This window comes from Streptomyces resistomycificus (assembly GCF_001514265.1).
Classification (GTDB): domain Bacteria; phylum Actinomycetota; class Actinomycetes; order Streptomycetales; family Streptomycetaceae; genus Streptomyces; species Streptomyces resistomycificus.
In genome coordinates this window covers 658,952-716,108 of sequence record NZ_KQ948988.1, presented here as the reverse complement: position 1 = coordinate 716,108, position 57,157 = coordinate 658,952, and the positions used below count along the sequence as shown (strand labels likewise).

The window sequence follows — 57,157 nt, the reverse complement described above, 5'->3', positions numbered from 1 at the left end:
AGGGGAAGTCACATGCGCGAACGCGCCCGTACCGCCGTGCCCGCTGCCGTGGCGCAGCTGTCCGTCAAGGACCTGACCAAGTCCTACGGCACCCGATCCGTCCTCGACCAGGTCTGCTTCACCGTCCGTCCCGGCGAGAAGGCCGCCGTCATCGGCGAGAACGTCTCCGGCAAGTCCACCTTGCTGCGGCTGCTGGCCGCGGCCGAGGTCCCGGACGCCGGGGAGATCACCGTCAGACCGGCCGGGTATGGTCCGGGTGGCGAGAGGGCGGGGTACGCCAGTCGGCCGGAGGCGCGGCGGGCGGGATGAGGTCCGGCAGCGCGAGGTCGGCGCCGGCAGCCTGGGCAAGTTCGGCCTCGGCCTGCGTGGTGGTCAGCGCGCGGAGCCGCCTAGGCACCTCCGGCTGGTTCACGGCGGCGTAGCGCTAGCGCTGGGAAGCCTCCAGGTCCTTCTTCAGACGGCGGGAGCGAGCGGCCCGCGCCCGCCGTACGGCGCTGATCCGCTCCTGATCCCGTTCGTGCCGGCGGGCCCTGGTCGACGCGGTTGACGCCGCCGATGACAGGCTCCCCTCCGCCGGACCTCCCGTCGGAGTTGTAACGCCTTTCACGCTCCGGCCCAAGTACAGGTGAAGCGTCATGGAGGAGAGGGGACAGCGCGTGGAACGGATACGGGGTGGGCCTGCGGAGGCGGCCCGTGACCCTCAGCTCTTCGAAGAGTTCTACCGGCGGCATGTGGACGCGGTGACATCTTTTGTGGCCCGGCGTGTCGCCGACGCCCACACCGTCGCGGACCTGACGGCCGAGGTCTTCCTCGCGGTCCTGGACTCCGCCCACGCCTACCGGCCCTCGCGGGGCAGCGAACGGGCCTGGCTGTACGGCATCGCCCGCAACGTCGTCTCCTCGGAACGCCGCCGCCTGGCCCGCGAGACCGAGCGTCACCAGCGCATCTCGGGGCGGCGGTTGCTGGAGGCCGACGACATCGCCCGCCTTGAGGACAAGCTCGATGCGGAGAGCCCCGGCCGCCGAGCGCTCGCCGCCCTGGAGCAACTCCCGGAGGGCGAACGGGCCGTCATGGAACTCATCGCGGTTGATCAACTCACCGTCACCGAGGCGGCCTCCGCTCTCGGCATCCGCCAGGTCACCGCCCGCGTACGGCTGCACCGGGCGCGTAAGACCCTGCGCCCGGAGGCCGATGCGTCGGGCGCGGACCCGCACGGCGCATCCCTGTCATACGTCACGGAAGGAACCGGGGGAAAGGCATGACCACGAGGACGACGTTCGAGGACCGACTGCTGGTCGAACTGCGGGGGGAGATCGCGCGACGTGAGACGGAGTTGAGGGAGATGGAGCGGGAGGAGATCGAATGTAAGGAGGAGGACCGCCTCGCCCGCGCCGGCGCGGCACGGCGCCGACTGTTCACGGGCGGCCGGCTCGCCCTCGCCGCCGGGGCCTGCGCGGCGGCCGGACTCGCGGCCGTGCTCGTGCCGGGCACCCCGGCCGACTCACCGGCGTACGCGGTGGAGCAACACGACGACGGCAGCGTCACGCTCAGCCTCGTCAAGATCGGGATCGGTTCTCAGGCCCAGCACCGACTGGCCGAACGCCTGCGCGCCGAGGGCATCCACGTCACCATCGACGACCTGCCGTACGGCGAGCGCTGCGCACAACCTCGCGGCGAGCTGCTGTCAGCTCCGATGGAGCGGGGGTACATCGGCGACGAGCCGCCGGACGGTGACGACGTCGTCGCCCCGGCGGGACTCTCCCGCCAGTGGACGGTCACGCTGCGTCCGGGCGATTCCCTGGGCATCGAGAACATGACCCGCAAGGACGGCACAGGGGTGCCGACCGAGCTCTTCTACGCCGTCAAGGGCGAGATCAAGCCCTGCGAACCGGAGTCCGCGCCTTAGGAAGGCGGACAGCGACGAGACCCGTGCGAGTTCCGAACTCGTCGGCGGGAGCCGGTGGCAAAGCGAGAGTTCAGCTCATGCCGACTCCCAGCGCCTGGCCTCCGGCCAGAACAAATCCAAACGTCCGGGGGTGCCCCTAGCCCATGTCGGCGTCGACCGGCTGCCGGGTGGTGGGCGCGGGTCGCTGCTGGTGGTCGCGTGGAAGGCGTCACCGCATGACGTGGTCCTTGCCCGAGCCGATGCTCACAGTGGCCGTGGACAGCCCTGTCCTGCCCGCTGGGTGGGCCGCGGCACCGAAGTTATGGACAGGGTTTGCCATTGCCCGTTGTCCATGGCCCAAGTCAGGACGATGAAGGGCGGCTGGCCCACTCGCACGGATCGCCGCACTCGTCGGTGTCGGGGTCGGTGGACTGATCGCCTCCGTCTTTGCCCTGTCCGTCGGCTCACCCTCTTCAGACGTCTACAAGTCACCGACGCCCCCGCCGCACTCGAGCAGCGGGGGTGTCGCATGTTGGACCGACCTGGCCGCCACCCCGTACTTGTCGCACGGCGCCGGGGTCCGCGCTGCGGCCGAAGACCCGTGTTTCACAGGTCTTGGAGCTTGTCGACGCGGACGGGACCGCCGGTGGTGACGGACTGGACGGCGGCGAGGGCGATGGCCAGGGCAGCGCGTGCGTCCTCGCCGGTGGCGGAGGGGGTGCGCTCGGTGCGGACGCTGTCGGTGAAGTCGGCGAGTTCGGCCACATAGGCGTCGTGGAAGAGGTGCTGGTCGTAGGTGACGCACTCGGCGGCGACGCCGTCCGGGCCGTATGCGGTCAGGTGGGTGCGGCGGACGTCGCCCATGGTGAGCATCCCGGCCGAGCCGAGGACCTCGGCGCGTACGTCGTAGCCGTAGACGGCCTGGAAGCTGGCCTCGGCGGTGGCGAGGGCGCCGTTGTCGAAGCGGACAGTGACGACGGCGGTGTCGAGCAGGCCGCGGTCCTTGAAGTCGGGGCGGATCAGGGCGTCCGCCATGGCGAAGACCTCGACGGGTTCGGCACCGGGATTGAGGTGGCGCAGGACGTCGAAGTCATGGATGAGGGTCTCCAGGAAGATCGTCCACGGCGGTATGCGGGCCGGGTCGGCCAGAGCGGGGTCGCGGGTGAGCGAGCGCAACAGCTGCGGTGTGCCGATGGCGCCGGCGGCGATCTTCTCGTGGGCGGCCCTGAAGCCCGCGTCGTAGCGGCGGTTGAAGCCCACCTGGAGGGGCACGCCCGCATCCGCGGCGGCCGCGATGGCGCGGTCGGCCTCGGCGAGGGTGACCGCCATCGGCTTCTCGCAGTAGACCGCCTTGCCCGCCTTGGCGGCCGCCTCGACCAGGTCGGCGTGGGTACGGGCCGGGGTGGCGATCACCACCGCGTCGATGTGCGGGTCGGCGAGCAGTTCACCGATGTCGGTGTAGGCGGTGGCGCAGCCGAGCCGGTCGCCCAGGCTCCGCGCGGCGCCCGGGGTGGGGTCGGCGATGGCGACGAGCCGGACGCCCGGGAGGCGGTGGGCGAGGGTCTCGGCGTGGAACGAACCCATCCGTCCGGCGCCGAGGAGGCCGACGGCGAGAGGCTGCTGGGTGGTCATGCGGGAGCTCCGTACGTCGTCGTCGGGGTGGGTACAGGCTGTGGAGACAGTCAGACGGTGAAGGCGGAGCGGAAGCGCTCCAGAGCGAGCTCGCTGTCGCTGGAGGCCCACGCCTCCAGCGCGACCGTGCCCTCGTAGCCGAGGCCCGCCAGGGCGCGGGCGACGGCTGGGTAGTTGATCTCCCCGGTTCCGGGTTCGCGGCGGCCGGGGACGTCGGCCACCTGGATCTCGCCGATCAGGCCCAGGGCATGGGCCCTGCGGACCAGCTCGATCAGATTCCCCTCGCCGATCTGGGCGTGGTAGAGGTCCAGATTCATCCGCAGCCCGGGCCGGTCCACGGCCGCGACCAGGGCCAGGGTGTCGGCGGCTGTCGCGAACGGCACCCCGGGGTGGTCGACGGCGGTGTTGAGGTTCTCCAGGGTGAAGACGACCCCGGCGCTCTCGCCCAGCTCGGCGAGGCGGGTGAGCGTGCGGTGGGCGGCGATCCACATCTCTCCGGTGACCTCACCGGTCACCGGCACCACCGGCAGGCCCTGGCCGTCCAGTCCGGTGCCGTGCAGGTTCAGGCGAGGGCAGCCCAGTTGCTCGGCCGCCTTGAGCGACTCCTCGGCGGTGCTCAGGAGTTCGGCCGCGCCCTCCTCGTCGGTCAGACTGCCGCGGATGTAGCCGGTCATGGAGGAGAAGTCGGCCGGGGTCCGGGCCAGAGCGGCAAGGTCGTGCCGGGTCCAGTCCCAGATCTCGACCTGGAAACCGGCGTCATGGATGCGCCGTGCCCGCTCGTCGATCGGCAGATCCAGGAAGACCATCTCGGCGCAGGCCGCCAGTGTGTACATCGCCACGTACCTCTCTCCGCGACTTCGGACCAGAACGTTCAAGGAACTAGAACGTTCTAGAACTCCGTGGAGCAGCAGTACGCCAGCTGTCGCCCTCCCCTGTCAAGGCTCCGGTGGCCCGTGAAAGCTAGAACGTTCTATAGTCGACTCCGTAGGAGACGACCCCGACCAGGGAGGACAGGTTGCCGGCGACCCCAGCGGTCCCCAACGGAAAGCGACCGACGCTCGCCGACGTGGCGTCACGGGCAGGGGTGTCCACGGCGCTGGTCTCCATCGTGATGCGTGGCGCGAAGGGGGCCGGCGAGGCCACCCGCGAGCGCGTCCTTCAGGCCGCGCGGGAGATCGGTTACCGACCCGACGCCCGGGCCCGGCTGCTCCGCAGCCACCGCTCCCATCTGCTCGGGGTGCAGTTCGGCCTCCAGCATCCGTTCCACTCCGACCTGGTGGAGGGCATCTACGCGGCGGCCGAACCGGCCGGGTACCAGATCGCGCTGAGTGCAGTGGCCGCCGGGCGCGGCGAGCAGCGCGCCGTCGAGACGCTGCTCGACGACCGCTGCGAGGCGCTGATCCTGCTCGGCCCGCAGGCCCCCGCCGCGCGGCTGGCGGAACTCGCCGGGCAACTGCCGGTCGTCTCCGTGGCCCGCCGGCTGCGGCCGTCCGTCCCGGGCCTGGAGGTCGTACGGACCGCCGACGACGAGGGAGCCCGCCAGGCGGTGGCCCACCTCGTCGCTCTGGGCCACCGCGACATCGCCCACATCGACGGCGGCCGGGCACCGGGCGCAGCCGACCGGCGCCGCGGCTACCGCACCGCCATGAACCGCCACGGCCTGGGCGAATACATCCGCATTCTCCCCGGCGGTCTCACTGAGGAGGAAGGCGCCGAGGCCGCCCGAACCCTGTCGGCCACCCGCCCGCGCCCCACCGCCGTACTGGCCTTCAACGACCGCTGCGCGACCGGCGTACTCGACCTCTTCCTCCGCTCCGGCGTCGCGGTCCCCGGCGACATCTCCGTCGTCGGGTTCGACGACAGCCATCTGGCCCGCCTGGCCCACATCGACCTCACCACCGTCGGACAGGACATCGCACGCCTCGCCGGGCTCGCCGTCGGCCGGGCCGTCGCACGCCTGGAGGGCGCGGAGATCCCCGCCGGGGAACAAGTCATCACCCCCCGTCTTGTCGTCCGGGGAACGTCCGCCCCGCCCCGCTGAAGGCAGATCCCGGGGTGCGCGGCCTGTGTGTTCCGCGGCGACGACGCCGGCCACACCGAGAAGTACCGGTTCGACTCGACGTCGTACATGCCGACTGGCCTGATCAGGAACGGCTGCACCTCGGGCACACGCATCCCGCGGCCACATCAGCTCGGCGGGTGAAGTGCGCCCGCCATGTCGATCACTGGATGGCGGGTGCACTTCACCCGCCATCCAGTGATCGACATGGCGCCGGACGATATCCCGCGGACAGCTCGACAGCGCATAACCGAAGTGGGACGGCTACCGCGCCCAACTCGCCGTATACGCGGGCGGGCGGGTGCTGCTGCGCTCACGGCGCGGCACGGACATGACGGCCTCGTTCCCTCGGAGACCACGGGTAACGGCCCCCCGTGCCCGCACTGTCGGTGGCCGGCGCGGGTCTCCTTTTGTTGGCCTCAGGCACAAGGACAGCCGAGATGCATCATCACGTCCGCGCTGTTGTTGCGGATCTCTGCGACATACACCGGGTTCTTCGTCCGGTGCCCTCATCGTCCAGGCCGCGGGGCGTGTCCCACTGCAGGTGTACTTTCCCGCAGCCGGGCCGGGCCGGGCCGCCGACGATGCAGCGGCCACTGCCGGGCCGTCAGGATCCCACGCTCCCTGCGGAGCATTTGTCGAGCATCTCAGCGGACCGCCGTGTGCCTGCGGCAGGGTGCCTCTCGAACCAGGCTCTCGCCGCCATAGCCACTGCCGCGACGGCTTCAGGCAACCACGGTGTCCTCGTGACCGTCATGCTTGCCGTGAGATATGGATTCTTATGCCACAGCCCGTTGCGAATACCGCTTACCGTGGCCCTTGCGATGGTCGCGCTGACCACGTCGATAGTCGCAGTCGTGTTCACGCCGCAGTCCGCGCGTGCCGACGGCCTGGACCGCAGGACGGTCATCACCTGGAACATGCAGGGCGAGAGCCTGGCCGGTCAGCCCGGAGCCAAGTGGGAACAGGCTCGGCAGTACATGCGACAGACGTCTGTGCTGCTGCTGCAGGAAGCAGGTGCTGGCCCGCCGTCCAGCATGCTCGACGACAACAACGAGCGGGTCAGGTCGATCACTCATACGACGGCCGACGGGGACACCTACGAGAACAGCACCTGGAACCCGGAAACCGAGACGCACGAGGGGGGCCCTACGAGGTCTACTTCCTCCAGACGGACACCAACGGCGGGACGAACACGGGTGGCCGGGTGAACATCGCGATCATGACCCGAGGGGTTCCGGACCAGGTCCGGGTGGTCGACAACCCGATCAGTGCCGGCCGCCGGGCCCTGGGCGTGCGCTTCGGACAGCACTGGTACTTCACGTTCCATGGTCTGTCCGGCGGCGGTGGCGACTCCGCGCGCATGCTGGACGCGATCGACGATGCCGTCGGACTCTGGGCGAGCCAGGACGGGACATCCTACGAGTGGGCGGTGGGAGGTGACTTCAACGCCTCCCCGGAGGACCTGCAGGGACGCCCCCACTTCCCGGTGGCGCAGGTCTACCGCACCCGTCAGGCGACGCAGGCCGGCAGCGGGGAGCTGGACTATGTCGTCGCCGACCAGTGGGTGGACCGTCTGCCGTCCCGCCTGGCACGCGGCGGCTCGGATCACTGGGCCGTGCAGGTGGGCCCCGACCAGCCTGTGTCCGATCCTTCGGCGCCCGTGCCCACGAGGGTCGAGGTGCTGGGCGACTCCATCAGCCACGGGATCAACAGCTCCCACGGCAACGGATACCGCGCCGGGCTCTACGACGACCTCAAATACAATTTCATCGTCGACGACACCGGCATGGTTATGAAGCGGGACGTGGACATGGTCGGCTCCCGGCGCTCGGGAGGCATGGCCGACGCCGACCACGAGGGCCACCCGGGCTTCCGGATCGACGAGATCGCCGACGTGGCGGACTGCTCGATCAAGGAACACCGGCCCAACCTGGTCACCCTGATGGCCGGGACCAACGACATGAACCAGAACTACCAGCTGGACCGTGCCCCGGAGCGGCTCGGGGCCCTCATCGACCAGATCCTGCGCGACGCCCCGGAGGCCACCGTCCTGGTGGCCACGCTGATCCCCTCCACCAAAGCGGGGATGCAGGCCAAGATCGACCGGTACAACGCCGAGCTGCCCCGGATCGTCGATGAGCGCCGCGAGCAGGGCAAACACGTCAGACTGGTCAGCATGGGAGAGCTGACCACCGAGGACGTCGACGGCTCGCACCCCGACGACGAGGGTTACCTCAAGGTGGCCAGGGCGTTCCACGCCGCCGCGCTGCTCGTCGAGAGCCAGGGTTGGCTCAAGGAACCCGTTCCGGTGACCGAGGGCGCATGTGACCCGACCGGCCCGGACACGGGCGAGGGTGAGGGTGGGAGTGCGGCGGGTGAGGGGTGGCACTCGCTGGGCGTGATCGCCCCCGGCATGCAGTCTCCCCGGGGCCGTACCGACCTCGCGGACTTCGACGGCGACGGCCGCGAGGACTACGTGCGCGTTCCTGACACGGGCCGTCTACGCATCGGGCTGAACACCCGGGCCGAGCCCGGCAAGCCGCACTGGGCGGATGTGGACACCGACTTCTCCGTCCAGGACTCCGACCAGGCCGAGAGCCTCCGCTTCGCCGATCTCACCGGCGACGGACGCAGCGACATCGTCGAGGTCCGCCCGACCGGGAGCTCCACCGAAATTCTGATCCACTACGTGAACGAGGGGGTGCGCGACGGCCGGATCACATGGAGCGGAGCGGTCGTGGCGACCAATCCGAAAGCCGCCGGCGTGCGACGCGAATCCGTCCGGTTCGCCGATGTCAACGGCGATCGCCGCGACGACTACCTCCGGGTCGGTGACGACGGGGCCGTCCACGCCTACCTCAACCTCCCGGCGCAGAACAGCGGGTACCGCTTCGAGGAAATCCTGAACTGGGCCCCCGGCGTCTCCTACGGCTCCCGGGACAAGCTCCGCCTCGCGGATGTCAACGGCGACGGCAAGGACGACTACCTCATGGTCGGCTCCACCGGTGCCGTCCACGCGTACATCAACGACGGCGGCCGGGGCGCCGGAGGGTTCACCGAGCACCGGAACTTCGTCAAGGAGACCGGATACCCCGGTGAGAAGTCGGCGTTCCGCGACATCAGCGGCGACGGAAAGGCTGACTACGTCGTCGTCTACAACGGCGGAGCCGTTCGGTGCTGGCTCAACAGAGGCGGCAACATCTAGGCGGCCGCGTTGGGTGCTGGGTCGGCTACACCGTCAACTGACACACAGTGAGCGCGGACCGGACCATAGCTCCTGCCACCGGACACCACAACGGGTGACCGGTGGCAGGACCACCAGGAAGTGATCGACGTCCTGTGCCGGAGCCGGCCGCGGGGCGGCACCCGCTCGTCGCGGGCTCGCCGCCAGCTCTCCCTTGTGCCGACAGCCGCCAGGCCCGGTCCTCCAGCGGGAGGGCCGGGCCCGGGCTATGGGCTGCCGGGTCAGCGTCCGATCGGCTCCGGGTAGCGCTCCCGGCGGCGGGACGGGTCGTCGACGCCTAAGACGCCGTTTCTGATGGCGTGTTCGCTCGTTGAGCCGTGCATGACGGATCTGGTGGAGCGGTTGGTGCCGGACGAGTTGTGGACGCTGTTTCGGCGGGTGGTCCCGCCGACGGAGGTCATACGCCCGCAGGGCGGTGGCCGCCGACGGGCCGGCGACCGCGAATGCCTGGCGGCGATCGTCTTCGTGGCCACCTCGGGCTGCACCTGGCGGCAGCTGCCGCCGGTGTTCGGTCCGGCCTGGCCCACGGTCTACCGGCGCTTCGCCCAGTGGAGCCGGGACCGGGTGTGGGCCAGGCTCCACCGGGTCATCCTCGACGAGCTCGGTGCTCGGGGCGAGCTGGACCGGTCGCGGTGTGCGATCGACTCCGTCAGCGTACGGGCGGCAAAAGGGGGCCACTGACCGGACCGAATCCGACCGACCGCGGCAAGCCGGGGTCAAAAATCCACCTCATCACCGACCGAAACGGGCTGCCGCTGTCGCTGGGCATCTCCGGCGCCAACATGCACGACAGCCAGGCTCTGCAGCCGCTCGTGCGCGGGATCCCGCCCATCCGCTCCCGCCGCGGACCCCGCCGCCGACGTCCGGCCAAGCTCCACGCCGACAAGGGCTACGACTACGACCACCTGCGGAAATGGCTTCGCGAGCGTCGTATCCGCCACCGCATCGCCCGCAAGGGCATCGAGTCATCCACGCGGCTCGGCCGACACCGCTGGGTCGTCGAGAGAACGGTCTCCTGGCTGGCCGGATGCCGAAGACTGCACCGCCATTACGAGCGGAAGGCCGAGCACTTCCTGGCCTTCGTCGGCATCGCCGCAGCACTCATCAGCTACCGCAGACTCACCAACTGAAACGACGTCTAAGCACCGGCGCAGCCCAGCGGTTCCTGTCCGCGTTCACCGGCATCTCACCCCACTTCCGACCCCGACGGCACCTGATGACCGCCACCGAACACCACACCGAGATGATCAACCGCTTCGCCATCTGGGATCAGATCACCGGCGCCACCGGCCAGCTCACCGCAGCTTGAGTCGAGGTGACACCCGGGCCAACCACACCCTGGCGCACCGTCAGACACCCACATGTCCAACAACGTGACAGCGCCCGTGTCCCCGACACTGGTCTGCCAGCTGTGCGTTCGACCAGATTTAAGGGCCTTGACGAACTCGCAGACGGAATTGCCGGGGTGCTGCGCCTACTGGCCCGCAGAGTGCGACGGCCTCCCCCGCAGGGCCACGTGCCGCGCTCCGCGCCGATGCGTTTCCTGAGCCCAACACCGGCTCAGTCGCTACCGTAGGGCAGAGGTTGGGTGAAGTCCTCGTCCCCGGCTATGAAGCGGTCTACGGTGTCGTTGTCGTCCATGGCGAATGTGATGACCTTGCCTCGGAACTGTGCCCCGCCCGGGGTGAAGACGAGGTCGTCGGTGTTCGGCTCCTCCATTTCGCTGGCGTATGTCTCCAGTACGTCGTCTCGTGTGCTCCCCCGGTGGATCCCCGATGCGCCGCGTTTCATGTCCGGCGGCTCCGTGCGTACGGTCGGCCCATTCCGAGCTGGGCCTTCGGACGCTTCCAGGACACCATGGCGCTCGGCGCCGTGCATCTCACGAGCCTGTACTTACGGAGTCTGGCACCCGGCGCGGGCGGAGCAGCTGATGCACCCCTACGTGAGCGAGGCGTCCACCAGAGCGCCCCACCCGCCATTCCAAGAGGACTCCCGTTGCTACGAGTGCTGCGGCTGCCCCGGTTACTGGCGGTTGGGATCCGGTCCAATGTCCTGGTGGGAAGTCCGAGCAGCGCTCTGGAGCTGTCCGCGCCGACCAGCACCATGACACGCACCCTGCTGAACATCGACGCGACGGCGTGCTCCCATCACGACGGCGACACCGAGCAGGCGTGCCGCCGTATGGTCACCGCCCTGACAGCATTGCCCGTCGACTACCGCACCGGCCTGGTCCGCCGCTGTGCCCTGGACCTGTACGAAGCAATCCCCGCCCGGCACCACCGCGAGCGCGCCGTACGGGAACTACGCGACGTCGTGGCCGGCTGACGACTACGGCTCCCACCGTGGGAGGGCAAGCCCGGTCCCCTCGCAGTGGAAGCACCGGCCGCCACCTGGTGTGTTGCAGACGCTGATGGTGCCAGCAGCATTCTGGAAGAGCCGGGTGAGGCCGATGGTGTGCTCCGCGTGGATCGGGAGTTCCTGTCGTCTGCCGAGCGGGACGTCCAACACGACGTCGGGACAGGCGAAGTGGGTGTAGGTAAGTCCAGCGGTCAGGGTGCGGCGTGTCTCGTGCAATCACCCATCGTCTCCGCGCCGGATAGATGGACGCGGGCCGCGAGGATGGTGTCCGCGGCTGCGGTGAAGGACAGCATCCCGGCCGGCCGGGCGAGCGGCCCGGTCCGGCCCACAGGGTCGGGGTGCGTGTGCTGGAGCCGGATCAGGGCGTGCCACAGGCTGCCCGGCAGGTCCGAGGCGGGTTCTTCCGACCCATCGACGTGCGAGAGCCCTGAGCCGGGCCTGACCATGAGTACCGTTTCCACGGGACAGGACGTTGGTGGTCGCCTCACGCCGGTTGCCAGATGCGGGCGAGCGTTGATTCGGTGAGGAGTTGTTCGGGGTGCCCCTGTCCTGCCAGGTGGCCGTTATGGAGGAGGAGGCAGGCGTCCGCGGAGCGTGCGGCTTCGAGGTCGTGGGTGGCGTGGACGACGGTCACTCCGTCAGCGACCAGCTCGGTCAGCAGCGCGCCGATCCAGCCCCTCGCCTCGGGGTCGAGGCCCGTGGTCGGTTCGTCAAGGAGGAGCAGGTCCGACCCCTGGGCGAGTCCCTGGGCGATCAGGGCGCGTTGCCTCTGACCGCCGGACAGCTCTCCGAGTTGGCGGGTGGCGAGGTCGCTGATACCGAGCCTCTCCATGGCCTGGTCCACGGTAATGCGGTCCTGTCGGGTCAGTCTGCGCCACGGTCCGCGTTCGCCCCAGCGCCCCATTTCCACCGTCTGCCTGACCGTCAGCGGCAGTGCGTCCCCGACGGCGCCGCGCTGCGGGACGAACGCCGGTGGCCGGTCGCCGTGGTGGTGGAGCTCGCCTGATGTGGGTTGAATCACTCCGGCCATGACTCCGAGCAGGGTGGACTTCCCGCTTCCGTTCGGGCCGACGAGCGCGGTGGTCGCCAACGCCGGTATGTCCGCGTCAAGTTGATGGAGGACGGGACGGCCCGGGTAACCGGCGGAGAGCTCGATGAAGCGGAGGCGGGACGTCCTGTCCTCGGCTTGGGCGAAAGAGGGGGATTTTTTGAACATGATTTTCATTGTAATGTCCACTCCATGGAGTGGTTGACGGTTCCCTTCGAGGTGACCTTTGTGCAACGGGCCTTGTGGGGCGGGGTGTTGGTGTCGGTGATCTGCGCACTGGCCGGTACCTGGGTAGTGCTCAGGGGGATGGCCTTCCTGGGTGACGCCATGTCCCACGGGCTGCTGCCCGGGGTCGCGCTCGCCGCGCTGCTCGGTGGCAACCTGTTGGTCGGGGCGGTGCTGAGCGCGGTCGTCATGACCGCCGGTGTCACCGCCCTCGGCCGCACTCCGAAGCTGTCCCAGGACACCGGTATCGGCCTGCTCTTCGTGGGGATGCTCTCCCTCGGCGTCATCATCGTGTCGCGCTCGCAGTCCTTCGCGGTCGACCTGACCGGATTCCTATTCGGTGACGTCCTCGCCGTCCGTGAGCAGGACCTGGTGCTGCTGGGTGCGGCGCTGCTGCTGGCACTGGTCGTCTCGGTCTTCGGCCACCGGGCTTTCCTCGCCCTGACCTTCGACCCGCGCAAGGCCAGGACGCTCGGCCTGCGTCCCCGCCTCACTCACGCCGTGCTGCTCGGTCTGCTGGCGCTGGCCATCGTCGCCTCCTTCCACATCGTGGGGACGCTGCTGGTGCTGGGCCTGCTCATCGCTCCGCCGGCGGCCGCGTTGCCCTGGGCGCGCAGTGTGCGGGGCGTCATGGCCCTCGCGGCGCTGCTCGGCATCACCGCCACCTTCTGCGGTCTGCTGTTGTCCTGGCATCTGAGTACCGCGGCCGGCGCGACCGTCTCGGCCCTCGCGGTGGCCCTGTTCTTCCTCTCTCACCTGGCATCCGGTCTCCGCGACCACCGCCGTGCGCGCTTCGTCGGCGTGCGCGCCGCGGCAATCGACTGAAAAGAACCTGAGGCGATCCCTTTGCTCGTCCGAAGTAACGTCATTCCTTGGGTGCCTGCCGCGATCGTGGCCGTCTCCGTGTTCGCCACGAGCTGCGCCGGTCAGACCGACGACGCGTCCGCCCCGAAGTCCAAAGCCTCGGCCTCCGCTCCGCACGGGTACGTCGAGGGGGCGCAGGAGAAGGCGGAGCAGCAGTCGCGGCTGCTGCTCAACGACCCGGGGACCGGAGACACCCGGGTACTCGATCTGATCACCGGAGAGGCGCAGGAGGTGTCCCGGAGGACGGGCACCACCGGACTCACCACGGACGGCCGGTTCGGCTACTTCCACACCTCAGGCGGTATGCACGTCCTCGACGGCGGCGCCTGGACGGTGGATCACGGCGACCACGTCCACTACTACCGCGCGGCCGTACGCGACGTGGGCCGGCTGCCCGGAGGGCCCGGCCCCCGCGTCCGCAGTGACGCCGCCGTGACCACGGTGACCGACGAGGACGGCCGCGCCCGGATCTACCGCCGGGCCGACCTGGAGAAGGGCAAGGTCGGCTCGCCCCGCACGCTTCCCGGCACACAGGCGGGCGTTGTCGTGCCGTACGCGGAGCACCTCCTCAGCCTCACCGACGACGGGCAGGACGCCGCGCGGCTCACGGTGTACGACCGCGAGGGCAAGCGCGTCGCGTCGCCGGACGCGGCGTGCCAGGACCCGCGGGGCGATTCCGTCACCCGGCGCGGAGTCGTCCTCGGATGCGGCGACGGTGCCCTGCTCGTCCGTGAGGCCGACGGCACGTTCACGGCCCAGAGGATCCCGTACGGCGAGGACGTACCCGAGAAGGAACGGGCCACGGCTTTCCGGCACCGGCCCGGCAGCGACACGCTCACGGCGCCGGCCGGTGACCGGGCCGTGTGGGTCCTGGACGTCACCGAGCGCACGTGGACACGGGTGAAGACCGGTCCCGTCGTCTCCGCCAACACTGCGGGAGAGGGCTCCGTCCTGATCGTCCTGGAAACCGACGGATCGCTCCACGGCTACGACATCACCACCGGCAAGCAGGTCTCCAAGACCAAGCCGCTTCTGACGGGCGCCCCCGAGGCCGGCACCGAAGGGAACACGGGACCGGTCATCGAGGTCGACCGCAGCCGCGCCTACCTCAACGATCCCAAGGGCAAACGCGTGTACGAGATCGACTACAACGACAACCTGCGCGTCGCGCGCACCTTCGACCTGGACATCGAGCCGGCCCTGATGGTGGAGACCGGACGATGACGAGACAGACGCGAGGGCCGGGGCCGCTGCGCACCTTCCTGCCGGTCCTGCTCATCCTCGCCCTGGTCGGTGCCGGCGCCGGCTGTACGAGCACCGGCGACCAGCCCCGGGTGGTCGTGACGACCAACATCCTGGGCGACATCACCCAGGAGATCGTCGGCGACGGTGCCAAAGTGACCGTGCTGATGAAGCCGAACGCCGACCCGCACTCCTTCGGTCTGTCGGCCGTGCAGGCCGCCGAGTTGGAGCGGGCCGACCTGGTGATCTTCAACGGGCTGGGGCTGGAGGAGAACGTACTGCGGCACGTCGAGGCTGCCCGCGAGGCAGGCGTAGCCACCTTCGAGGCCGGCAAGGCCGTGAACCCGCTCACCTTCCAGGCCCACGACGACGGCGGCCCCGAGGAGGAGGCCGGACAGCCCGACCCGCACTTCTGGACCGACCCCGACCGCGTACGCAAGGCAGCCGGCCTGATCGCCGACCAGGTGGTAGAGCACGTGAACGGCGTCGACGAGACGGTCATCCGCGACAACGCCGACCGCTACGACGACCAACTCGCCGACCTCGCCACCTGGATGGAGAAGTCCTTCGACCGCATACCCCAACAGCGGCGCGCGTTGGTGACCAACCACCACGTCTTCGGCTACCTCGCCGAACGCTTCGACTTTCAGGTGGTAGGCGCGGTGATCCCGAGCGGTACGACGCTGGCCTCGCCCAGCTCCTCCGACCTGCGCTCACTCACCCAGGCGATGCGGAAGGCAGGCATACCAACCGTGTTCGCGGACTCCTCCCAGCCCAAGCGACTGGCCGAGGTGCTGCGTACGGAGATGGGCGGACAAGTGCGCGTCGTCGAGCTCTACTCCGAATCGCTGACCGAGAAGGGCAAGGGCGCCGGCACCTACCTGCAGATGATGCGCGCCAACACCACCGCCATGACGGACGGCCTGACCGGCGCCTGAACCAACACCCCTGACGTGGACGCCGGTCGACCGGCCGCTCAAGCACACCCGCACCCACTGCCGCGCCCGCGCGGCACAGAAAGGAACAACCCGGTGAACAAGTCGATACGCACCAGAGCCATCACGGGCACGGCCCTTGCTCTGGCGGTCTCCACGGTCCTGACCGCCTGCGGAGGAGAGGCGACTTCCTCGTCCGACACGAAGGCCAAGAGCGCGCCGAGCACCAAGGCCGTAGCGGTCAAGGACCCGCTCGTCGCCACGTTCGACGGTGGCCTGTACGTTCTGGACGGCGGGAGTTTGAAGCTGGCCAACACGATCGAATTGCCCGGCTTCAACCGCCTCAACCCCGCCGGCGACGGCTCCCACGTCATCGTCTCCACCGATGCCGGTTTCCGCGTCCTGAACGCCACCGAACAGACCTTCACCGGCATCGAGTACAAGGGCGCCAAGCCCGGACACGTCGTACGGCACGCCGACAAGACGGTCCTGTTCACCGACGGCACCGGCGAGGTCAACGTCTTCGACCCCGACGTTCTCGCGGGCGGCAAGAAGCCGCAAGGCCGCACCTACACCGCCGCCGAGCCGCACCACGGCGTCGCCATCGAACTGAGCAACGGCGAACTCCTCAGCACCCTCGGCACCGAGGAGAAGCGCACCGGGGTCCTCGTCCTGGACAAGAACAACAAGGAGATCAAGCGCAACGAGAAGTGCCCCGGCGTCCACGGCGAGGCCGCGGCCAAGGGCGAGGCCATCGGCATCGGTTGCGAGGACGGCATCCTGATCTACAAGGACGGCAAGTTCACCAAGGTCGACGCCCCCGACGACTACGGCCGCATCGGTAACCAGAGTGGCAGCGACGCATCGTCCATCCTCCTGGGCGACTACAAGACCGACCCGGAGGCCGAACTGGAGAGGCCGACCCGCATCTCCCTCATCAACACCGAGACCGGGAAACTGCGCCTCGTCGACCTGGGCACCAGCTACTCCTTCCGCTCACTCGGCCGCGGACCCAACGGCGAGGCACTCCTCCTGGGCACCAACGGCACCCTCCACGTCATCGACCCGGAAACGGGCAAGGTGGACAAGAAGATCCCCGTCGTGGACAGGTGGCAGGAGCCGCTGGACTGGCAGCAGCCCCGGCCCACCCTCTTCGTCCGCGACCACACCGCGTACGTCTCCGAGCCGGGCAAGCGCAAGCTTCACGCGATCGACATCGAATCGGGCAAGAAGGTCACGTCCGTGACCCTGCCGAAGAGCACGAACGAACTGTCCGGCGTCGTCGCCGGCCACTGATCGTCCGACTCGGCGACGCCGCTCCGCACCCCGGCCGACGGCCTACGACGGCCCGGGGTGTCGGCGCGTCCCGGCCTCGGCGATGTTCGTTCGACGCGGGGCCGGCTTCGAGAACCTGCTGGCCGGCGAAGCGGTCGTGTGGTGAGCGCCGGGACGGTGCCTGCCAGGGCACGGCAGGAGACACGGTGCGAAATGCCGTGCTCAGTCCTGAAGTCGCTGATCACCCCGACCCCGGTGGGGCTTTGCCCCCTGGCCCCGGCCAGGCGCTTTTCAGCTCATAAACTTGAATCTTCACGGAAATTCCCCCGCTACGCCTCAGTAGAGACCTGGTAGGGCTTTACCTCCGCTATACGGTGCTGACGACCAGGCACGGTCCGCCCGTCCGGGAACCCGTCGACGACTGCGGCCACCTGCAACCTCACCTCCTGGAGTTTCGCTTTGTCCAAGCACAGGTTCATCGTCAAGCATCGAGGCTCTCTGGCCGCCGTGGCCGCTGTCAGTGCGGTCGCCGTCGGCGTCGGCGTAATGGCGTCCGCGGGCGCCGCCGAGCCGCAAAACTCCGCCAAGGCCCCCGTGCGCAAGGTCGTCGTCAGGACGACGTTCTCCCCGGTGAGCGAGGTGGCCGGGGCGAAGGCGGTGACCTACAACTCCGCGCTTGTGCCGGAGGGCGCCAGGGTCCAGGTGAAGGAGGAACTGCGCCGCGATGGCGGGACGCGTATCGAGCTGAGCGTGCGGGACCTGGTTCCCAACCGGGTGTACGGCGTCCACGTCCACACCAAGCCATGCGGCGCGCTGCCCACGGATGCCGGGCCGCATTACCAGAACCAGGTAGACCCGACGCAGCCCTCCGTCGACCCGGCGTATGCCAACCGGCTCAACGAGATCTGGCTGGACCTGGCCACGAACAAGGACGGGTCGGACCGCTCCATGGCCATAGTCGCCTGGCAGTTCCGCGCGGGTGGAGCGCGCTCCGTGGTCCTGCACGAGATGGGTACGGCCATGCACCCGGGCCACGCCGGAACGGCCGGTGCACGCCTCGCCTGCGTCAACGTGCCGTTCGAGTAGGGACGAGAACGGCGAGCGGTCCCCGGCGCCGAGGGCGTCGAGGTACCGATTCACCCCTGATGTGAGCCGGACCGCTGGAAACCGGCTCACATCGGGGCGGGGCCGTTCGGCACCGCCCCGCCCGGATGGTGGCTGTCCGCCGGCCTGTGGACACCTCCCGACACCTTGGGGTTCCACCGAGGTAGTGACGTACCAACGGGTATGCGCTGAGAATCGCGGCCAGATCGACGACGCCGTGCGGCGGCGCTGGCAACCCCAGGTCCGCAGGCGCCGGAGGAAGCAGGCCGCTGCCACCGGGATCACAGTGGAGACGCGAGCCCGGTTCGGCTACACCGCGCCGGTCGGCACGACCGACGACGGCCGCTTCCGCCGCCTAACCCTCCGCCTTCCCCCGGAATACGGGCAACGCCTGTTCGACGCCCGCGACACGGGGCCAGCGACCAGAAGATGCGTGAATCATCGCCGAAGGATTCAAGGACGTGTATTTCCAGGACGGTGGTGTCCGCGCCACAGGACTCTCCGACGTCACCCTCAACGACATCGACTACCTCGACCTCGACCTCGACCTCGAGAACCTTCACCTGCGAGGTTGGGCGCCGGACTCGGGGGTGTCGGCCGACTCCATGGTGGTGGGTCGGCGTCCGCCGCAGCAGGCCACCACTACTGTTGCCGTGGAGTTCAGGAAGATCGTGAACCACGATGACCTGTCCACCGCGTCGATGGATCCTATGAGAAGTGGCTCTTCCCCGGCTCGCAGAAGGATGTCGACACTCTCGGCCGCGCCATTGACCGTGCGGCCACGCTTCAAGGAGTGGTGCATTCGACGCCGGAAGACGCCTGCGTGCCGGTTGGCAGGGACCAGGCCGTCCCAGACGACGAAGTCAGCCCCGGCGATCAAGGCGTTACGTGCAGGTCCGCATGCCGGAGTCTGGTCGCGGAGCATCTCGATGAGGTCGTCGCGAGTCACACTGCGCCCCGGTGACGGGAAGACCAATGATCGACTATGTGTGACAACTCCCTCGCCTCTCTGGTGACAGTCCGGCTGCTTCGACCTGGTTTCTGTGCAGCATAAGCGGGGCCGCCGGTGACAACTGTCGAGCCTCGGCTCAAGATGTGACAGAGCGCCGTAGTTGGCCAGTGGGCCTCCTCCTTGGCCGGGTGAGCGCTAGTGGTGCCCCACAGGTAGCGGGCGGCCGCAGCATGCGGCGCCTGGGATCGTAACCAGGCTTCTGACCAGCAACGTCGGCACCCGGAGCTCCATCACGACGGGATTTCCCTCAGCGTCATGCCATGACGACTGAGAACTGCCGCCGTGATCTCACTGCCATCTGCAAGGCCGCGGACGGCGGCTATCTACTCCAAGTGGTCCGCGACGGCAGGTGCGAGCCCCTCGCCGAGAAGGACCTCGCACACTGGCCCGACTGGCCGACCTTCCCGGTCGACGCCGCCTATGCGGCAGGGTGCGAGCTCGTCATGCTCGGCTACATGATCTGGCCCGACGCCATGACTCCCGACTCGCTGCTCGGACGGTGTCCTGTACCAGCGCAGCGGGCATGGTCGGCGAAGGTCGGCACCTTCGCCCAACTACAGGCCGCCGGAATCCGACGCGAGACGGCTTCGAGGGCTCAGGCGGCGAACGGGACGTGGCACCTGCCTGAGCGCGGTGAGGACAAGTACAGCGCTCAGTCACAGGAGAGTTGAGCCGAAGCGGGATGGTTGTCACAGAGGCGCGCCTGGTGTCACAACGGCGGACACCTGTCACACGCGAGGGGTGTACTGGTCCAGGATCGCCCGTAGCCGCTCGATGTCCCCAGCCTCGTGGACGCCCCGCTTGGGCAGGACGTCGAGGCACATGATGTTGGGATCCCGGCTGAGCAGGACGAAGTGTTTTGCCGTTTCCCGGTACCCCTGGAAAACGGACCACTTCTGGATCAGTGTGCTGTGGTCGGTACGGCATGTGATCCCGGCCGGAGACACGGTGGCGCGGTACTCGCCCTGCCATCCGACGAGGCGCTGCACGTGGGCGGCTTGCAGCCGCGGGTAACCCCACACCAGCAAGACGACCAATAAGAGCACAGCCGTCGAGAACACGTCGACACTGGCGCGGACGGCGGCGGAGACCAGCCAGTTTCCTACCGATAGGAAGAGGAGTGCGCCCCGCAGTAGTAGCCCAGCCCGCTTGATCCGCTCGCGGACCCGCAGGCCGACCAGGGTGTCGGCAGACTGGGGCCGATACGCCAGTTCAACTATGGTCCGCCTGTTCACGACATTGTCAGAGGATTCCGCATTGTTGATGCCTTGGTCGCTGTGGCCTTCGGCCATGGTCCCTCCCCGGTATAAGGCATGCGGATCATAACGAACTGAAGTTCGCACACAACCCGGGTCGGGGGACCATCACTCATCCGTAAGAGACTGCCAGCGCTGATCCTGGTGATCATCACCGTGCTTCGCGCAGTTCTGGTGACAGAAAGCCCGCCGATCCAGTGGTATCCAGCGTGCTTTGTCCGATCGAAACCGCAGATCAGCGGACACCAGCGGTGACAACTATCGTGCTTCGGCTCAAGAATCCGACCAGGCCCTGTGCAACCTGCTCACCTGGCCCGGCCGCCCGCCTGACCTGGAAGGCGTACTTCGACGAGATAGCGGTCGCAGAGCGTGGGTAAAGTGCAGGCAGATCCTTTTACTCAGGCACAGGGGTCCCGCCGATCCGTCGGCGGGGCCCCTGTGTTTGTGCTGTCGGGCCACCTGCAGGTTGGGGCGTCCCTCCGCGGGAGGCACCGAGGCGTAGGAGTTGCCCTTGCCGCCGTCCTCGTTCTTCGGGCGCAGCACGATGTTGAGGTCGCACAGCGGCGCCATGAGGTGACTGAGCCCATTCCAACTTCAGGCGACAGCCGATCGGCGCTGTGTCACAAACGTCTGGTAGACCCTGGCTATGACGTTCTTGACGGTGGTTGAGGGTGATGCGGTCGGATGGCGCATCGATCGAGATGAGCTGACTGACGCGATCCGTGCCCGGTGGTCTGAGGTCGAGATCGACGCGATGCATCGCAGCGAAGTGCGCAGCCTCATATGGCAGTTCGAGACGGAGAACGGCCCCGGTGAGGCGTATCTGCACGAGGACGGTACCTGTCTGTACATGGACGTCTGGGAGGAAGACGCGATCTGGTTGGCGATCGTCTTCCGGAGGCTGACACCCATGGACCTTGACCTGGTGTTCTGCGATGAGGGTTACACCTTCGACGTTCGTCTGCGGGCGGGGAGGACAGAGGCCGAATTGACGGACCTCCTGAATGCTGCGGGTTGATCTCAGCCCCTGGCGGCAAGCTGGAGTACCAGGACGGCTTGGACGAGGCTCGTGATCCGGGTCGTCGAGCAGCGACGCCGGGGAAGGCAAGGGTCGTGCCCGCAAGGCCGGGGCGAGGGTGAGGCAGCCGGAGCGGTTCGCCTGCGGCGTCGATGACCAGTTGCTCGACGAACGATGATGGTGGCGTACGGCACTGACGTCATCCCCGCGTCCATAGGTGTCGGTTGGACGCGTTTTTACGACAGCGTGGCCGAAGCGACGCCCAACGAATGACGGGGACGCCTGTGGCGGAGGCCAAAGCCCTTTACGAAGCCGGGCGTTACACCGAGGCGGAGGCCGAAGCCCGTGCCGTGGCCCGATCGCGGCCGCGCGACGACGAGTACGCAGCTGTGGCGCTGAACATCGCCGCGCTCGCGACGGGCGCCCAAGGCCGCCACGCCGAGGCACTCGCCACCTACGACGAAGCGCTGCCTGCCTTCAGCAGATATTTGGAGCTGGGGCGAGGTCGACCAGAAGGGATGACTTCGCATGCCGTCCGCCCAGCCCCGAAGGATCTATCCGGTTGACGGGGTCGCCTGCGTGAGGACAGGGGACGGGCCGCCGGTGCGGTCGGGGATGTGCGGAACGGGTGCGCTTGCCGGCATCGTCGACCAGGTCGAGGACATTGCCCGGTGGCGTCGGTGAGGCGGCAGTCCCGCAGGATTTTCCAGCACTCGACGCGAGCTCTGACCTGCTTGTGGGAGGTGTTGTGTGCGACTTTCCAGTCGGGCAGTTCCTCACCCGTGCGGCGGCGGTGGGGCATGACCAGGCCGGTGCCCGGATAGCCGCCGTCCGCGATCGTCATCGTGTTGCCGACTGCGTCCTTGGCGCCGGAGTCCGCCCATGCCTTGCAGTCATTGCGGTTGCCGGGCAGGGGCCGGCCGACCACGACGACCAGACGGCTGTCGGCGTCGATGACGACCTGGTGGTTGGTGGAGTACCGGTAGTTCTTGGACTGCTCGGCAATCGTGTGGTCGCGGGTAGGGACCAGGGTGCCGTCCACGGTGAGCACGGTGTCCTTGCGGAACCGCTGACGCGGTTGGAGCGCGAGCAGCGGCCCGAGCTGGGCGATAACGCGGTCCGCAGCGGACTTCGAGACGCCGAACAGCAGGGCGAGCTGGCGCAGCGTCAAGTTCGTGCGCCAGTAGGCCACGACCAGCAACACCCGGTCCTCCAGCGGCAGGCCCCACGGCCGTCCGCGCCGCACCCCGTCAGCGCCCTCGCTGCGCAGTGCGGTCACCAACTTGCCGAAGCAGCGCGGGCTCAGCCCGGTGAACGGGGCTATCCAGGACGGCTCGGACGCCGTGATCACACCAGCCACAGCAAGACCATCTGGCCGTGACCCAGTAGTTACGGAAAGACCCTTAGTTGATGATTTCGGCGCGGTCATCCAGACGGATTGCGGCCAGCCGGTCTCGCCACATCTGGAGAGCTTCGGGTGTCTGTCGCGTCCAGTCGGTGACCTCGCCAACGATCCGGAGCGGTTTCCTGCTGCGATAGGAGCGGGTGGGATTGCCAGGGAACTTCTTGTCGGTGACGTTTGGATCGTTCTCGAACTCCCCGGTCGGTTCGACGACATACACTCGCGGGGCCCCGTCACCGACGGCGAGTTCGGCGGCGAGTCCCGCGCCGTCGCGCAACGCGGTGAAGTAGATGTGGTTCATCACGATTTCGGGCCGGTAGTTGGAACGGAAACCGGCGGTGAGGTGATCTCCGACCCGCAGCTCGGCCTTTGTGCCGTGAAAGAACGGCCCCTCGTCCAACGCCTCGTCCATCGCCACAGATTATCAAACCAAGCTGTCGTGACCGCGAGCCATCCAGGACGGCTCGGACACCGCGATCACACCAGCCACAGCAAGATCATCTGAACCTGACCAGTAGTTGCGGGACAACCCTTAGGCTCGGTGGCCATGGGTCAGAGCGGTTCGCAAGCGGCAGCATTCTTCCGAGACGTCCGCCAAAGCAGAGTGGTCTGGCTTGTCCGGGATGACGACGGAAGCCCTGCTCCCCTCTCTGCGGACGGCACGCGAAGTCTTCCCTTCTGGTCGACCTCGGCCCGCGCCCAGAGGACAGCGAAGATCTGGGGGCATGGGCTACGCGTTGAATCCATGCCCTTGGACACCTGGCGCGATCGCGATCTGCCCGATGCCGCCCGAGAGGGATACAAGATCGGCATCAACTGGAGCGGGCCGCGCCTGGTCGGCTGGGACTTCACCCCCATGGAAGTCCTCAACCGACTGGCGGCGGCTGACTAGCCCAGGGCATCGCTCGTCAGAGCGCGCAGTCGCGGCCAGCAGATGAGTGCGCTCACTCCGAGGGGCACTGGGCGGCGGTGCATTCGGCTTCCTGGGCTGCCATGACCTCATCGCCATGCTCGAAGGCCCACGCTCCTACTGCGTCGATGGGCGCCAACAAAGTCCGGCCCAGGGCGGTGAGTTGGTAGTCAACGCGCGGTGGCGCTCCGGGGTGTGCCCGCCGCTCCACCAGTCCGTTGGACTGCAAGCGCCGCAGAGTCTCGGTGAGGACCTTGGAGCTGATCCCCCCGATCTGCTCGCGTAGTTCGACCGGACGTCTGGGACCGTCGCGCAAGGCCCAGAGCACCACGGGGTTCCAGGTGTTGGACAGGAGATCGAAGGCCAGGCGAGCACGGCAGTCGGCGAGGAAAGCGTCGGTCGTCACGTACCAAATGGTGCCCGACAGGCCCTCTAGCGTCGTTGCGAATGGTCCAAGCAGGTCGTGGGAGGAAATGCGTGATGAGAATTGGCGTCCTGGGCACGGGCAACATGGCGGACGCGCTCGCCACCCACTGGGTCCGGGCCGGGCACGACGTGGCCGTCGGAGGACGGGACATGCACAAGGCGGAGCGACTCGCGACGCGCCTCGGGGGCAGCGCGAAGCCTGTCAGCCTGCATGCGGCGGCCGAGTTCGGTCAGGTGGTGCTGGCCGCGCTGCCCTTCGGCGCAGGTACGAGCGTGGTGCGGGAACTACGAGCGGCCATGGACGGCAAGGTGCTGATCGACTGTTGCAATCCGGTCGGCCCGGGCTTCCGGCTGCTGACACAGAGCGGCCTCTCGGCCGCACAGCAACTGGCCGCGTCGGCACCAGGAACCCATGTGGTCAAGGCGTTCAATCTCTGCCACGAGGACGTGTGGCGTATGTCGCCGCCCATCTTCGACGGGCGCCGACTGGCCGTTCCCGTCTGCGGAGACGACGAAACGGCTCTCGCCCTCGTACACCAGTTGGTGCAGCAGGTCGGCTGCGAACCCGTGGCTGGCGGCTCTCTCGAACGAGCCGGACTCCTGGAAGCGACCGCGGCACTCTTCATCGGGCTATGGATCGGCGAGGGAGCCGATGCCCAAGCCATCGCACCCCCGCTGGCCTATGCCGCCGGACCGAGAGGCGAGGAACCGCAAACCACAGAAAAGGCTTTTCGTTAGGAGTTCTTAGTGCTTCCGGGGTGAGCTGCCCCTTTTCGATCCGCTGCTCCCCGATCCAGTGCTCCCCGCAATAAGGACATTCGATCCACTCCACCTGTAGATCCCCGTGTATGACCAGTTCACCAACCTGGTCGACGACGCAAAAGCCGGCAGCTGGACGGCATCGCACTGCCCTGGCCTCATTGCCGACTGCCGTGCAGGGTCGGGGGCCAGCGCGGTGGCGGAGTAGGGTCGCTCCGTTTCCAGCCCTGCCGCGTCAAACCGGGCGGGCTACGGCCGAGTCGCGCGGCATCAGCATCACGTCACGATCACGTAGACCTTGCGCACGGTTTCAATGGTCTTCCAGACACCGACGAAGCCCGGCTTCATGACAAAGCTGTCGCCTGCCTTGTAGACCGCCGGTTTGCCGCCTTCCGGCGTGAGTTCGACGATGCCGGAGAGGATGTGGCAGAACTCGAAGGTCTCGCCCTTGATCGAGCGTGTCTCGCCGGGCGTCGCTTCCCAGACGCCCGTACGGATCATCTCCCCGCGGGCGACGTCCTGGGCCCAGGTCTTGAAGGCTGGGTTGCCGGAGATCAGGCGTTCCGGGAGCGGGACGGACTCGTGCGGAGGGGAGGAGGGATTGGTGTCGATGGTCTTCAGAAGGGACATGCCATTTCCTTTCTTGAGCTTGAGAGGTTGGTAGCCGCGGCACCGGTCACGGCTCCCCACCCCGACGAAACCGCCTGTTGCCCGCCGGGCCGGTACGCCGGGCACGTCAGGTCAGGGCCCGGCTCCGGCCGGCCACGACCTCGGGGCGCAGCAGGTCGGCGAGGGTCTCGGCCGGCAACAGGCCCTTCTCCAGGACGAGTTCGGCCACGCCCCGGCCACTGACGAGTGCCTCCTTGGCGATGTCGGTGGCCGCCGTGTACCCGATGTGCGGGTTGAGGGCGGTGACCAGGCCGATGGAGTTCTCCACGCTCGCGCGCAGGGCCTCGGTGTTGGCGGTGATGCCGTCCACGCAGCGCTCGGCGAGGGTCAGGCAGGCGGCCCGCAGGTGGGTGATCGACTCCGACAGGGAGTGCAGGATGATCGGCTCGAAGGCGTTGAGCTGGAGCTGTCCGGCCTCGGCGGCCATGGTGATGGCGACGTCGTTGCCGATCACCTCGAAAGCGACCTGGTTGACGACCTCGGGGATCACCGGGTTCACCTTGCCGGGCATGATGGACGAACCGGCCTGCACAGGCGGAAGGTTGATCTCGCCGAGGCCCGCGCGCGGCCCGGAGGACAGCAGGCGCAGGTCGTTGCAGCTCTTCGAGAGCTTGACGGCGATCCGCTTGAGCACGCCGGACATTTGGACGAACGCGCCGCAGTCCTGGGTGGCCTCGACCAGGTTGGCGGCGGTGACGAGCTGGAGTCCGGTGATCTCGGACAGGTGCCGGCGGGCCGACTCGGCGTATCCGACGGGAGCGTTGAGTCCGGTGCCGATCGCCGTGGCGCCCAGGTTGATCTCATGGATCAACTCGACCGCCTCGGCAAGACGGGACCGGTCCTCGTCAATCATGACGGCGTATGCGGAGAACTCCTGCCCGAGCGTCATCGGCACCGCGTCCTGCAACTGTGTACGGCCCATCTTCAGCACGTCACGGAACTCGATGGCCTTGCGGGCAAAGGCGTCCTGCAGTACGGACATCGCCTTGAGTAGCCCGCGCACCGCGAAGACCGTCGCGATCTTCACGGCGGTCGGGTAGACGTCGTTCGTCGACTGGCCGAGGTTGACGTCCTCGTTCGGGTGCAGGTACTCGTACTGCCCCTTGGCGTGACCCAGCAGTTCCAAAGCCCGGTTGGCGATCACCTCGTTGGCGTTCATGTTGGTCGAGGTGCCGGCGCCTCCCTGGATGACGTCGACGACGAACTGTTCGTGCAGCTTGCCGTCGCGGATCTCACGGCAGGTTTCGACGATGGCAGCGGCCTTCTTCGGCTCCAGCAGACCGAGCTCCTGGTTCACCAGGGCGGCGGCCTCCTTGACGGCGGCGAGGGCTTCGATCAGGTGCGGGTAGGAGGAGATGGGCGTCCCGGTGATGGGGAAGTTCTCCGTGGCGCGCAGGGTGTGGACACCCCAGTAGGCGTCGGCGGGGATGTCCCGGTCGCCGAGCAGGTCGTGTTCGCTGCGGGTGACTGCGGCGGTCATAGCGGTGCGGATCTTCTCTCGGACGCGGACGATCTCGGACGAGGGGTACATGAGGTCAGTTGCGGGTGAAGCCGCGAGAGCAGATCGAGCGCGCGGCCGGCCCACCGTCAACGAGTTCATCGGCGGCGGTAGCAATGGATATGGGGACGCCCGTGAAGCCGTCCTTGGTCAGCCGACGCCGCACACCCCGCCGCGCCCTCGATGTAGCCGACGCGGCGCGGCCGACAGGAGACGGGGAACAGCGGCGCACCGCGGTCACGGGGTCACCACAGCGAATGGCTCTCAGGGGCACCCCAAGCCCGGAACTGCGGGGTTACCGCGACCACTCCCCGGTAAACCCTGCAGTCCACCAGCCGTCGACTCAGCGCAGCTTGTCCTTCGCCCTGTAGTAGGCGCCGCGCCCTCGCCCCGGACCGCCACCACGGGCGTGGCCTGGCGAAGGTGCGGCGACAGTGCGGTCATGTTCGTCTCCCGGCCTCGGTGCTCGGTCCGCTGCGGTATCCCGAGCATCTCCGCGGACCAGGGGCGCGCCAACGTGCGACCTGTCCGGTCCGGCCGCGACATCCGGACGTTGTGTCAGCCCCACCGGGGGAGCTGTGCGGAGTGCTCGCACGGAAGCTCCAGACCGACCACCGAACAGCTCTAGCGCAGGTCAGCGCCGCTCGTCACAGTGTCCGGGCACTCAGGGAGGCACCATGAGCAAGAACGCCGGAACGTCCCCGCCGCCGGTCACCGAGGGCCTGGACACCCATATGAAAGGCCGCCCGGTCATTGTGGCCGACGTCCTGACCCTCCCCGTGCTGGCAACGGGGCAGTGATGTCGACCCAGCGGACCAGCCGGTCGAGATGGGCCGCGCCTGTGACGAGGCCGCGGGTTCGACAGGCTTGGACGAGCGGCTCGGGAGGGCGGTCATGGTGCCCTTGTCGAGCTCGAAGAGGCGCACCTCGCTGTTCCTGGTCGGCACGGCAAGCACGGCGTCGGTGGTGAAGCTCAGACCGGTCTCCTTGATGGCGTGGTTCACCTCACCTGCCAGTCGGTCAGATACTCACGGCCGTCGGCGAGGACCGTGGCCGTGTAGGCGAGGATCGTGTCGGTCACCGCGACACCGTGCGCCCCGGCGACCGCCGCCACCTGGACGGCGGCGAGCGCAAGGTCCTCGAGGTCATGGCCGAATGGAGCCGCCCTCTGGACTTCGTCTGTCCGGTGGTGGAGATAGCCGTGCCCGGCGACCGGGACGGCTCCTTCGAGCCGAAGATCGCCAAGGAGCGCCTGACCGGCGTCGCATGTGCGCTGTATCGGCAACGGATGGACTTCTTGCTCCTGGCCCCGGACCACTCCCGCATCGTCATCGAGGGTGGCGGCGTGCAGCACTACGGCCGCCCCAACCCGCCCGACGCACAGGGACGGGTCGGATACGCCGCCGTGGCGCGGCTCCACTCGGAGATGGTCGCCGAAGACCGCCGGATCCGGCTGGCCGGATACGAGATCTACCGCTGCGGCGGATGGGAACTGACCGGCGCCGCGGCCCCGGCACCGGGCCCTCCGAGGAGCGTCGCCCCATGGTTCTCTCGCCACCGTGGTTCTACCGGTGATCGCCGGACCGCCGCTGCGGCTCCAGCGTCGGGGACGGCGTCTCAGGGGCGGGGCTCCAGCACCTCCAGATCGCCGGTCTGGGTGTCGTAGCTGCGCAGTGTGGTGAGCCGGGCCGACACCGGCGGCGTCGGCAGCAGTTCGGGGACCCGCCGGTCAGCGAAGGCACCGGCCCGCCGGGTCCGGCCGAGGGTGATGTGCGGGCTCCAGCGCCCGGGTTCGTGGAAGGGGTTGAGGGTATCGGGCTGGCTGTCCGAGGCCACCGCCTCCCACACCCGGCGGTGCAAACCGGCCAGCGCGGAGTCGAGGTCCAGCGCCCAGGCCAACACCGAGGTGGGCCGCTCGAAACGGACCACGCCGGTGAACCGCACCGGCAGCGGCAGAACAGCGGCCACCTCGGCGAGCTCCCAGCGAATCGGGGCGGTCAACTCCGGGCAGGCGGCCAGGGTGAGGTGCGGGCTGTTGGTCGGTGAGCGGTGGCGCGCCTGACTGGGCAGCCCCGCGTCCGCGAGCCGCCGCCAGGCCTCCCAAACCGCTAGCTCTGCCGCCTCATCCAGCAGAAGCTCGACCGTGCGCACCGCCGCAGCCTACCGGCGATCGCCCGCGGCTCCGCCGTCGGCCGGGCTGACCGCAGGCGACGATCCCCGTGACCAGGTCGCCGACGCTGCGCGGTTCCCGCGAGGCAGGCGGCATCCGCCCGCACAGACCGGGCATGGCGGCAGTCGTTCACCTGTCCGGGTTCAACCCGCGCTGGTGGGAACGAATCGCGGGCCGGCGCGAGGACATCTACGGTCCTCTGCTCCGGCAAGCGCACCGGACAACCGCCGAGCAGGAGGCCGACGCCTCCCAGGCGGTCTGCCCAGCGCGATCCCTCTGCGCTCCGGTCGCCTCTGCTTCCCCGTATCCGCGCGACCGCCGGCCCCGAACCGGTCAACAGCACCGACACCTGGAGCAGCGAACAGGGTGCTTCCGCCTGGAGAAAAACGGACAACCCGCCTCGCCCCGACACAGCCGGCGTCGGCAAGGATCTCCTCCACGGCCGGTCCGTTGGCCAGGAGCTTGACCAGGCCCAACTGCCGGGCATGGGCGATGTCCGCGCAGCTCGCGGGTTCGGCTGGGCTGCAGACCAGCAGCCGCCCGTCAGCGTCCGTGACGACCATGGACTTCACGGCGTGACGTCCAGAAGGACGCTCTTGCCGTTCTTGCCGTGGCCGTGGAGGAAGGGCAGGACCTGGGCGAACTGCGCGGCGGCCGCAGGTACTGACCGCGAACGTCGGGCGGGCTCGAAGCCGTCCGTCGAACGGCCGGCATCTGCTGGAGGGGACTGATCCACGCGCCCGCGCCGCGGAAGTCACGCCGCTGTGGCGCCTGGTCGACGGGGCACGTGGTGACCGCCTCGTCGGCGCCCCTCACCCTCAGGTACTGCGCGAACCCTTGCTGCCCCAACTCCCATACTGTAGACAATATTCAGTCGACAGAGTTCGGCAGTTCCTCGGTACCCTCGACCGAACGGAGCTCCCTCGCATGAAAGTCGCAGTACTCGGTGCCGGAGCCATCGGCGCCTATGTCGGAGCCGCGCTGCACCGCGCGGGCGCCGACGTGTATCTCGTCGCCCGTGGACCGCATCTGGCGGCCATGAGGCAGCACGGCGTCCGGGTGCTCAGCCCGCGCGGTGACTTCACCGCCCGTGCCCATGCCACCGACGACCCGGCCGAGATCGGTCCGGTCGACTACGTCTTCCTGGGCCTGAAGGCCAACTCGTACGCGGCGTGCGGGCCGCTGATCGAGCCTCTCCTGCACGACTCCACGGCGGTGATCGCCGCCCAGAACGGCATTCCCTGGTGGTACTTCCACCGGCACGGAGGCCCGCACGACGGCCACCGTCTCGAGAGCGTGGACCCGGGCGGCGCGGTCAGTGCGGTGCTCGCGCCCGAACGGGCCGTCGGCTGTGTGGTCTACGCGGCCACCGAACTCGAAGGACCGGGCGTCGTACGGCACTTGGAGGGCACCCGGTTCTCCGTCGGCGAGCCCGACCGCTCGGTCTCGCCCCGCTGTCTGGCCTTCAGCGAGGCCATGCGGGCCGGCGGGCTGAAGTGCCCGGTCGAACCGGACCTGCGCAACGACATCTGGCTCAAGCTGCTCGGCAACATCTCCTTCAACCCGATCAGCGCGCTGGCCCGCGCCACCATGCGGCAGATGTGCCTGCACGGCGGCACCCGCAGGGTCATCGAGATCATGATGACCGAGACCCTGTCCGTCGCCGAGGCCCTCGGCTGCGAGGTCGGTGTCTCCATCGAGCGCCGGCTCGCGGGCGCCGAGCGGGTCGGCGACCACCGCACCTCCACGCTCCAGGACCTGGAGCGCGGCAAGCCGCTCGAACTCGACGTGCTGCTCGCGGCCGTGGTCGAGCTGGCGGAGATCACCGGCGTCGAGGTGCCCACCCTGCGCACCGTGCACGCCATCTCGGACCTGCTCGCGCTGAGGAGCGCCGCATGAGGAACGCCGTATGAGGAGCGTCCTGTGAAAAAACGCGACCGGACCCCGAAGACCTACACCCGGCTCACCCACCCGCTGGTGCGTGACTCCCTCGACCAGCCCTTCCGACAGGCGAGCTGGGAGGAGGCGCTCGAGCGGGCCGCCCGGGGCATCGAACGCAACCGCGGCGCGTTCGGCATGTTCTCCTGCGCCCGCGCCACCAACGAGATGAACTACGTGGCGCAGAAGTTCGCCCGGGTCGTCATGGGCACCAACAACGTCGACTCCTGCAACCGGACGTGCCACGCCCCCAGCGTCGCCGGGCTGTCGGCCGCGTTCGGCTCCGGCGGCGGCACGTCGTCGTACGAGGAGATCGAACACACCGACGTCATCGTGATGTGGGGCTCCAACGCCCGCTTCGCGCACCCGATCTTCTTCCAGCACGTGCTGAGGGGGATCAGGAACGGCGCCCGGATGTACGCGGTCGACCCGCGCCGCACCTCCACCGCCGAGTGGGCGGAGAGCTGGCTGGGCCTCAACGTCGGTACGGACATCCCGATGGCGCACGCGATCGGCCGCGAGATCATCCACGCGGGCCTGGCCAACGAGGCGTTCATCGAGCGGGCGACGACCGGATTCGAGGAGTACCGCCAGCTCGTCGAGCCGTGGACGCTGTCCCTGGCGGAGAAGGTGACGGGCGTACCGGCCGCCGCCATCCGGGAGTTGGCGCACGCCTACGCCCGCGCCGAGCGCGCCCAGCTGTGCTGGACCCTCGGCATCACCGAGCACCACAACGGCACCGACAACGTACGGGCGTTGATCAACCTCACCCTGCTCACCGGCCACGTGGGCCGCTACGGCTCCGGCCTGCAGCCCCTGCGCGGCCAGAACAACGTGCAGGGCGGCGGTGACATGGGCGCCATCCCCAACCGGCTGCCCGGCTTCCAGGACATCCTCGACCCCGCCGCGCGGCTGAAGTTCGAGTCGGCCTGGGACACCGTCATCCAGCCGCACTACGGGATGAACCTCACGGAGATGTTCGAGGCGATGGAGGAGGGCACGCTCAAGGCGGTCTACTGCATCGGCGAGAACCCCGCGCAGTCGGAGGCGGACAGCGAGCAGGCCGTGCGGCGGATGCGGCAGCTGGACTTCCTCGTGGTGCAGGACATCTTCCTCACCAAGACGGCCGAGCTGGCGCACGTGGTGCTGCCGGCGACGGCCGGCTGGGCGGAGACCGACGGCACCACCACCAACAGCGAACGCCGTGTCCAGCGGGTGCGCCGGGCCGTGACACCGCCCGGCGAGGCCCGCGAGGACGTCGACATCATGTGCGAGCTCGCCGCGCGGCTGGGCCACGAGTGGAAGTACGCCGACTCCGAGGCCGTGTGGAACGAGCTCAGGTCTCTCTCGCCGGACCACTACGGGATGACGTACGAACGCCTGGCGGAACACCAGGGCATCCAGTGGCCCTGCCCCGACACCGGCCGGCTCGAACCGACGTACCTGCACGGCCGGTTGTGGGAGACGGACCCGGCCAGGCGCGGGGTGCCGGCCCCCTTCGGTCTGGTGCAGCACGATCCGCCGGTGGACCTCACCGACGAGGAGTACCCGATCCGGCTGACCACCGGCCGACGGCTCGACTCGTACAACACCGGCGTGCAGAGCGGGAGTTTCGCCTCGCCCCTGCGGCGCGGCGAGTTCGTCGAGCTGTGCCCCGAAGACGCCGAGCGGTACGGGGTCGTGGTCGGCGAGCAGGTGCAGGTCACCTCGCGGCGCGGCGCGGTCGTCGCACCCGTGTGGATCGACACCGCCCTGCGGCCCGGGCTGGCGTTCATGACCATGCACTTTCCCGACGAGGTGGACACCAACCGGCTGACGATCGAGGCGAACTGCCCGATCGCGGGGACGGCGGAGTTCAAGGCGTCGGCGATCCGGATCGAGAAGCTCCCGGTTGCGACCATCGTGAGGTGATGCAGTGGACCTGCACTTCGGCGACAGCAAACCCACCGACGACGAACGGGCGGCCGTCGACGCCCTGCTGGGCCCGCCCGAGTCCTCCTGGGAGGGCGCGGCCCGCGACGAGATGAGGGCCGCCGACCTCAGGTGGGCCCGCGGTGGGCGTGCGGCCCGCGACCGCCGCGACCTGCTGTTGCCGGGGCTGCACGCGATCAACGACCGGGTCGGCTGGATCAGCGAGGGCGCCCTGGACTACCTGTGCCGGCGGCTCACCGTGCCGCCGGCGGAGGCGTACGGGGTCGCCACCTTCTACGCCATGTTCTCGGTCAAGCCGCGCCCGGCGACCGTCCTGCACGTGTGTACGGACCTGGCGTGCGCGGCGGCCGGCGCGTCCGGGCTGTGCGCGGAGGTCGAGGCGCGGCTGGGCCCCGGCAGCGGGGTGAGCGTCGAGCGCAGCCCCTGCCTGGGCCTGTGCGAGCGGGCTCCGGCGGCGCTCGCCGTCAAGGCGGGGGACCCGGTGCGTACGGCCGTCGCGGCGCCGGCGACGGTCGAGGCGGCCGTCCTCGTCGCGCGGGCGCCCGACTCGGCGCCGGAGGAACCACCGGCGGCGATGGCGGTGCCCCAGGCCGGGGACCCGGCGCTGACCCTGCTGCGCCGGGTGGGCGTCGCGGACCCGGCGTCACTCGACGACTACCGCGCCCACGGCGGCTACACCGCCCTGCGCCGGGCCTTCGACCTCGGTCCCGCCGGGGTCATCCGCGAGGTCACCGACTCCGGCCTGGTCGGCCGTGGCGGGGCCGCCTTCCCCACCGGCCGGAAATGGCAGGCCACGGCCTCCCAGCCCGACCACCCGCACTACCTGGTGTGCAACGCGGACGAGTCCGAGCCGGGCACCTTCAAGGACCGCGTGATCATGGAGGGGGACCCGTACGCGCTGGTGGAGGCGATGACCGTCGCCGCGTACGCGACCGGCGCGCACCAGGGCTACCTGTATCTGCGCGGCGAGTATCCGCGGGCCGTACAGCGCATGCGGCACGCCATCGAGCAGGCGCGGGCCCGCGGACTGCTCGGCGACGACGTACTCGGCCAGGGCTACGCCTTCGACATCGAGATCCGGCGGGGCGCCGGGGCGTACATCTGCGGCGAGGAGACCGCCCTGTTCAACTCCATCGAGGGGTACCGGGGCGAGCCGCGCTCCAAGCCGCCGTTCCCCGTGGAGAAGGGGCTGTTCGGCAAGCCGACGGTGGAGAACAACGTCGAGACGCTCGTCAACGTGCTGCCGATCCTGACCATGGGCGCACCGGCGTACGCGGCGACCGGCACGGAACGCTCCACCGGGCCGAAGCTGTTCTGTGTGTCGGGAAGCGTGGCACGGCCCGGGGTCTACGAGCTGCCGTTCGGTACGACGCTGGGCGAACTGCTGGAACTGGCCGGCGTGCGCGACGGCCTGCGGGCGGTGCTCCTGGGCGGGGCGGCGGGCGGTTTCGTCCGCCCCGACGAGACGGACATCCCGCTCACCTTCGAAGGGACCCGGGAGGCCGGCACCACGCTCGGCTCCGGGGTCGTGATGGCGTTCGACAGCACCGTCCCGCTGCCGAGGCTGCTGCTGCGCATCGCCGAGTTCTTCCGCGACGAGTCGTGCGGACAGTGCGTGCCCTGCCGGGTGGGGACCGTACGGCAGGAGGAGGCGCTGCACCGGATCGCGGAGCGCACCGGCGCGGCGGCGGCCGACGACATCGCCCTGCTCAGGGAGGTCGGACGCGCCATGCGGGACGCCTCCATCTGCGGTCTCGGGCAGACCGCCTGGAACGCCGTGGAATCCGCCATCGACCGTCTGGGGGCGTACGAATGACCGTGACACCGCTGGGGATCCCGCGCCGCCTGCTGGAATTCACCCTCGACGGCCAGGAGGCCCGGGTTCCCGAGGGCTCGACGATCCTCGACGCCTGCCGGGCGGCCGGGAAGGACGTCCCGACCCTCTGCGAGGGCGACACGCTCACCCCCAAGAACGCCTGCCGGGTCTGCGTCGTCGAGGTCGAGGGCTCCCGCACCCTCGTCCCGGCCTGCTCCCGCAGGGCCGAACCGGGCATGGAGGTGCGGACCGACACCGAACGGGCCCGGCACAGCCGCAGGATCGTCCTGGAACTGCTCGCTTCTTCGGTCGACATGTCGACGACGCCGGGGTTCGCGAAGTGGGTCAAGGAGTACGAGGCGAAGCCGGACCGCTTCGGCCCCGACGCGGCCCGGCTCGACGAGGAGCCCAGGGTCGACAACGACCTGTATGTGCGCGACTACGGCAAGTGCATCCTCTGCTACAAGTGCGTGGACGCCTGCGGCGACCAGTGGCAGAACACCTTCGCCATCTCCGTCACCGGCCGCGGCTTCGACGCGCGGATCGCGGTCGAGCACGACGCGCCGCTCACCGACTCGGCCTGCGTGTACTGCGGCAACTGCATCGAGGTGTGCCCGACGGGGGCCCTGTCGTTCAAGTCGGAGTTCGACATGCGGGCGGCGGGTACCTGGAACGAATCCGCGCAGACCGAGACGACCACGGTGTGCGCCTACTGCGGAGTGGGCTGCAACCTGACGCTGCACGTGCAGGACAATGAGATCGTGAAGGTCACCTCGCCGCACGACAACCCGGTGACCCACGGCAATCTCTGCATCAAGGGCCGTTTCGGCTACCAGCACGTACAGAACCGGGGCTGATCAGGACATGGGACGAGTCACGGAACGACGCAAGGTGACCCGGATCCGGGACGGCGTGGTCTCCAGCCGCCCGGACACGCTGGTCGCCGAGGAGCCCCTGGAGATCCGGCTCAACGGCAAGCCGCTGGCGATCACCATGCGCACGCCGGGGGACGACTTCGCGCTGGCGGCGGGTTTCCTGGTCAGCGAGGGCGTGCTCGCCGAACAGGGCGACCTGCAGAACATCGTGTACTGCGCGGGCGCCACGGCCGACGGCTCCAACACGTACAACGTGGTGGACGTGCGGACGACGCCCGGCGTGGTCGTCCCCGACATCACCCTGGAACGGAACGTCTACACCACCTCCTCGTGCGGCCTGTGCGGGAAGGCGAGCCTCGACGCGGTCCGCACCACGGCACGCTGGCCCATCTCCGACACTCCCCCGCTCCGGGTCGGGCCCGAACTCCTCGCGGGCCTCCCCGACCGGCTCCGCGCGGCCCAGCGGGTCTTCGACCGGACCGGGGGCCTGCACGCGGCGGCCCTGTTCACCGAGGGCGGCGAGCTGCTCGACGTACGGGAGGACGTGGGCCGGCACAACGCGGTCGACAAGCTCGTGGGCCGCGCCCTGCAGAACGGCGACCTGCCGCTGTCCCGCACCATCCTGCTGGTGTCCGGCCGGGCCTCCTTCGAGCTGGCGCAGAAGGCCGTGATGGCGGGCATCCCGATGCTGGCGGCGGTCTCGGCGCCCTCCTCCCTCGCCGTCGACCTGGCGGCGGAGACCGGTCTGACCCTGGTGGGCTTCCTGCGGGGCAGTTCCATGAACGTGTACGCGGGCGAGGACCGTATCGCTCTGCGGGCCGCGGCCGCCCAGGGCTGAGCGGTCCCCCGCGACACGGCGGCGGGGCCCCGACCGGCGGGGAGCGCCCCCTGCGCCGCAGGGGCCCCGTCTCAACCCGTCGCCCGCCGCCGCGCGAGCTCGGCGAAGGCGGCGACCCGGACGGTGGCGCGAACCTGGTGTGAACGCCCGGGCCAGCGGGGTCCCCCGCGACACGGCGGCGGGGCCCCGACCGGCGGGGAGCGCCCCCTGCGCCGCAGGGGCCCCGTCTCAACCCGTCGCCCGCCGCCGCGCGAGCTCGGCGAAGGCGGCGACCCGGACGGTGGCGCGAACCTGGTGTGAACGCCCGGGCCAGCGCGCCCGGACCAAGCGCGCCCGGACCCCTCACCGCTCAGACGAAGCGCACCTCGGACGCCGTGACCACGGTGCCCAGCCGGGGGAAGTCGAGCCGCACCGACGCCTCGTGCTCGGCCGCCGTGAACGCGGTCATGGCGTCCTCGGCGAACACCAGGTCGTAGCCGAGGTCCCCGGCCGCGCGAGCGGTGGACTCGACGCCGAGGTTGGTGGCGATGCCGCCGAACACCAGGGCGGTGACGCCGCGTTCGCGCAGCCGCCGGTCCAGGTCCGTGCCCTGGAAGCCGCCGATCGTGTGCTTCACGATCTCGATGTCGCCGTCGTGCGGCAGCGCGGCCGCCAGTCCGCTGCCGGGCGGCTGCTCGGTGATGCCCGGCCGCTCGACGCGGACCAGCACGACGGGCGCGCCGACCGAGCGGAACCGAGCCGCCAACTCCACACTCACGTCGAGGACCTCGGCCCCCGCGCGGGGTTCGAGCGGCAGAGCGAGGATGCGCTCCATGAGGTCGACGAGCACGAGGGCGGTGCGGGCGGGGTCGAGTGCCGGTGTGGTGTCGGCGGTGTGCGGTGTGATCATGACGGAACGCTATCCGCCGTCAGCGCTCCGTACCGGCTCGGCCGTCCGCAACGGCTTCCCGGCCTCCCTCCGGTCCCGCCCACCGCGGCGGCTCGGCGAGCCGAGTCGCCGGCGGGGACGTCGACGAGCCGGGCGCACACCGGGCAGCGCATGGACCGCCGTGCCTTCCTCACCGGCACGACCGACGACGTCCGGGTCTGGACCGGGCGCGCATCGACGCCGAGATCACCGCCGGGACGGCGTCGCCGACGGACACCGTTGTGCGGCTGCCCATGGACCAGGGGAGCTCGGGCCAGTAACGTGCCGGAGCGTGCCCGAGGACAGACGAGCACGACGACAACGGACGGGAGTCGGGGTCGGCCTGGTACTGGCCCTGGTTCTCACGGCGGTGCTGCTCGGCGCCCTGCCGGACGACGAAGGCCGCGAGGGGCGGGACTGCGTACCGCGTACCGTCGGCTCGTGGTCGGCTGACGAGCGGCTCACCGGCGAGTTCGCCCGCTACGGCGACGACGCCGCCCGTGCCGACGACTGGACCGGCGGCGACGGCACCCACTCGGTGCGGCTGCCGGACGGGCGCGTGCTGTGGCTGTTCTCGGACACCTACCTGGGCCAGGTGTACCGCCCGCCCAACCCGGTCGGCGAGTCGTACGCCTGGCGGGACGGCACGGCACCCCTGGTGCGCAACTCCGCGGTGGTGATGGACGACGGACGGCTCGCCACCACGCTGCCCGCGCCCCTGTTCCCCGACCCGGGCCCCGGCCGGTGGCGCTGGCCCGTGGCGGCCCGCGTCGAACCCCGCTCGCCCGGCTCCTCCGAGCAGGTGCTGCGGGTGCTGCTGTGGGTGCGGACGGCCGGTCAGGCGCCGTGGATCTACGGGGTGCCGACCGCCACCGAGGTCGCCACGCTGTCCCTGCCCGACCTGCGGGTCGAGTCGGTCGTCGAGGTGCTCGACCAGCGGCAGGTCCGAGACCCGTCCCGGCGCGTGCTGTTCGGCACGACGCTGGTCCACCGGGGCGGCTGGACGTACGTCTTCGGCGGCGACGACGGGCAGGCCGCGTCCCGGCCCGTCTCGCACGCGTACGTGGCCCGGGTGCCCGAGGGCGGGCTCGGGGATCCCGCAGCCTGGGAGTACTGGGACGGCTCCGCCTGGGTGGCGCGCGCCCGACCGGGTGCCGTGCTGGGGGACGGGCGGCGCACCGGGGTGGGCAGCGCGTTCTCGGTGGTGCGTCAGGGCGGCACGTACGTGCTGTTCACGATGGCGGCGGGGACGCGGGGGCTGACCACGGTGACCTCGTACTGGGCCTGCTCCCCCACCGGGCCCTGGCACGGCCCGGTGAAGGACTTCACGCCGTCGCTGCCCTCGGACCAGGTCGCCGCCTACAACCCGCAGGCACACCCCGAACTCGGCGGCGACGGACGGCTGGTGCTGAGCTACGACGTCAACTGGCTGGAGGTGACCGGCGCCGCGGCGCAGCTCAACCGGAACGTGTCCCTGTACCGACCGCGTTTCGTGACGCTGCGGCTGAGGCCGGTGCGCTGAGCTCCTCGCCGGGGCCGGGTTCGTCGTGCGAGCGGCGCTTGGCGATCACCGCGCACACCATCAGCTGCATCTGGTGGAAGAGCATCAGCGGCAGCACGGCCAGCGAGGCGTGCGCGCCGAACAGGACGCTCGCCATGGGCAGTCCGGAGGCGAGGGACTTCTTCGAGCCGGCGAACTGGATCGCGATCCGGTCCTCGCGGCCGAAGCGCAGCGCCTTGGCGCCGTACCAGGTCAGGGTCAGCATCACGGCCAGCAGCACGGCCTCGACGACCATCAGTCCGGCCAGCCGGCCCGGGCTCACCTGGTGCCAGATGCCCTGGACCATGCCCTCGCTGAACGCCGTGTAGACGACGAGGAGGATCGAACCGCGGTCGACCAGGCCTAGCACCTTCTTGTGCCGGGCGACGAACTCGCCGATCCAGCGGCGCAGCAGCTGCCCGGCGAGGAACGGCACCAGCAGTTGCAGGACGATCTCCAGCACCGAGTCGGCGGAGAACCCGCCGGTGCCGCCGCCGAGCAGGGCCGCCGCCAGCAGCGGGGTGACGACGATGCCGACCAGGGAGGAGAAGGAGCCGGCGCAGATGGCGGCGGGCACGTTGCCGCGGGCCATCGAGGTGAAGGCGATCGAGGACTGGATGGTCGACGGGACGAGCGTGAGGAAGAGCAGGCCCTGGTAGAGCGGGTCCGTCAGGAAGACGGGGACGAGCCCTCGGGCGGCCAGGCCCAGCAGCGGGAACACGAGGAACGTGCAGGCCAGCACGGTGACGTGGAGCCGCCAGTGCTTGAGTCCGTCCAGCGCCTCGCGGGTGGACAGCCGGGCGCCGTAGAGGAAGAAGAGGAAGGCGATGGCGCCCGAGGAGGCGCCGGAGGCCACGTCGGCCGCCGTCCCGCGGGCCGGGAGGAGAGCCGCGAGGCCCACCGTCCCGAGCAGCAGCAGGATGTACGGGTCTATCGGCATCCAACTCGGCCATCGCAGGCGTTTCACGGTGCTCCACTTGCTGGTCGTCGTGCGCGTGTGCGGTCGCGGTGCCGGGCCCGCCCTGGATCGGGGCCCTCGCGCCGGGGCCGGAGGGCCCCCCTCCATCGTGCTCCCTGCCGCCGCGATCGGGAATCCGGCATACCACTCTGACTGTCATCACGTTCCGCGATAGCCTGGCGATGTGTACGACCCCTCCCAGCTGCGTACGTTCCTCACCGTGGCCCAGACGCTGAGCTTCACGCAGGCCGCCCGGCGACTGGGGCTGCGCCAGTCCACCGTCAGCCAGCACGTGCGGCGGCTGGAGGAAGCCGCCGGACGGCAGCTGTTCACCCGGGACACCCACTCCGTGGAACTGACGGAGGACGGCGAGGCGATGCTCGGCTTCGCCCGCCGGATCCTCGACGTGCACGAGCAGGCGACGGCGTTCTTCACGGGGACACGGGTGCGCGGCCGGCTCCGTTTCGGCGCCTCCGAGGACTTCGTGCTGACCCGGCTGCCGGAGATCCTGGAGGGCTTCCGGCACGACCATCCCGAGGTCGACCTGGAGCTGACGGTCGAACTGTCGGGGACGCTGCACGAGCAGCTGGCGGCGGGGAAGCTGGACCTGGTCCTCGCGAAGCGGCGCCCCGAGGACCCGCACGGACAGCTGGTCCGCCACGACGAGCTGGTGTGGATCGGCGCGGAGCGGCTGCGCCTCGACCCGGACCGGCCGGTGCCGTTGATCGTGTACCCGCCGCCGGGCATCACCCGGGCCCTCGCCTTGGAGGCGCTGGAGCGGCAGGGGCGGTCCTGGCGCGTCGCCTGCACCAGCGGCAGCCTGAACGGCCTGATCGCGGCGGCCCGTGCGGGCCTCGGCGTGATGGCCCACTCACGGGGGCTGATCCCGCCCGGCCTGGTGCGCGTCCCCGACCGGTCGGGACTGCCGGAACTCGGCCGCGTCGACTTCGTCGTGGTCCACGGCCGCCGCCGCACGGCCGCCCAGGGCGCGGCCGACGCCCTGGCCACGGCGATCCTCACCGGCGGGGACCGTCTGCACGGACGCTGACCGGGCGCTCGACAGCGGGCGGCGACGGTGACCGTGTGACGGATCCGGGTGTTCGGACGCTGACAGAAGAGGACCGCGGGTGCACGGACGAGGGCGGACGACCCAGTTCCACGGTCGTGATTCGGCCATCGTGAGGGGCGTAATCAGGTCGTACAGATTCGGTGGAGATTACGGCACCGAAACTTACTCAACCGTCAGCTTTCTGTCCGACCCTTCCCCATGTGCGCGCATTTTCCGTCACTGACCAGTGCATACGTGAGCACTGCTCGAATTCCGCCCCCCTCCCGCCCACCTCCGGGGTGGGGTAGCTTTCACCGCGCTGAGCGGAGCTGCACCAGAGGCGGGGAGCGGGGTTTGCGCGAGTTCACCAACCCTCCGTTGGCGTTGGCACCGCCGGTGGGCGGTCTGGCCGACGTCGTCTTCCAGCATGCGCAGGAGGACCCGCTGCACATCGCGCTCGGCCGCAAGGACGACACCGGCCAGTGGCGTGACGTGACCGCCGCCGAGTTCCGCGACGAGGTGATGGCCCTCGCCAAGGGCCTGCTCGCCCAGGGCATCCGTTTCGGCGACCGGGTCGCGATCATGGCTCCCACGCGCTACGAGTGGACCCTCTTCGACTACGCCCTGTGGTCCATCGGCGCCCAGGTGGTGCCGGTCTACCCGACCTCCTCGGCCGAGCAGTGCTTCTGGATGCTCTACGACGCCGAGTGCACCGCGGCGGTCGTGGAGCACGAGGACCACGCGATGACCATCGCCACCGTCATCGACCGGCTGCCGCAGCTGCGCCGGCTGTGGCAGCTGGACTCGGGGGCGGTGCAGGAGCTGTACGACGCGGGCGCCCACCTGGACGACGAGGTGGTGCACCGGCACCGGCAGGCGGTCACCCCGGACTCGGTCGCGACGATCATCTACACCTCGGGCACCACCGGCCGGCCCAAGGGCTGTGTCATCTCGCACGGCAACTTCATGTACGAGGCGGACACCGTCATCGAACGCTGGGAGCCGGTGTTCCACTCGAAACGGGGCGACGAGGCGGCGACCCTGCTGTTCCTGCCGCTGGCGCACGTCTTCGGGCGGATGGTCCAGATCGCCGGGATCCGCGGCAAGGTGAAGTTCGGTCACCAGCCGCAGCTGAACGCGGCCGCGCTGCTGCCCGACCTGGCCGCCTTCAAGCCGACCTTCTTCCTCGCCGTGCCGTACATCTTCGAGAAGGTGTTCAACGCGGCCCGCCGCAAGGCCGAGAAGGAGGGCAGGTCGGGACCGTTCGAGAAGGCCGTCGACGTCGCGGTGAAGTACGCGGACGCGATGGAGGCGAAGGCCTGGGGCATCGGGCCCGGCCCCTCGGCCGGCCTGCGCATGCAGCACCAGCTCTTCGACAAGCTCGTCTACTCCAAGGTGCGCGCCGCGATGGGCGGCCGCATCCGCCAAGCCATGTCGGGCGGCTCGGCGATGGACCGCAAGCTCGGACTGTTCTGGGCGGGAGCGGGCGTGCACATCTACGAGGGCTACGGCCTCACCGAGACCACCGCCGCCGCCACCGCCAACCCGCCCGAGCGCACCCGCTACGGCACCGTCGGGCAGGCCATCCCCGGCATGACCGTGCACATCGCCGACGACGGTGAGATCTGGCTGCGCGGCGAGAACGTCTTCCAGGGCTACCTCAACAACCCCAAGGCCACCGACGAGGCCCTGCACGACGGCTGGCTCGCCACCGGCGACCTCGGCTCCCTGGACGAGGACGGCTACCTCACCATCACCGGCCGCAAGAAGGAGATCCTCGTCACCTCCGGCGGCAAGAGCGTCTCGCCCGGCCTCCTGGAGGAGCGGGTGCGCGACCATCCGCTGGTCGCCCAGTGCATCGTCGTCGGCAACGACCGCCCCTACATCGCCGCCCTGGTCACGCTCGACCAGGAGGCCGTGGAGCACTGGCTGGCCATGCGCGGCAAACCCCGGATGGCACCGGCGGAGTTGGTGCGCGACGCGGACCTGGAGGCCGAGGTGCGACGGGCCGTGGTCGCCGCCAACACACTGGTCTCCCAGGCCGAGTCGATCCGCACCTTCCGGATACTGGCCCAGCCGTTCACCGAGGAACACGGCCTGCTGACCCCGTCACTGAAGCTGAAGCGCAAGGCGATCGAGAACGCCTACGGCAGCGAGGTGGAGGCGTTGTACCGGGCATGAGTCCGGGTACCCGTACATTCCGTCCGATTCTCCGGTCAGGAATGCATCACGGCTCGTGATCGTTGACGATGGGAGAACCACCCGACAAACGACCGTAAGGATCAAGAGCTCGTGAGCAAGGTCCCCCCGATCATCCTCAACAACGGCGTCGAGATGCCCCAGCTGGGCTTCGGAGTCTGGCAGGTGCCGGACGACGAGGCCGAGCAGGCGGTCACCACCGCGCTGGAGGCCGGGTACCGCAGCATCGACACAGCGGCGATCTACGGCAACGAAGAGGGCACCGGCAAGGCGATCGCGGCCTCCGGCCTGCCCCGTGAGGACGTGTTCGTCACCACCAAGCTCTGGAACACCGACCAGGGCTACGACTCCACGCTGAGCGCCTTCGACACGTCGCTGGCCAAGCTCGGTCTGGACTACGTCGATCTGTACCTGATCCACTGGCCGGCGCCGGCCACCGACAAGTACCTCGACACCTACCGGGCGTTCGAGAAGCTCCTCGCGGACGGCCGGGTGCGCGCCGTCGGCGTGTCCAACTTCCTTCCCCAGCACCTCGAGCGGCTGATCGCCGAGACGTCCGTCGTCCCCGCGGTCAACCAGATCGAGCTGCACCCGCACCTGCAGCAGCAGACGTCCCGCGACTACCACGCGGAGCAGGGCATCGCCACCGAGGCCTGGTCGCCGCTCGGCCAGGGCAAGGGCCTGCTGGAGGTTCCGGCGATCGTCGCCATCGCCCGCAAGCACGAGCGCACCCCGGCCCAGGTCGTGCTGCGCTGGCACCTCGAACTCGGCAACGTCGTGATCCCGAAGTCCGTGACGCCCTCCCGGATCAAGGAGAACATCGAGGTCTTCGACTTCAGCCTGGACGCCGAGGACCTCGCGGCGATCAGCGCGCTGAACGAGGACCGTCGCCTGGGCCCGGACCCGGCGACGTTCGAGCTGCCCTGACCCTTCCCGGACACGCGCCCCGGGCCGGTACCACATCCGTGGCACCGGCCCGGGGCGCCGTCGTGTCCACCCCCCGCCCGGGTGACCGGCGCGGCCGCGCCGGAGGGCCGCCGCGAACCCGCGTGGTAGGCACATCCCACTAGCGGATTTCCCTACGGAAGGGCCCCCTCGCAGTGCACCTCCGGACACTGACCCTCACCGCGCTCTCCGCGGCCGCCGTGCTCGCCGCCGGCTCGCTCCCCACGACCGCCTCCGGCACCCCGCGTCCCACGTCGGCCCAGGAGGGCGCGGTCGACGCCGCCGGCCTGCTCGCGAAGGTGTCGTCCTGCGCGCAGATCTCCCACGGCAAGTACCGCACGGACGCGAACACCCGGGCCGAGATCCCCGTGTGCGGCCTGAAGGGCGCGGTGTTCTGGAAGGCCGACATGGACATCGACTGCGACGGCCGACGCACCGCGAAGTGCAACGAGCGGACCGACCCCTGGTTCCACCCCGACACCGCGTTCCACCAGTCCGACGGCAGGCCGCTGCGCTCCGACACCCTGCCGTACGTCGTGGTGCCCGGCGCGAGCGCCCTGTGGAAGCCGGCCGCCTCGGGCATCAGGGGCGGCGGTGTGGTCGCGGTGATCCACGACGGCAAGGTCCGGTACGCCGTCGTCGGCGACACCGGCCCCTCCCAAATCATCGGCGAGGCCTCGTACGCGGCCGCGAAGTCCCTGGGCATCGACCCGGATCCGGCCCGGGGCGGCACGGCCGCCGAGGTGACGTACATCCTGTTCAAGGACTCCCGGGTGTCCCCCATCGAGAGCCACCGGCAGGCGGTGGCTCTGGGCAAGCGGCTGACGAAGCGGTTCCTCCTGGAGAACTGACGTCCTCGCAGGGTCAGTTGGGCTGCCCGACCGGCCGGACGACGACGGTGTTGACGTCGACACCCTCGGGCTGCCCCAGCGCCCACACGATCGAGTCGGCGATCTGGTCGGCGGTGAGCAGACGGCCGGGCGGCAGGCTGCCGTAGCTGTCCCAGAAGGGGGTCTCCACGCGTCCGGGCGCGATCAGGGTGACCCCGACGCCGAACTCCGTCACCTGTCGGCGGGTGTTCTCGGCGAGCCCGGTCACCGCCCACTTCGTCGCGCCGTAGATGTTGCCCGGTGTCGGCACGAACCCGGCGACGCTGCCGACCAGCACGATCCGGCCGCGGGTCTCCTTCAGGGCGTCGATCGAGGCCCTGACGAGCAGGGCGGGGCCGAGGACGTTGGTCAGGACCATCTCGGTCCATCCGGCGGGGTCTCCGTCCGCGACGGAGTCGTGGGTGGCGAAGCCGGCGTTGGCGACGACGGTGTCCAGTCGGCCGAACTCTGTCAGGGTACGGTCGACGGCCGACCGCACGCTGTCGTACTCGGCCGCGTTGCCGGTGAGCGTCAACAGGCCTTCGGGCCGCCCGAGTTCCTCGGCGAAGGCCTTCAGCCGTGCCTCACCGCGGCCGGTGACGGCGACGCGCCCGCCGCCGTCGAGCAGCCGCCTGGCGACCGCGGCGCCGATGCCGCTGGCGCCGCCGGTGATGAGCGTGACCGGAGAGTCGGTGGTCATGGATACCCCCTGTGATCTGTGCGGACAGCGCGGAGTCCATCACTTGAAGCGCTCTCGAAGTCAAGGGGTGCGGGGCCGCGGTCAGGGCGGGCAGGTGCTCCGGTGGGCGGCCGAGGGGAAGTAGCGGTGCCACCGCGCCTCGGTGATGACCGGTTCGCGCGGGAGGCGGTCAAGCGGCGGGTGCTCGCCACGCACTTCGTGTCTGCCGCACGCGGAACGTCCAGGGCGCACGACCCACGCTCCGCACCCGGCCGGGCCACTGCTGACCGGCCCGGGCCGGCGTCATCCCGTCCGCACGGCGGTGTACACGGTGTGCGCCGCCAGCACGAAGGCATCGGGCCGCCGGTGCACGCTCGCCGGGTCCCCGGGGTCCAGGAGCCGGTCGAGCGTGTCGCGGTCGGTGGCGTCGAGGCGGTCGCCGAAGCCCTCGCGCAGGCGCCCGAGGGTGGCCGCGGCGTGGGCCCGGGCGCGGTCCGTGGTCGGTGCGGGCAGGTCGAGCAGGAAGCTGCGGGTGCCGGTCGGCCGCAGACCCGCGGCGGTCATCAGCGCCGGCCAGTCCTCGGTCTCGGCGACGGCGCCGGGCAGGTCGGCGCGCATGCTCGCGAACCACTCCTCCTCCAGCGCGTCCAGGCGCGCCTGCAGTCCTGGGCGGCCGATGCCGATGTCACGGGGCAGGAAGCGGGCCGGCAGGCCGCCCTCCAGGAGCGCGAGGGTGCCACCGGGCGTCAGACGGGCCGCGAAGGCGGCGAGGGCGGCCCGCTGGTCCCCGAGGTGGTGCAGGCTCCGGCTGGCCCAGAGCAGGTCGGCCGGGTAGTCCAAGTCGTCGAGTACGCCGGGCAGTTCACCGGCGAGGGTGTCGAAACGGTCGGCGACTCCGAGCCGGGCGGCCCGGGCGCGGGCCCGTTCGAGGAGCGGTTCGGTGCCGTCGACGGCGACGACGCGGGCGCCGGGGAAGGCGTCGGCGAGCAGACAGGACACCACGCCGGGTCCGCTGCCCGCGTCGACGATCAGTCCCGGCTCGGTCTGCTTGTGTCCGAGCCACGCCAGGGCCCGCTCGTACAGGGGCGTGAACAGCTCCGCCTGGCTCTCCAGCAGGGGGGCCATCTCGTTCCAGTCGATGTCGGTGTGCCCGTGGTGGTGGGGTGCGTGCTCGGATGCGTGCTCGCCTGTGTGCTCGTGCGCCATGGTGGTCAGCCTCTCGTCCGCCTGGGGACAGCGTGCGCCGACGCACCGCGGCGGGGCCACCTCTGTTGCTGCGACGGCAAAAAGGGTGAGGCTGCGCGCCGCTGATCCGCCGGGGTCCGGCCCTGGAGGGCCGACCCCGGCGGATCGGTCACGTGCGACCCTCAGGGGGTCACAGCGCCGGGTAGGCGTTCTTCATGAGCTCCTGGAACTGTGCCGAGAACCAGTGCCCGGCGACCGGGGCGTTCGGCAGGGCGCCGGACATGTTGTTGTTGTTGCGCGGGTTGCCCGTGTACGTCGGGTCGCACATCCGGTCGAAGCCCTTGCCCTCGTCGTTCGGGATGGCGCTGCTGGAGCCGTCGGACTCGCCCGGCGGCTTCATCCAGACGTACGCGTCGATCCCGGCGGCCGGGCTGGCCTTCGGGCGTTCACCGAGACCCGCACCGGACTGGTTGCACCAGTTCCCGGTGTTGAAGCGGCGGTCGTAGCGGCCGCCGTCGACGTAAGTGTCGACGCTGGTCATGGCACCGGGGCCGGTGGGCCGGGCCGAACCGCCCCAGCCGTTGCGGGAGGTGTCGATCAGCATGCCGACGCCGGAGTTGAAGCCGGTCGTCACCAGCTGGTTGCGGAAGGCCTGGGCGAAGGACAGCTCGTCGACGTAGCGGTTCCAGTCGACCCACTTGGACTCGCGGACGGACTTGCCGGCCACGGAGTCGTTGATGGTGAAGTTGTTCTCCTTCAGGGCGCTGTAGTTGGCCGTGTTGGTGATGAAGCCGTGGACGTCGTTGACGGTGGCGCCCTCCGTGGTGGCCGCCTCCTTCATCAGGGTGGCAGTGGGCGCGAAGTTGTCGTCCCAGCCGATCCAGCCGTGGTGACCGGCGTCGATGTAGTTGTAGACGTTGCCCACGTCACCCAGCTTGTTCAGGGCGTAGCCGACGCCCTTCTGGTAGTTGCCGTTGGCCTTCATCACGTCACACTGCGGGGTGGCCGTGGGGCGGCTGCCGGTGTTGGTGACGAGGTTGGGCAGCGAGTCGATCTCGATGGTGGTCACGATCCGCAGCGAGGCGTACTTCGCGTCGGCGAGGATCGCCTTGATCGGGTCGATGTACTGCGTCTTGTACTTGTCGATCTCCGTCGGGCCGAGCTCACCGTTGGAGGAGAGAGCCGCGCAGTCGCGACCGGGCAGGTTGTAGATGACCAGCTGGACGACGAGTTCGCCGGAGCCCTTCTGGGTGAGCGCCGCGTCGAGGTGGTCGCGCAGGCCCATGCCGCCGTTGACGCCGTTGATCGCGGCGATCCGGTCCAGCCACACCCCGGTGGGCTGGTTGGAGATACGGCTGCCGCCCGGCTCGGCGGCGGCCTTCGCGGACCACTCCGGGTTCACGTACACCTTGGCCCCGTTGTAGGGGTTGTCGACGCGGGTGCCCGGGGTGCCGGGGTCCGGCGGGTCGGTGGGTCCGCCGCCGCCGTCGTCGACGTTGCAGGTCACGCCGTCGAGGGTGAAGGTGGCCGGGAGGGCGTTGGAGCCGCTGTAGGTGCCCTGGAAGCCGAAGCTGGCCGAACCGCCGGTGGCCAGCGTCCCGTTGTAGGACTCGTTGGCTGCGGTGACGGCCGTGCCGCTCTGGCTGATCTTGGCGTTCCAGCCGCTGGTGACCTTCTGGTTACCGGCGTAGGACCACTTCACGGCCCAACTCGACTTGGCGGCTCCGTTGTTGGTGACGGTGACCGCGGCGGTGAAGCCGGTGCCCCACTGGTTCTGGATCTTGTAGTCGACGGTGCACGGGACGGCGGCGATACCGGCGTCCCCGGGAACGACGGCGAACGCCGTCCCGGACGCCCCGGCGACCAGCGCCAGGGCAGCGAGCATCGCGGTTCTGGTACGACTCATGAGTGCGGGTTCCTTCTCGGTTGCGGGGTGTTGACCGTTCAGGGCGCGCATGATTCAGGGACGGGCCGAACGCAGGTGTTCTCGACGAGCTCCTGTGCCGCGAGGGGCACTTGGGCGGCGACCGGGGTGAGCGTGGGGTTCCGGCGGCTCTCGTGGGAGCAGCAGGCGAAGGTGCGGCCGTTTTGTCGGCACCGGCCTGGACGCCATCGGCGGAGCGGGCTCCGGCGTACGCGGGACGGGTGCCGTGCCGTCACCCGGGTCCAACGGGCTCGACGGCTAAAAGTACTGAACGCGGGGGGTGTCGCATGAGCGACTCCTTGCAGATCAGCGCGTCGTGGCAGACGCGTCGACTGATGGAATCGCTCCCACTGGTGTCCATGAAGCTAGCGCCAAGTGACGGCAAAGAACAGAGGAGTCACTTGACTTTTCCTCAACACCGTTCGTCGAATCTTTTCGACTCTTCAAGCACCTTGACCCCTTCCACCCTGATCCTCACTATGGGAGCGCTCCCACTGGTTCAAGCCTTGACAACTCCTAGCCGCAGGAGGAACCAGAACATGCCCCCCAGAGCAAGACGCCGGATCGCCCGGCGCGCGTGGACCGCCGTGGTGGCGGCCCTGGCACTTCCCTTCACGATGCTGAGTTCGGGTTCGACTCCCGCGCAGGCGGCGGCACTTCAGTGCAGCGTCGACTACAAGACGAACGACTGGGGCTCCGGCTTCACCGCTGACGTGACGATCACCAACCGGGGCACGGACCCCATCGCCGGCTGGAGTCTGACGTACAGCTACGCGGGCAACCAGAAGCTCAGCGGCAGCGGCTGGAACGGCACCTGGTCCCAGTCCGGCCAGGCGATCACGGTCAAGAACGCCTCGTACAACGCGAACATCGCCCCCGGCGCCGCCGCCTCCACCGGCGCGCAGTTCACCTACAGCGGCAGCAACGCGGCGCCGACCAACTTCGCGGTCAACGGCACCAGTTGTGTCGGTGCCCACCAGCCGCCGATCACCGTGCTGACCAGCCCGGCCGCCGGCGCGGTCTACTCGCGGGGTGACGCGGTGCCGCTCGCCGCGACCGCGGCGGCCGCGGACGGCGCGACGATCAGCAAGGTGGAGTTCTACGACGACACCACGCTGCTGGGCACGGACACGAGCGCGCCCTTCACGCACTCGGCCTCTGGCTTGACCGTGGGCAGTCATTCCCTGCTGGCCAAGGCGTACGACAGCCTGGGCGCGTCGGCGGAGTCCACCCCGGTCGGCATCACGGTCGCCGCGGGTCCCGCGGTGGTGGCCTCGACCAACCAGCTGGCCGTCCAGCAGGGCAAGACGGCGACCTACGACGTGAAGCTGTCGACCCAGCCCTCGGCCAACGTGACCGTGACGACCGCCCGGACCGGCGGCAACGCGGGCCTGTCCGTGACCGGCGGGGCCTCGCTCACCTTCACCCCGTCGAACTGGAACACCGCGCAGAAGGTGACCGTCACGGCCGACTCCTCCGGCACCGGGGCGGCGACCTTCGAGTCGACGGCCACCGGACACGGCAAGGCGGCGGTGACCGTCACCCAGATCGCGGCGTCCAAGGACTACGACGCCCGCTTCCTGGAGCTCTACGGGAAGATCACCAACCCGGCCAACGGCTACTTCTCCCCCGAGGGCATCCCCTACCACTCGGTCGAGACACTGATCGTCGAGGCCCCGGACCACGGCCACGAGACCACGTCGGAGGCCTACAGCTACCTCCTGTGGCTGCAGGCCATGTACGGCAAGGTCACCGGCGACTGGACCAAGTTCAACGGCGCCTGGGACATCATGGAGAAGTTCATGATCCCCACCCACGCCGACCAGCCGACCAACTCCTTCTACAACGCCTCCAAGCCGGCGACCTACGCGCCCGAGCTCGACACCCCGAACGAGTACCCGGCGAAGCTCGACGCCGGGGTCTCGGTGGGCCCGGACCCGATCGCCGGTGAGCTGAAGTCGGCGTACGGCACGGACGATGTCTACGGCATGCACTGGCTGCAGGACGTCGACAACGTCTACGGCTTCGGCAACTCGCCCGGCAAGTGCGAGGCAGGACCGGCGGACACCGGACCGTCGTACATCAACACCTTCCAGCGCGGTGCGCAGGAGTCGGTGTGGGAGACGGTGCCGCAGCCCACCTGCGACGCCTTCAAGTACGGCGGCAAGAACGGCTACCTGGACCTGTTCACCGGGGACGCCTCCTACGCCAAGCAGTGGAAGTTCACCAACGCCCCGGACGCCGACGCGCGGGCCGTGCAGGCCGCGTACTGGGCGGACATCTGGGCCAAGCAGCAGGGCAAGGGCGGTGACGTCTCCGCGACCGTCGGCAAGGCCGCGAAGATGGGCGACTACCTGCGGTACGCCATGTTCGACAAGTACTTCAAGAAGGTCGGCAACTGCGTCGGCCCCGCCTCCTGCCCGGCCGGTACCGGCAAGGACGCCTCGCACTACCTGCTGTCCTGGTACTACGCCTGGGGCGGTGCCACCGACACCTCGGCGGGCTGGGCCTGGCGGATCGGCTCCAGCCACGCGCACGGCGGTTACCAGAACCCGCTCGCGGCGTACGCGCTGAGCAACTACGCGCCGCTGAAGCCCAAGTCGACCACGGGCCAGGCGGACTGGGCCAAGTCCCTCGACCGGCAGATCGAGTTCTACCGCTGGCTCCAGTCGAACGAGGGCGGCATCGCGGGCGGTGCGACCAACAGCTGGGCGGGGCGGTACGCGAGCCCGCCGGCCGGGAAGTCGACGTTCTACGGCATGTACTACGACCAGCAGCCCGTCTACCACGACCCGCCGTCCAACCAGTGGTTCGGCTTCCAGGCGTGGTCGATGGAGCGGGTGGCCGAGTACTACCAGCAGACGGGTGACGCGGACGCCAAGGTGGTCCTCGACAAGTGGGTCGACTGGGCGCTGTCCAAGACCACGATCAACCCGGACGGCACCTACCGGATTCCCTCCACCCTCCAGTGGTCGGGTCAGCCCGACACCTGGAACGCCTCAAGTCCCGGCTCCAACAGCGGACTTCACGTCACCGTCGCCGACTACACCAACGACGTCGGAGTGGCCGCCGCGTACGCCAAGACCCTGACGTACTACGCGGACCGGTCCGGTGACACCGAGGCCGCCACCACGGCCAAGGCGCTGCTGGACGGCATGTGGGACCACCACCAGGACAGCCTCGGCATCGCCGTCCCGGAGACCCGCGCCGACTACAACCGCTTCGACGACGGCGTGTACGTCCCGAGCGGCTGGAGCGGCACCATGCCGAACGGCGACGCGATCAACGCGTCGTCGACGTTCGACTCGATCCGCTCCTTCTACGAGGACGACCCGGCCTGGTCGAAGATCGAGTCCTACCTGGCGGGCGGAGCCGCGCCCTCCTTCACGTACCACCGGTTCTGGGCCCAGGCGGACATCGCCCTGGCCATGGGCTCGTACGCGGAGCTTCTCGAGTAGCCCCCGCCAGGCGCTCCGCGGGTGGGGCGGGGATTCGATCGCGCGTCCGTCGGCTGGCCGCGCGGTGCCCCACCCCCCTGCGGAGGGCTTGAAAGCTCCGTGTGCGCGGTCTCGTCACCGGACGACGAGACCACCTGGCCGGGCGGCCCCCACCCGCACTGGGGGCCGCCCGGCCCTCGCACGCTCCCCCTCCTGAACGGCCGTCCCGAAAGGAAGGTCCCCCACCGTGCGAAGAACCCGCATTCTCACGGCCGTACTGGCGCTGGCCGCCGGGCTGCTGTCGGGCGCCCCCACCGCCCTGGCCGCCGATCCCCCACGGCCGAAGCTCGCCGCCGACACCTACACCTGGAAGAACGCCCGCGTCGACGGCGGCGGATTCGTCCCCGGCATCGTCTTCAACCGCACCGAGAAGAACCTGGCGTACGCCCGCACCGACATCGGCGGCGCCTACCGCTGGCAGCAGTCGACGAAGACCTGGACGCCCCTGCTGGACTCGGTCGGCTGGGACGACTGGGGGCACACCGGCGTGGCGAGCCTGGCCTCCGACTCCGTCGACCCCGACAAGGTGTACGCGGCCGTCGGGACGTACACCAACAGCTGGGACCCGGGCAACGGGGCCGTACTCAGGTCGTCCGACCGCGGCGCCAGCTGGCGCAAGGCCGACCTGCCGTTCAAGCTGGGCGGCAACATGCCGGGCCGGGGCATGGGCGAACGCCTGGCGATCGACCCGAACCGGGGCAGCGTGCTGTACCTGGGCGCCCCGAGCGGCAAGGGCCTGTGGCGGTCGACGGACTCCGGCGTGACCTGGTCGCAGGTGACGAACTTCCCCAACGTCGGCAACTACGTGGCGGACCCGTCCGACACCAGCGGGTACTCCAGCGACAACCAGGGCATCGCCTGGGTCACCTTCGACGAGTCCACGGGCACGGCCGGGAGCGCGACGAAGACGCTCTACGTCGGGGTCGCGGACCTGCAGAACTCGGTGTACCGGTCGACCGACGCAGGCGCGACCTGGAGCAGGCTCGCCGGGCAGCCGACGGGATACCTCGCACACAAGGGCGTCCTGGACGCGAAGAACGGCTACCTGTACCTCGCCTACAGCGACAAGGGCGGCCCGTACGACGGTGGCAAGGGCCAGCTGTGGCGGTACGCGACAGCGACGGGCACCTGGACGAACATCAGCCCGGTCGCCGAGGCGGACACCTACTACGGCTTCAGCGGGCTGACGGTGGACCGGCAGAAGCCCGGCACCGTCATGGCCACCGCCTACAGTTCCTGGTGGCCGGACACCCAGATCTTCCGTTCCACGGACAGCGGCGGCACCTGGACGAAGGCGTGGGACTACACGTCCTACCCCAACCGTTCCAACCGCTACACGATGGACGTGTCGTCCTCACCGTGGCTGAGCTGGGGCGCGAACCCCTCGCCGCCCGAGCAGAGTCCCAAGCTCGGCTGGATGACGGAGTCGCTGGAGATCGACCCGTTCGACTCGAACCGGATGATGTACGGGACGGGAGCGACGGTCTACGGCACGGAGAACCTGGGGAACTGGGACAGCGGCGGCCAGTTCACCATCAAGCCGATGGTGCAGGGCCTGGAGGAGACGGCGGTCAACGACCTCGCCTCTCCCCCGGCCGGAGCCCCGCTGCTCAGCGCCCTCGGTGACATCGGCGGCTTCCGGCACACGGACCTGACCAAGGTCCCGTCGATGATGTTCACCTCGCCGAACTTCACGTCGACGACGAGCCTGGACTTCGCGGAGACCAAGCCCGACACCATCGTCCGCGTCGGCAACCTGGACTCCGGGCCGCACGTGGCGTTCTCGACCGACAACGGCGCCAACTGGTTCGCCGGCACGGACCCTTCGGGCGTCAGCGGCGGCGGCACGGTCGCGGCGGCGTCGGACGGCGGCCGCTTCGTCTGGAGCCCGGCGGGCACCGGCGTCCACCACACGACGGGCTTCGGCTCGTCCTGGTCGGCGTCCACCGGCATCCCGGCGGGTGCGATCGTCGAGTCCGACCGGGTCGACCCGAAGACCTTCTACGGCTTCAAGTCCGGGAAGTTCTACGTCAGTACGGACGGCGGCGCGACCTTCACCGCCTCCTCGGCCACCGGTCTGCCCGCCGGTGACAGCGTCCGCTTCAAGGCACTGCCCGGCACGAAGGGCGACGTGTGGCTGGCGGGCGGGGCGACGGACGGCGCGTACGGCCTGTGGCACTCCACGGACGGCGGCGCCACCTTCACCAAGCTCTCGGGTGTCGAGCAGGCCGACACCGTCGGCTTCGGCAAGGCGGCTCCGGGAGCGTCGTACCAGACCCTCTACACCAGCGCGAAGATCGCCGGGGTACGCGGCATCTTCCGGTCCACCGACAAGGGCGCGACCTGGACCCGTATCAACGACGACGCCCACCAGTGGGGTTGGACGGGGGCGGCCATCACCGGCGACCCCAGGGTCTACGGCCGGGTCTACGTCTCCACCAACGGCCGTGGCGTCGTCTACGGCGAAAGCTCCGACGCCGGCTCGGGAGGCGGCGGCGGTACGGATCCGACTCCGACGCCCACCGGCGCCTGCACGGTGACGTACGAGGTCACCAACCAGTGGTCGGGCGGTTTCCAGGCGGACGTGCGGCTGTCCAACACCGGGTCGGGTGCCTGGAGCGGCTGGTCCCTCAGCTGGGCCTTCCCGGACGGCCAGAAGGTCACCCAGGCCTGGAACGCCGAAGCCTCGCAGTCGGGCACGACGGTCACGGCGAAGAACGTCGGCTGGAACGGCAACGTGGCGGCGGGCTCGTCGGTGAGCTTCGGCTTCACGGGGAGCTGGTCGGGGACGAACACGAAACCGGCGGCTTTCAGGCTGGGCGACCAGAGCTGCACGGTTCTCTGACCCGTCGGGGGCGCGAGGGCGCGTGCCGGTGCGGCACGCGCCCTCTTGGTCGTCTACGGCGTGTAGACCGTGGGCCGCGGGGCCGTGGGCATTTGGTTGCCGATGAAGAAGCTCGGGTGCGGCGGCTGGTTGTAGGCGGTGTTCTGCCAGGCCAGGGCCGTGCGGTACATCGTGTCGTGCAGCAGGGTGGTGATCTTCGTGGAGGTCTCGGTGGGCGTCGAGTAGATCCGCAGGGCCGTGTTGTTCGAGGTCGGCCAGACGACCTCCTCGCGCCAGTCGCCGAGGATGTCCCCGGCCAGGGACGGTGTCGCCTTGGTGCTGTTGTTGGAGTGGACGCCGGAAGCGGTCAGCAGGCGGGTGTCGCCGGAGGTGCCGTACTTGTCGATGCGGGTGCCGTCGAGGAGTTCGCGGACGGGGTCGCCGTCCCACCAGCTGAGGAAGTTGATGCTGGAGGGTTCCCGGCCGAGGGAGGCACCGGTCGCCGAGCGCAGGGTGGTGTCGGAGGCCGACCATGCCTCGGCGCCCGGGCTGCCGGCGTAGACGTCGGCGGCCACCCCGCGGCCGTTGTCGGCGCCGGAGGCCGTCTGCCACAGGATCTGGCCGGTGCGTGCGTCGGCCATCCAGGAGCCGGGCTGGCTGGTGCTCTCGGAGACCTTGAAGTACTCCAGGCCCGACCGGGAGGGGTTGAGGTCCCCCACGTGGCCGGCGTCGCCGTGGCCCGTCCTGGTCGTCCACAGCCCGCCGCCGGTGTCGTCGACGGTCATGGCGCCGTAGACGATCTCGTCCTTGCCGTCGGCGTCGACGTCCGCGATGGACAGGCTGTGGTTGCCCTGACCGTCGTAGCCCTTGCCGCTGTTGGTCGAGGAGCTGGTGTCGAAGGTCCAGCGTCGGGTGAAGGTCCCGCCTCGCCAGTCCCAGGCGGCGATCACCGAGCGGGTGTAGTAGCCGCGCGCCATGATCAGGGAGGGGCGGGCGCCGTCCAGGTACGCCGTGCCGGCCAGGAAACGGTCGACGCGGTTGCCGTAGGAGTCGCCCCAGGAGGAGACCGTGCCGCGGGCCGGGACGTAGCCGACGCTCTGCATCGCCTTGCCGGTCTGGCCGTTGAACATGGTCAGGTACTCGGGGCCGGTCAGGACGTAGCCGCTGGAGTTGCGGTGGTCGGCCGAGGAACTGCCGATCACCGCACCGGTGCCGTCGACCGTGCCGTCCGAGGTCTTCATGGCGACCTCGGCCTTGCCGTCGCCGTCGTAGTCGTACGCCTGGAACTGTGTGTAGTGCGCTCCGGAGCGGATGTTGCGCCCCAGGTCGACGCGCCACAGCCGGGTGCCGTCCAGCTTGACGCCGTCGACGATCGTGTTGCCGGTGTAGCCGGACTGGGAGTTGTCCTTGGCGTTCGTCGGCTGCCACTTCAGCACGAAGTCCAGCGCGCCGTCGCCGTCGAGGTCGGCGACGGAGGCGTCGTTGGCCTCGTAGGTGTAGGCGACGCCGTCGGGTGTGGTGCCGCCGGCGGGCGGGGTGATGGGCACGTCCTTGTAGCCGGTGCGGAGTTGGACGGCGTGCACCGAGTCGGCCTGCTCGACACCGCCGACGACCGCGCGGACCGTGTAGTCGGCCTGGGACGGGGCGCCGGAGTGGAAGTAGTTCGTGGAGCCGGTGACCGGCGTGGAGTTGACCTTCGTACCGGCCCGGTAGACGTTGAAGGAGACGTCGTTCGGGTCGGTGCCGAGCCAGCGCCAGCTGACCAGGTTGCCGGCGTCGGTGTGCACGCTGACGACCCCGCGGTCGAGCTTCTCCACCTGGCGGGCGGTGGCGGCCTCGGCGGTGTCGGTACCGATGGTGGCGGTCAGTCCGGCACCGACGAGGGCCGCGACGGCGGTGGCCGCCGAAAGCAGCACTCGGCGTCTGCGGTGGGGGCGGGCGGACGGCTGCGGGTGCGGGTGCGGGTTCTGCACGGGAGCGAACCTCCTGGGGGGACGGACGGGTTCCGTTCCCCTTCAGTTGCCGCCGCCCGGCTCGGAGTTGCCGTACCTCCCGGCCAGTTCCGCGACCGTCGCGGCGATTCTCGCCCGCAACTCGGGCGGGCTGAGGACCTCGACGTCCGCGCCGAGGCGCAGGAACTCGGCGTGCGCGTGCTCGACGGACTCGATGGGGACGCCGACGACTCTCCA

General features: G+C 69.7%; 48 protein-coding genes and 4 pseudogenes (1 of these 52 only partly in view). 32 read left to right on the top strand and 20 right to left on the bottom strand.

Annotated features, from left to right (window positions below):
• Positions 1–12: 12 nt before the first annotated feature.
• The 3 genes and pseudogenes from AQJ84_RS03065 to AQJ84_RS03055 form a co-directional block, all read left to right on the top strand.
• A pseudogene (locus AQJ84_RS03065) lies at positions 13–252 on the top strand (ATP-binding cassette domain-containing protein); the annotation flags it as partial.
• A 383-nt stretch (positions 253–635) separates the two neighbouring features.
• Positions 636–1,262: an RNA polymerase sigma factor gene (locus tag AQJ84_RS03060; protein WP_030039682.1), complete on the top strand. Its 627-nt coding sequence runs from the start codon at positions 636–638 to the stop codon at positions 1,260–1,262.
• Positions 1,259–1,906: a hypothetical protein gene (locus AQJ84_RS03055; RefSeq protein WP_030039683.1), complete on the top strand. Its 648-nt coding sequence runs from the start codon at positions 1,259–1,261 to the stop codon at positions 1,904–1,906. The genes AQJ84_RS03060 and AQJ84_RS03055 overlap by 4 nt, the downstream gene beginning before the upstream one ends.
• Positions 1,907–2,491: 585 nt before the next feature.
• Here AQJ84_RS03055 and AQJ84_RS03050 read toward each other — a convergent pair.
• Positions 2,492–3,517, bottom strand: a complete 1,026-nt coding sequence (locus tag AQJ84_RS03050; RefSeq protein WP_030039684.1) for a Gfo/Idh/MocA family oxidoreductase — start codon at positions 3,515–3,517, stop codon at positions 2,492–2,494.
• 50 nt (positions 3,518–3,567) lie between these two features.
• Complete coding sequence (locus tag AQJ84_RS03045; protein WP_030039685.1) at positions 3,568–4,350, bottom strand: TIM barrel protein; 783 nt, start codon at positions 4,348–4,350, stop codon at positions 3,568–3,570.
• A gap of 182 nt (positions 4,351–4,532) precedes the next feature.
• Between AQJ84_RS03045 and AQJ84_RS03040 the strand changes: the two genes are divergently transcribed.
• The 5 genes and pseudogenes from AQJ84_RS03040 to AQJ84_RS45215 all read left to right on the top strand — a co-directional run.
• Positions 4,533–5,558, top strand: coding sequence for a LacI family DNA-binding transcriptional regulator (locus AQJ84_RS03040; protein ID WP_053190259.1), 1,026 nt, complete (start codon positions 4,533–4,535; stop codon positions 5,556–5,558).
• Between the two features lie 875 nt (positions 5,559–6,433).
• A complete protein-coding gene (locus AQJ84_RS42860) occupies positions 6,434–6,787 on the top strand; it encodes an exonuclease/endonuclease/phosphatase family protein (protein WP_159042781.1) in 354 nt (117 codons plus the stop codon).
• Between the two features lie 11 nt (positions 6,788–6,798).
• Complete coding sequence (locus AQJ84_RS03030) at positions 6,799–8,784, top strand: FG-GAP-like repeat-containing protein (protein ID WP_159042780.1); 1,986 nt, start codon at positions 6,799–6,801, stop codon at positions 8,782–8,784.
• Between the two features lie 360 nt (positions 8,785–9,144).
• A protein-coding gene (locus AQJ84_RS41990; protein ID WP_107082608.1) for an IS5 family transposase occupies positions 9,145–9,953 on the top strand; the annotation gives its coding sequence in 2 pieces (ribosomal slippage) (positions 9,145–9,492 and positions 9,495–9,953; 807 coding nt in all).
• Positions 9,881–10,132 (top strand): annotated as a pseudogene (locus AQJ84_RS45215) (IS6 family transposase); the annotation flags it as partial. The gene AQJ84_RS41990 and the pseudogene AQJ84_RS45215, both read left to right, overlap by 73 nt.
• Positions 10,133–10,383: 251 nt before the next feature.
• Here the strand turns inward: AQJ84_RS45215 and AQJ84_RS42855 are convergent.
• Entirely contained in the window at positions 10,384–10,542 is a 159-nt protein-coding gene (locus AQJ84_RS42855; RefSeq protein ID WP_198536258.1) for a hypothetical protein, read from the bottom strand.
• 336 nt (positions 10,543–10,878) lie between these two features.
• Here AQJ84_RS42855 and AQJ84_RS03015 point away from each other — a divergent pair, with 336 nt between their 5' ends.
• Positions 10,879–11,148: a hypothetical protein gene (locus AQJ84_RS03015; RefSeq protein ID WP_128092238.1), complete on the top strand. Its 270-nt coding sequence runs from the start codon at positions 10,879–10,881 to the stop codon at positions 11,146–11,148.
• A gap of 224 nt (positions 11,149–11,372) precedes the next feature.
• Here AQJ84_RS03015 and AQJ84_RS43855 read toward each other — a convergent pair whose 3' ends face one another.
• On the bottom strand, positions 11,373–11,642 hold the full coding sequence (locus tag AQJ84_RS43855; RefSeq protein ID WP_225877177.1) for a hypothetical protein: 270 nt from the start codon (positions 11,640–11,642) through the stop codon (positions 11,373–11,375).
• A 23-nt stretch (positions 11,643–11,665) separates the two neighbouring features.
• Positions 11,666–12,406, bottom strand: a complete 741-nt coding sequence (aztA, locus tag AQJ84_RS03005) for a zinc ABC transporter ATP-binding protein AztA (protein ID WP_030039693.1) — start codon at positions 12,404–12,406, stop codon at positions 11,666–11,668.
• A 15-nt stretch (positions 12,407–12,421) separates the two neighbouring features.
• On the opposite strand from aztA, the gene aztB reads away from it, so the two are divergent.
• The 7 genes and pseudogenes from aztB (at position 12,422) to AQJ84_RS02975 (ending at position 19,557) form a co-directional block, all read left to right on the top strand.
• Entirely contained in the window at positions 12,422–13,279 is an 858-nt protein-coding gene (aztB, locus tag AQJ84_RS03000) for a zinc ABC transporter permease AztB (protein ID WP_030039694.1), read from the top strand.
• Positions 13,280–13,300: 21 nt separating this feature from the next.
• Positions 13,301–14,542 (top strand): hypothetical protein, encoded by a 1,242-nt coding sequence (locus tag AQJ84_RS02995; RefSeq protein ID WP_030039695.1) that lies wholly within the window; start codon positions 13,301–13,303, stop codon positions 14,540–14,542.
• Positions 14,539–15,498 (top strand): zinc ABC transporter substrate-binding protein AztC, encoded by a 960-nt coding sequence (gene aztC, locus AQJ84_RS02990; RefSeq protein WP_030039696.1) that lies wholly within the window; start codon positions 14,539–14,541, stop codon positions 15,496–15,498. The genes AQJ84_RS02995 and aztC overlap by 4 nt, the downstream gene beginning before the upstream one ends.
• A 93-nt stretch (positions 15,499–15,591) precedes the next feature.
• The gene (gene aztD, locus AQJ84_RS02985; RefSeq protein WP_030039697.1) at positions 15,592–16,791 is read left to right on the top strand and encodes a zinc metallochaperone AztD; all 1,200 of its coding nucleotides are present in this window, start codon (positions 15,592–15,594) and stop codon (positions 16,789–16,791) included.
• 486 nt (positions 16,792–17,277) lie between these two features.
• On the top strand, positions 17,278–17,856 hold the full coding sequence (locus AQJ84_RS02980) for a superoxide dismutase family protein (protein WP_225877179.1): 579 nt from the start codon (positions 17,278–17,280) through the stop codon (positions 17,854–17,856).
• Between the two features lie 220 nt (positions 17,857–18,076).
• Positions 18,077–18,416: pseudogene (gene tpg / locus AQJ84_RS43850) on the top strand (telomere-protecting terminal protein Tpg); the annotation flags it as partial.
• Positions 18,417–19,146: 730 nt separating this feature from the next.
• Entirely contained in the window at positions 19,147–19,557 is a 411-nt protein-coding gene (locus AQJ84_RS02975) for a hypothetical protein (RefSeq protein ID WP_225877180.1), read from the top strand.
• Positions 19,558–19,614: 57 nt separating this feature from the next.
• Here the strand turns inward: AQJ84_RS02975 and AQJ84_RS02970 are convergent, their stop codons facing one another.
• Positions 19,615–20,178, bottom strand: coding sequence for a YcxB family protein (locus AQJ84_RS02970; RefSeq protein WP_030039700.1), 564 nt, complete (start codon positions 20,176–20,178; stop codon positions 19,615–19,617).
• A 610-nt stretch (positions 20,179–20,788) separates the two neighbouring features.
• Between AQJ84_RS02970 and AQJ84_RS02965 the strand changes: the two genes are divergently transcribed.
• Entirely contained in the window at positions 20,789–21,160 is a 372-nt protein-coding gene (locus AQJ84_RS02965) for a hypothetical protein (protein WP_030039701.1), read from the top strand.
• 682 nt (positions 21,161–21,842) lie between these two features.
• Here the strand turns inward: AQJ84_RS02965 and AQJ84_RS02960 are convergent.
• Positions 21,843–22,520 (bottom strand): annotated as a pseudogene (locus tag AQJ84_RS02960) (IS5/IS1182 family transposase); the annotation flags it as partial.
• A gap of 43 nt (positions 22,521–22,563) precedes the next feature.
• Positions 22,564–22,974, bottom strand: coding sequence for an NAD(+)--rifampin ADP-ribosyltransferase (arr, locus tag AQJ84_RS02955; protein ID WP_030039703.1), 411 nt, complete (start codon positions 22,972–22,974; stop codon positions 22,564–22,566).
• 135 nt (positions 22,975–23,109) lie between these two features.
• Between arr and AQJ84_RS02950 the strand changes: the two genes are divergently transcribed.
• On the top strand, positions 23,110–23,454 hold the full coding sequence (locus tag AQJ84_RS02950; RefSeq protein WP_030039705.1) for a DUF2750 domain-containing protein: 345 nt from the start codon (positions 23,110–23,112) through the stop codon (positions 23,452–23,454).
• A gap of 52 nt (positions 23,455–23,506) precedes the next feature.
• Here AQJ84_RS02950 and AQJ84_RS02945 read toward each other — a convergent pair whose 3' ends face one another.
• Complete coding sequence (locus tag AQJ84_RS02945) at positions 23,507–23,878, bottom strand: winged helix-turn-helix transcriptional regulator (RefSeq protein WP_030039707.1); 372 nt, start codon at positions 23,876–23,878, stop codon at positions 23,507–23,509.
• A gap of 74 nt (positions 23,879–23,952) precedes the next feature.
• Between AQJ84_RS02945 and AQJ84_RS02940 the strand changes: the two genes are divergently transcribed.
• A complete protein-coding gene (locus AQJ84_RS02940) occupies positions 23,953–24,636 on the top strand; it encodes an NADPH-dependent F420 reductase (protein ID WP_037802592.1) in 684 nt (227 codons plus the stop codon).
• Positions 24,637–24,933: 297 nt separating this feature from the next.
• Here AQJ84_RS02940 and AQJ84_RS02935 read toward each other — a convergent pair whose 3' ends face one another.
• Together AQJ84_RS02935 and aspA are read right to left on the bottom strand one after the other, a co-directional pair.
• Positions 24,934–25,287: a cupin domain-containing protein gene (locus AQJ84_RS02935; protein ID WP_030039710.1), complete on the bottom strand. Its 354-nt coding sequence runs from the start codon at positions 25,285–25,287 to the stop codon at positions 24,934–24,936.
• Positions 25,288–25,393: 106 nt separating this feature from the next.
• Entirely contained in the window at positions 25,394–26,806 is a 1,413-nt protein-coding gene (aspA, locus tag AQJ84_RS02930; protein ID WP_053190291.1) for an aspartate ammonia-lyase, read from the bottom strand.
• 695 nt (positions 26,807–27,501) lie between these two features.
• Here aspA and AQJ84_RS44660 point away from each other — a divergent pair.
• On the top strand, positions 27,502–27,624 hold the full coding sequence (locus AQJ84_RS44660) for a hypothetical protein (protein ID WP_259294271.1): 123 nt from the start codon (positions 27,502–27,504) through the stop codon (positions 27,622–27,624).
• 200 nt (positions 27,625–27,824) lie between these two features.
• On the opposite strand, the gene AQJ84_RS43845 is transcribed toward AQJ84_RS44660, so the two are convergent.
• A complete protein-coding gene (locus AQJ84_RS43845) occupies positions 27,825–28,244 on the bottom strand; it encodes a hypothetical protein (RefSeq protein ID WP_225889056.1) in 420 nt (139 codons plus the stop codon).
• A gap of 197 nt (positions 28,245–28,441) precedes the next feature.
• Complete coding sequence (locus AQJ84_RS02915; RefSeq protein WP_030039713.1) at positions 28,442–28,975, bottom strand: 2'-5' RNA ligase family protein; 534 nt, start codon at positions 28,973–28,975, stop codon at positions 28,442–28,444.
• A gap of 946 nt (positions 28,976–29,921) precedes the next feature.
• Between AQJ84_RS02915 and AQJ84_RS02910 the strand changes: the two genes are divergently transcribed.
• From AQJ84_RS02910 to fdhD, 5 genes are read left to right on the top strand one after another with little or no spacing between them, the layout of a single operon-like run.
• Positions 29,922–30,893, top strand: a complete 972-nt coding sequence (locus tag AQJ84_RS02910) for a 2-dehydropantoate 2-reductase (RefSeq protein ID WP_030039714.1) — start codon at positions 29,922–29,924, stop codon at positions 30,891–30,893.
• Between the two features lie 24 nt (positions 30,894–30,917).
• Positions 30,918–32,843 (top strand): molybdopterin oxidoreductase family protein, encoded by a 1,926-nt coding sequence (locus tag AQJ84_RS02905; protein ID WP_030039716.1) that lies wholly within the window; start codon positions 30,918–30,920, stop codon positions 32,841–32,843.
• A 4-nt stretch (positions 32,844–32,847) separates the two neighbouring features.
• A complete protein-coding gene (locus AQJ84_RS02900; protein ID WP_030039717.1) occupies positions 32,848–34,680 on the top strand; it encodes an NAD(P)H-dependent oxidoreductase subunit E in 1,833 nt (610 codons plus the stop codon).
• A complete protein-coding gene (locus AQJ84_RS02895) occupies positions 34,677–35,537 on the top strand; it encodes a 2Fe-2S iron-sulfur cluster-binding protein (RefSeq protein ID WP_030039718.1) in 861 nt (286 codons plus the stop codon). The genes AQJ84_RS02900 and AQJ84_RS02895 overlap by 4 nt, the downstream gene beginning before the upstream one ends.
• A 7-nt stretch (positions 35,538–35,544) precedes the next feature.
• The gene (gene fdhD / locus AQJ84_RS02890) at positions 35,545–36,393 is read left to right on the top strand and encodes a formate dehydrogenase accessory sulfurtransferase FdhD (RefSeq protein ID WP_030039719.1); all 849 of its coding nucleotides are present in this window, start codon (positions 35,545–35,547) and stop codon (positions 36,391–36,393) included.
• A gap of 349 nt (positions 36,394–36,742) precedes the next feature.
• On the opposite strand, the gene AQJ84_RS02885 is transcribed toward fdhD, so the two are convergent.
• Entirely contained in the window at positions 36,743–37,282 is a 540-nt protein-coding gene (locus AQJ84_RS02885) for an isochorismatase family protein (protein WP_030039720.1), read from the bottom strand.
• Positions 37,283–37,592: 310 nt separating this feature from the next.
• On the opposite strand from AQJ84_RS02885, the gene AQJ84_RS02880 reads away from it, so the two are divergent.
• On the top strand, positions 37,593–38,822 hold the full coding sequence (locus AQJ84_RS02880) for a DUF4185 domain-containing protein (protein WP_053190261.1): 1,230 nt from the start codon (positions 37,593–37,595) through the stop codon (positions 38,820–38,822).
• Here the strand turns inward: AQJ84_RS02880 and AQJ84_RS02875 are convergent.
• Complete coding sequence (locus tag AQJ84_RS02875) at positions 38,758–39,780, bottom strand: bile acid:sodium symporter family protein (protein ID WP_030039723.1); 1,023 nt, start codon at positions 39,778–39,780, stop codon at positions 38,758–38,760. The genes AQJ84_RS02880 and AQJ84_RS02875 overlap by 65 nt on opposite strands.
• 202 nt (positions 39,781–39,982) lie before the next feature.
• On the opposite strand from AQJ84_RS02875, the gene AQJ84_RS02870 reads away from it, so the two are divergent.
• The 4 genes from AQJ84_RS02870 (at position 39,983) to AQJ84_RS02855 (ending at position 44,841) form a co-directional block, all read left to right on the top strand.
• Entirely contained in the window at positions 39,983–40,846 is an 864-nt protein-coding gene (locus AQJ84_RS02870; RefSeq protein ID WP_053190262.1) for a LysR substrate-binding domain-containing protein, read from the top strand.
• A 354-nt stretch (positions 40,847–41,200) separates the two neighbouring features.
• Positions 41,201–43,027, top strand: a complete 1,827-nt coding sequence (locus AQJ84_RS02865; RefSeq protein ID WP_053190263.1) for an AMP-dependent synthetase/ligase — start codon at positions 41,201–41,203, stop codon at positions 43,025–43,027.
• 153 nt (positions 43,028–43,180) lie between these two features.
• The gene (locus AQJ84_RS02860; RefSeq protein WP_051869767.1) at positions 43,181–43,972 is read left to right on the top strand and encodes an aldo/keto reductase; all 792 of its coding nucleotides are present in this window, start codon (positions 43,181–43,183) and stop codon (positions 43,970–43,972) included.
• Positions 43,973–44,145: 173 nt separating this feature from the next.
• On the top strand, positions 44,146–44,841 hold the full coding sequence (locus AQJ84_RS02855) for a glycoside hydrolase family 75 protein (protein WP_030039727.1): 696 nt from the start codon (positions 44,146–44,148) through the stop codon (positions 44,839–44,841).
• A 13-nt stretch (positions 44,842–44,854) separates the two neighbouring features.
• Here the strand turns inward: AQJ84_RS02855 and AQJ84_RS02850 are convergent, their stop codons facing one another.
• The 3 genes from AQJ84_RS02850 to AQJ84_RS02840 all read right to left on the bottom strand — a co-directional run bounded on the left by AQJ84_RS02850 (position 44,855) and on the right by AQJ84_RS02840 (position 48,629).
• A complete protein-coding gene (locus tag AQJ84_RS02850; RefSeq protein WP_030039728.1) occupies positions 44,855–45,559 on the bottom strand; it encodes an SDR family oxidoreductase in 705 nt (234 codons plus the stop codon).
• A 282-nt stretch (positions 45,560–45,841) separates the two neighbouring features.
• Positions 45,842–46,744, bottom strand: a complete 903-nt coding sequence (locus AQJ84_RS02845) for a class I SAM-dependent methyltransferase (RefSeq protein WP_030039729.1) — start codon at positions 46,742–46,744, stop codon at positions 45,842–45,844.
• Between the two features lie 169 nt (positions 46,745–46,913).
• Positions 46,914–48,629, bottom strand: coding sequence for a glycoside hydrolase family 6 protein (locus AQJ84_RS02840; protein WP_030039730.1), 1,716 nt, complete (start codon positions 48,627–48,629; stop codon positions 46,914–46,916).
• A 557-nt stretch (positions 48,630–49,186) separates the two neighbouring features.
• Here AQJ84_RS02840 and AQJ84_RS02835 point away from each other — a divergent pair.
• The gene (locus AQJ84_RS02835) at positions 49,187–52,105 is read left to right on the top strand and encodes a glycoside hydrolase family 48 protein (RefSeq protein WP_030039731.1); all 2,919 of its coding nucleotides are present in this window, start codon (positions 49,187–49,189) and stop codon (positions 52,103–52,105) included.
• 226 nt (positions 52,106–52,331) lie between these two features.
• A complete protein-coding gene (locus tag AQJ84_RS02830) occupies positions 52,332–54,989 on the top strand; it encodes a cellulose binding domain-containing protein (protein ID WP_030039733.1) in 2,658 nt (885 codons plus the stop codon).
• Positions 54,990–55,042: 53 nt separating this feature from the next.
• Here AQJ84_RS02830 and AQJ84_RS02825 read toward each other — a convergent pair whose 3' ends face one another.
• The gene (locus AQJ84_RS02825; protein WP_059198793.1) at positions 55,043–56,941 is read right to left on the bottom strand and encodes a rhamnogalacturonan lyase; all 1,899 of its coding nucleotides are present in this window, start codon (positions 56,939–56,941) and stop codon (positions 55,043–55,045) included.
• Positions 56,942–56,983: 42 nt separating this feature from the next.
• Positions 56,984–57,157, bottom strand: partial view of a helix-turn-helix transcriptional regulator gene (locus AQJ84_RS02820; protein WP_053190264.1) — the end only. 783 nt of this gene lie beyond the right edge of the window; 174 of the gene's 957 nt are visible here — the last part of the coding sequence; the start codon falls outside the window, past its right edge; its stop codon occupies positions 56,984–56,986.

What these genes read in the sequence shown, in the direction of transcription:
- AQJ84_RS02935 (WP_030039710.1), bottom strand. Translation starts at nt 25,287, where the DNA reads ATGTCCCTTCTGAAGACCATCGACACCAATCCCTCCTCCCCTCCGCAC.
- AQJ84_RS44660 (WP_259294271.1), top strand. Translation starts at nt 27,502, where the DNA reads ATGAGCAAGAACGCCGGAACGTCCCCGCCGCCGGTCACCGAGGGCCTG.
- AQJ84_RS03055 (WP_030039683.1), top strand. Translation starts at nt 1,259, where the DNA reads ATGACCACGAGGACGACGTTCGAGGACCGACTGCTGGTCGAACTGCGG.
- AQJ84_RS02910 (WP_030039714.1), top strand. Translation starts at nt 29,922, where the DNA reads ATGAAAGTCGCAGTACTCGGTGCCGGAGCCATCGGCGCCTATGTCGGA.
- AQJ84_RS42855 (WP_198536258.1), bottom strand. Translation starts at nt 10,542, where the DNA reads ATGGAGGAGCCGAACACCGACGACCTCGTCTTCACCCCGGGCGGGGCA.
- AQJ84_RS03060 (WP_030039682.1), top strand. Translation starts at nt 636, where the DNA reads ATGGAGGAGAGGGGACAGCGCGTGGAACGGATACGGGGTGGGCCTGCG.
- AQJ84_RS02975 (WP_225877180.1), top strand. Translation starts at nt 19,147, where the DNA reads ATGACGACTGAGAACTGCCGCCGTGATCTCACTGCCATCTGCAAGGCC.
- AQJ84_RS02940 (WP_037802592.1), top strand. Translation starts at nt 23,953, where the DNA reads ATGAGAATTGGCGTCCTGGGCACGGGCAACATGGCGGACGCGCTCGCC.
- AQJ84_RS02850 (WP_030039728.1), bottom strand. Translation starts at nt 45,559, where the DNA reads ATGACCACCGACTCTCCGGTCACGCTCATCACCGGCGGCGCCAGCGGC.
- AQJ84_RS02845 (WP_030039729.1), bottom strand. Translation starts at nt 46,744, where the DNA reads ATGGCGCACGAGCACACAGGCGAGCACGCATCCGAGCACGCACCCCAC.
- arr (WP_030039703.1), bottom strand. Translation starts at nt 22,974, where the DNA reads ATGGACGAGGCGTTGGACGAGGGGCCGTTCTTTCACGGCACAAAGGCC.
- aspA (WP_053190291.1), bottom strand. Translation starts at nt 26,806, where the DNA reads ATGACCGCCGCAGTCACCCGCAGCGAACACGACCTGCTCGGCGACCGG.
- AQJ84_RS03030 (WP_159042780.1), top strand. Translation starts at nt 6,799, where the DNA reads ATGACCCGAGGGGTTCCGGACCAGGTCCGGGTGGTCGACAACCCGATC.
- aztB (WP_030039694.1), top strand. Translation starts at nt 12,422, where the DNA reads ATGGAGTGGTTGACGGTTCCCTTCGAGGTGACCTTTGTGCAACGGGCC.
- AQJ84_RS03045 (WP_030039685.1), bottom strand. Translation starts at nt 4,350, where the DNA reads ATGTACACACTGGCGGCCTGCGCCGAGATGGTCTTCCTGGATCTGCCG.
- fdhD (WP_030039719.1), top strand. Translation starts at nt 35,545, where the DNA reads ATGGGACGAGTCACGGAACGACGCAAGGTGACCCGGATCCGGGACGGC.
- AQJ84_RS02965 (WP_030039701.1), top strand. Translation starts at nt 20,789, where the DNA reads ATGACGTTCTTGACGGTGGTTGAGGGTGATGCGGTCGGATGGCGCATC.
- AQJ84_RS02950 (WP_030039705.1), top strand. Translation starts at nt 23,110, where the DNA reads ATGGGTCAGAGCGGTTCGCAAGCGGCAGCATTCTTCCGAGACGTCCGC.
- aztC (WP_030039696.1), top strand. Translation starts at nt 14,539, where the DNA reads ATGACGAGACAGACGCGAGGGCCGGGGCCGCTGCGCACCTTCCTGCCG.
- AQJ84_RS02970 (WP_030039700.1), bottom strand. Translation starts at nt 20,178, where the DNA reads ATGGCCGAAGGCCACAGCGACCAAGGCATCAACAATGCGGAATCCTCT.
- AQJ84_RS02885 (WP_030039720.1), bottom strand. Translation starts at nt 37,282, where the DNA reads ATGATCACACCGCACACCGCCGACACCACACCGGCACTCGACCCCGCC.
- aztA (WP_030039693.1), bottom strand. Translation starts at nt 12,406, where the DNA reads ATGAAAATCATGTTCAAAAAATCCCCCTCTTTCGCCCAAGCCGAGGAC.
- AQJ84_RS03050 (WP_030039684.1), bottom strand. Translation starts at nt 3,517, where the DNA reads ATGACCACCCAGCAGCCTCTCGCCGTCGGCCTCCTCGGCGCCGGACGG.
- AQJ84_RS02860 (WP_051869767.1), top strand. Translation starts at nt 43,181, where the DNA reads ATGCCCCAGCTGGGCTTCGGAGTCTGGCAGGTGCCGGACGACGAGGCC.
- AQJ84_RS02840 (WP_030039730.1), bottom strand. Translation starts at nt 48,629, where the DNA reads ATGAGTCGTACCAGAACCGCGATGCTCGCTGCCCTGGCGCTGGTCGCC.
- AQJ84_RS02895 (WP_030039718.1), top strand. Translation starts at nt 34,677, where the DNA reads ATGACCGTGACACCGCTGGGGATCCCGCGCCGCCTGCTGGAATTCACC.
- AQJ84_RS02875 (WP_030039723.1), bottom strand. Translation starts at nt 39,780, where the DNA reads ATGCCGATAGACCCGTACATCCTGCTGCTGCTCGGGACGGTGGGCCTC.
- AQJ84_RS02835 (WP_030039731.1), top strand. Translation starts at nt 49,187, where the DNA reads ATGCCCCCCAGAGCAAGACGCCGGATCGCCCGGCGCGCGTGGACCGCC.